Annotated in this window: 52 protein-coding genes; 41 read left to right on the forward strand and 11 right to left on the reverse strand. The window is 61.2% G+C overall.

Annotated elements, in window-relative coordinates:
- Positions 1 to 423 precede the first annotated feature (423 nt).
- The 5 genes from phhA to ACK4OE_RS05625 form a co-directional block, all read right to left on the reverse strand.
- Complete coding sequence (gene phhA, locus ACK4OE_RS05605) at positions 424 to 1,263, reverse strand: phenylalanine 4-monooxygenase (RefSeq protein WP_409883633.1); 840 nt, start codon at positions 1,261 to 1,263, stop codon at positions 424 to 426.
- A 65-nt stretch (positions 1,264 to 1,328) separates the two neighbouring features.
- Positions 1,329 to 2,294 (reverse strand): Bug family tripartite tricarboxylate transporter substrate binding protein, encoded by a 966-nt coding sequence (locus ACK4OE_RS05610; RefSeq protein WP_409883634.1) that lies wholly within the window; start codon positions 2,292 to 2,294, stop codon positions 1,329 to 1,331.
- 82 nt (positions 2,295 to 2,376) lie between these two features.
- Positions 2,377 to 3,489 (reverse strand): 4-hydroxyphenylpyruvate dioxygenase, encoded by a 1,113-nt coding sequence (hppD, locus tag ACK4OE_RS05615; RefSeq protein WP_409883635.1) that lies wholly within the window; start codon positions 3,487 to 3,489, stop codon positions 2,377 to 2,379.
- A 198-nt stretch (positions 3,490 to 3,687) separates the two neighbouring features.
- Positions 3,688 to 4,698, reverse strand: coding sequence for a lipase secretion chaperone (locus ACK4OE_RS05620; protein WP_409883637.1), 1,011 nt, complete (start codon positions 4,696 to 4,698; stop codon positions 3,688 to 3,690).
- Positions 4,699 to 4,701: 3 nt separating this feature from the next.
- Positions 4,702 to 5,643: an esterase/lipase family protein gene (locus ACK4OE_RS05625; RefSeq protein ID WP_409883639.1), complete on the reverse strand. Its 942-nt coding sequence runs from the start codon at positions 5,641 to 5,643 to the stop codon at positions 4,702 to 4,704.
- Between the two features lie 165 nt (positions 5,644 to 5,808).
- Here ACK4OE_RS05625 and ACK4OE_RS05630 point away from each other — a divergent pair, with 165 nt between their 5' ends.
- The 9 genes from ACK4OE_RS05630 to fabB all read left to right on the forward strand — a co-directional run bounded on the left by ACK4OE_RS05630 (position 5,809) and on the right by fabB (position 14,447).
- Entirely contained in the window at positions 5,809 to 6,291 is a 483-nt protein-coding gene (locus tag ACK4OE_RS05630; protein ID WP_409883640.1) for an Lrp/AsnC family transcriptional regulator, read from the forward strand.
- Positions 6,292 to 6,333: 42 nt separating this feature from the next.
- Positions 6,334 to 7,203 carry an ATP-binding cassette domain-containing protein gene (locus tag ACK4OE_RS05635; protein ID WP_409883641.1) on the forward strand — a complete coding sequence of 290 codons (870 nt, stop codon included), beginning with the start codon at positions 6,334 to 6,336 and terminating at the stop codon, positions 7,201 to 7,203.
- Positions 7,200 to 8,039 (forward strand): hypothetical protein, encoded by an 840-nt coding sequence (locus ACK4OE_RS05640; RefSeq protein ID WP_409883642.1) that lies wholly within the window; start codon positions 7,200 to 7,202, stop codon positions 8,037 to 8,039. The genes ACK4OE_RS05635 and ACK4OE_RS05640 overlap by 4 nt, the downstream gene beginning before the upstream one ends.
- Complete coding sequence (locus tag ACK4OE_RS05645; RefSeq protein ID WP_409883643.1) at positions 8,039 to 8,926, forward strand: hypothetical protein; 888 nt, start codon at positions 8,039 to 8,041, stop codon at positions 8,924 to 8,926. The genes ACK4OE_RS05640 and ACK4OE_RS05645 overlap by 1 nt, the downstream gene beginning before the upstream one ends.
- 265 nt (positions 8,927 to 9,191) lie before the next feature.
- The gene (locus tag ACK4OE_RS05650; RefSeq protein ID WP_409883645.1) at positions 9,192 to 9,926 is read left to right on the forward strand and encodes an N-acetyltransferase family protein; all 735 of its coding nucleotides are present in this window, start codon (positions 9,192 to 9,194) and stop codon (positions 9,924 to 9,926) included.
- A gap of 109 nt (positions 9,927 to 10,035) precedes the next feature.
- Positions 10,036 to 10,920, forward strand: coding sequence for an HlyC/CorC family transporter (locus tag ACK4OE_RS05655; RefSeq protein WP_409883646.1), 885 nt, complete (start codon positions 10,036 to 10,038; stop codon positions 10,918 to 10,920).
- Complete coding sequence (lnt, locus tag ACK4OE_RS05660; protein ID WP_409883647.1) at positions 10,920 to 12,533, forward strand: apolipoprotein N-acyltransferase; 1,614 nt, start codon at positions 10,920 to 10,922, stop codon at positions 12,531 to 12,533. Before ACK4OE_RS05655 ends, lnt begins: the two co-directional genes overlap by 1 nt.
- A gap of 160 nt (positions 12,534 to 12,693) precedes the next feature.
- Positions 12,694 to 13,236, forward strand: coding sequence for a 3-hydroxyacyl-[acyl-carrier-protein] dehydratase FabA (gene fabA, locus ACK4OE_RS05665; protein WP_409883648.1), 543 nt, complete (start codon positions 12,694 to 12,696; stop codon positions 13,234 to 13,236).
- A complete protein-coding gene (gene fabB, locus ACK4OE_RS05670) occupies positions 13,233 to 14,447 on the forward strand; it encodes a beta-ketoacyl-ACP synthase I (RefSeq protein ID WP_409883649.1) in 1,215 nt (404 codons plus the stop codon). The genes fabA and fabB overlap by 4 nt, the downstream gene beginning before the upstream one ends.
- Positions 14,448 to 14,536: 89 nt before the next feature.
- Here the strand turns inward: fabB and ACK4OE_RS05675 are convergent, their stop codons facing one another.
- On the reverse strand, positions 14,537 to 15,457 hold the full coding sequence (locus ACK4OE_RS05675) for a LysR family transcriptional regulator (RefSeq protein WP_409883650.1): 921 nt from the start codon (positions 15,455 to 15,457) through the stop codon (positions 14,537 to 14,539).
- 185 nt (positions 15,458 to 15,642) lie between these two features.
- Here ACK4OE_RS05675 and ACK4OE_RS05680 point away from each other — a divergent pair, with 185 nt between their 5' ends.
- The 7 genes from ACK4OE_RS05680 (at position 15,643) to ACK4OE_RS05710 (ending at position 23,134) form a co-directional block, all read left to right on the forward strand.
- Positions 15,643 to 16,713 (forward strand): type II asparaginase, encoded by a 1,071-nt coding sequence (locus ACK4OE_RS05680; protein WP_409883651.1) that lies wholly within the window; start codon positions 15,643 to 15,645, stop codon positions 16,711 to 16,713.
- A gap of 389 nt (positions 16,714 to 17,102) precedes the next feature.
- Entirely contained in the window at positions 17,103 to 18,008 is a 906-nt protein-coding gene (gene glyQ / locus ACK4OE_RS05685) for a glycine--tRNA ligase subunit alpha (RefSeq protein ID WP_409883652.1), read from the forward strand.
- 22 nt (positions 18,009 to 18,030) lie between these two features.
- Positions 18,031 to 20,172 carry a glycine--tRNA ligase subunit beta gene (gene glyS, locus ACK4OE_RS05690; RefSeq protein WP_409883653.1) on the forward strand — a complete coding sequence of 714 codons (2,142 nt, stop codon included), beginning with the start codon at positions 18,031 to 18,033 and terminating at the stop codon, positions 20,170 to 20,172.
- A gap of 52 nt (positions 20,173 to 20,224) precedes the next feature.
- Positions 20,225 to 20,839: a D-glycero-beta-D-manno-heptose 1,7-bisphosphate 7-phosphatase gene (gene gmhB / locus ACK4OE_RS05695; RefSeq protein ID WP_409883654.1), complete on the forward strand. Its 615-nt coding sequence runs from the start codon at positions 20,225 to 20,227 to the stop codon at positions 20,837 to 20,839.
- An 89-nt stretch (positions 20,840 to 20,928) separates the two neighbouring features.
- Positions 20,929 to 21,714: a lysophospholipid acyltransferase family protein gene (locus ACK4OE_RS05700; protein ID WP_409883655.1), complete on the forward strand. Its 786-nt coding sequence runs from the start codon at positions 20,929 to 20,931 to the stop codon at positions 21,712 to 21,714.
- Positions 21,715 to 21,723: 9 nt separating this feature from the next.
- Positions 21,724 to 22,704: a M48 family metallopeptidase gene (locus ACK4OE_RS05705; RefSeq protein WP_409883656.1), complete on the forward strand. Its 981-nt coding sequence runs from the start codon at positions 21,724 to 21,726 to the stop codon at positions 22,702 to 22,704.
- Between the two features lie 13 nt (positions 22,705 to 22,717).
- Positions 22,718 to 23,134, forward strand: coding sequence for a rhodanese-like domain-containing protein (locus ACK4OE_RS05710; RefSeq protein WP_409883658.1), 417 nt, complete (start codon positions 22,718 to 22,720; stop codon positions 23,132 to 23,134).
- 208 nt (positions 23,135 to 23,342) lie between these two features.
- Here the strand turns inward: ACK4OE_RS05710 and lysM are convergent, their stop codons facing one another.
- A complete protein-coding gene (lysM, locus tag ACK4OE_RS05715) occupies positions 23,343 to 23,828 on the reverse strand; it encodes a peptidoglycan-binding protein LysM (RefSeq protein ID WP_409883659.1) in 486 nt (161 codons plus the stop codon).
- 179 nt (positions 23,829 to 24,007) lie between these two features.
- Between lysM and ACK4OE_RS05720 the strand changes: the two genes are divergently transcribed.
- Positions 24,008 to 24,796, forward strand: coding sequence for a type III pantothenate kinase (locus tag ACK4OE_RS05720; protein ID WP_409883660.1), 789 nt, complete (start codon positions 24,008 to 24,010; stop codon positions 24,794 to 24,796).
- Positions 24,797 to 24,842: 46 nt separating this feature from the next.
- On the opposite strand, the gene ACK4OE_RS05725 is transcribed toward ACK4OE_RS05720, so the two are convergent.
- From ACK4OE_RS05725 to ACK4OE_RS05735, 3 genes are all read right to left on the reverse strand, one after another.
- Entirely contained in the window at positions 24,843 to 25,619 is a 777-nt protein-coding gene (locus tag ACK4OE_RS05725) for a tetratricopeptide repeat protein (protein ID WP_409883661.1), read from the reverse strand.
- A 67-nt stretch (positions 25,620 to 25,686) separates the two neighbouring features.
- The gene (locus ACK4OE_RS05730; RefSeq protein WP_409883662.1) at positions 25,687 to 26,352 is read right to left on the reverse strand and encodes a TetR/AcrR family transcriptional regulator; all 666 of its coding nucleotides are present in this window, start codon (positions 26,350 to 26,352) and stop codon (positions 25,687 to 25,689) included.
- Between the two features lie 286 nt (positions 26,353 to 26,638).
- Positions 26,639 to 27,241: a phasin family protein gene (locus ACK4OE_RS05735; RefSeq protein ID WP_409883663.1), complete on the reverse strand. Its 603-nt coding sequence runs from the start codon at positions 27,239 to 27,241 to the stop codon at positions 26,639 to 26,641.
- A 237-nt stretch (positions 27,242 to 27,478) separates the two neighbouring features.
- On the opposite strand from ACK4OE_RS05735, the gene ACK4OE_RS05740 reads away from it, so the two are divergent.
- From ACK4OE_RS05740 to rfbC, 6 genes are all read left to right on the forward strand, one after another.
- Positions 27,479 to 29,464: an SDR family oxidoreductase gene (locus ACK4OE_RS05740; RefSeq protein WP_409883664.1), complete on the forward strand. Its 1,986-nt coding sequence runs from the start codon at positions 27,479 to 27,481 to the stop codon at positions 29,462 to 29,464.
- A gap of 106 nt (positions 29,465 to 29,570) precedes the next feature.
- Positions 29,571 to 30,659 (forward strand): dTDP-glucose 4,6-dehydratase, encoded by a 1,089-nt coding sequence (gene rfbB / locus ACK4OE_RS05745; protein ID WP_409883665.1) that lies wholly within the window; start codon positions 29,571 to 29,573, stop codon positions 30,657 to 30,659.
- Entirely contained in the window at positions 30,656 to 31,546 is an 891-nt protein-coding gene (gene rfbD, locus ACK4OE_RS05750) for a dTDP-4-dehydrorhamnose reductase (protein ID WP_409883666.1), read from the forward strand. Before rfbB ends, rfbD begins: the two co-directional genes overlap by 4 nt.
- Before the next feature lie 13 nt (positions 31,547 to 31,559).
- Positions 31,560 to 32,444 carry a glucose-1-phosphate thymidylyltransferase RfbA gene (rfbA, locus tag ACK4OE_RS05755; protein WP_409883667.1) on the forward strand — a complete coding sequence of 295 codons (885 nt, stop codon included), beginning with the start codon at positions 31,560 to 31,562 and terminating at the stop codon, positions 32,442 to 32,444.
- A gap of 14 nt (positions 32,445 to 32,458) precedes the next feature.
- Positions 32,459 to 34,267, forward strand: coding sequence for a tetratricopeptide repeat protein (locus ACK4OE_RS05760; RefSeq protein ID WP_409883669.1), 1,809 nt, complete (start codon positions 32,459 to 32,461; stop codon positions 34,265 to 34,267).
- Positions 34,268 to 34,315: 48 nt separating this feature from the next.
- Entirely contained in the window at positions 34,316 to 34,861 is a 546-nt protein-coding gene (gene rfbC / locus ACK4OE_RS05765; RefSeq protein ID WP_409883670.1) for a dTDP-4-dehydrorhamnose 3,5-epimerase, read from the forward strand.
- A 159-nt stretch (positions 34,862 to 35,020) separates the two neighbouring features.
- Here the strand turns inward: rfbC and ACK4OE_RS05770 are convergent, their stop codons facing one another.
- On the reverse strand, positions 35,021 to 36,946 hold the full coding sequence (locus ACK4OE_RS05770) for a hypothetical protein (protein ID WP_409883672.1): 1,926 nt from the start codon (positions 36,944 to 36,946) through the stop codon (positions 35,021 to 35,023).
- A 318-nt stretch (positions 36,947 to 37,264) separates the two neighbouring features.
- Here ACK4OE_RS05770 and gspE point away from each other — a divergent pair, with 318 nt between their 5' ends.
- The 18 genes from gspE to ACK4OE_RS05860 all read left to right on the forward strand — a co-directional run bounded on the left by gspE (position 37,265) and on the right by ACK4OE_RS05860 (position 55,932).
- Positions 37,265 to 38,941, forward strand: a complete 1,677-nt coding sequence (gene gspE, locus ACK4OE_RS05775; RefSeq protein ID WP_409883703.1) for a type II secretion system ATPase GspE — start codon at positions 37,265 to 37,267, stop codon at positions 38,939 to 38,941.
- Positions 38,934 to 40,181: a type II secretion system F family protein gene (locus tag ACK4OE_RS05780; RefSeq protein ID WP_409883673.1), complete on the forward strand. Its 1,248-nt coding sequence runs from the start codon at positions 38,934 to 38,936 to the stop codon at positions 40,179 to 40,181. Before gspE ends, ACK4OE_RS05780 begins: the two co-directional genes overlap by 8 nt.
- A 28-nt stretch (positions 40,182 to 40,209) precedes the next feature.
- Positions 40,210 to 40,665: a type II secretion system major pseudopilin GspG gene (gspG, locus tag ACK4OE_RS05785; RefSeq protein WP_409883704.1), complete on the forward strand. Its 456-nt coding sequence runs from the start codon at positions 40,210 to 40,212 to the stop codon at positions 40,663 to 40,665.
- 28 nt (positions 40,666 to 40,693) lie between these two features.
- Positions 40,694 to 41,146, forward strand: a complete 453-nt coding sequence (locus ACK4OE_RS05790; protein ID WP_409883674.1) for a Tfp pilus assembly protein FimT/FimU — start codon at positions 40,694 to 40,696, stop codon at positions 41,144 to 41,146.
- On the forward strand, positions 41,143 to 41,553 hold the full coding sequence (locus tag ACK4OE_RS05795; protein WP_409883676.1) for a type II secretion system protein: 411 nt from the start codon (positions 41,143 to 41,145) through the stop codon (positions 41,551 to 41,553). Before ACK4OE_RS05790 ends, ACK4OE_RS05795 begins: the two co-directional genes overlap by 4 nt.
- Entirely contained in the window at positions 41,550 to 42,221 is a 672-nt protein-coding gene (locus ACK4OE_RS05800; RefSeq protein WP_409883677.1) for a prepilin-type N-terminal cleavage/methylation domain-containing protein, read from the forward strand. The genes ACK4OE_RS05795 and ACK4OE_RS05800 overlap by 4 nt, the downstream gene beginning before the upstream one ends.
- 74 nt (positions 42,222 to 42,295) lie before the next feature.
- Positions 42,296 to 43,117: a type II secretion system protein GspK gene (locus ACK4OE_RS05805; RefSeq protein WP_409883678.1), complete on the forward strand. Its 822-nt coding sequence runs from the start codon at positions 42,296 to 42,298 to the stop codon at positions 43,115 to 43,117.
- Between the two features lie 5 nt (positions 43,118 to 43,122).
- Entirely contained in the window at positions 43,123 to 44,445 is a 1,323-nt protein-coding gene (locus ACK4OE_RS05810; protein ID WP_409883679.1) for a PilN domain-containing protein, read from the forward strand.
- 8 nt (positions 44,446 to 44,453) lie between these two features.
- Positions 44,454 to 45,014: a type II secretion system protein GspM gene (gene gspM, locus ACK4OE_RS05815; protein ID WP_409883680.1), complete on the forward strand. Its 561-nt coding sequence runs from the start codon at positions 44,454 to 44,456 to the stop codon at positions 45,012 to 45,014.
- Positions 45,011 to 45,652 carry a type II secretion system protein N gene (locus ACK4OE_RS05820; protein WP_409883681.1) on the forward strand — a complete coding sequence of 214 codons (642 nt, stop codon included), beginning with the start codon at positions 45,011 to 45,013 and terminating at the stop codon, positions 45,650 to 45,652. The genes gspM and ACK4OE_RS05820 overlap by 4 nt, the downstream gene beginning before the upstream one ends.
- Positions 45,653 to 45,787: 135 nt before the next feature.
- Complete coding sequence (gene gspD, locus ACK4OE_RS05825; RefSeq protein ID WP_409883682.1) at positions 45,788 to 48,142, forward strand: type II secretion system secretin GspD; 2,355 nt, start codon at positions 45,788 to 45,790, stop codon at positions 48,140 to 48,142.
- Between the two features lie 143 nt (positions 48,143 to 48,285).
- Positions 48,286 to 48,705, forward strand: a complete 420-nt coding sequence (locus ACK4OE_RS05830) for a hypothetical protein (protein ID WP_409883683.1) — start codon at positions 48,286 to 48,288, stop codon at positions 48,703 to 48,705.
- A 198-nt stretch (positions 48,706 to 48,903) separates the two neighbouring features.
- Positions 48,904 to 50,697, forward strand: a complete 1,794-nt coding sequence (locus tag ACK4OE_RS05835; RefSeq protein WP_409883705.1) for a cell surface protein — start codon at positions 48,904 to 48,906, stop codon at positions 50,695 to 50,697.
- Positions 50,698 to 50,798: 101 nt separating this feature from the next.
- Entirely contained in the window at positions 50,799 to 51,707 is a 909-nt protein-coding gene (locus ACK4OE_RS05840; protein ID WP_409883684.1) for a peptidylprolyl isomerase, read from the forward strand.
- A 201-nt stretch (positions 51,708 to 51,908) separates the two neighbouring features.
- Entirely contained in the window at positions 51,909 to 52,709 is an 801-nt protein-coding gene (locus tag ACK4OE_RS05845; protein ID WP_409883686.1) for an ABC transporter permease, read from the forward strand.
- The gene (locus ACK4OE_RS05850; protein ID WP_409883687.1) at positions 52,706 to 54,049 is read left to right on the forward strand and encodes an ABC transporter ATP-binding protein; all 1,344 of its coding nucleotides are present in this window, start codon (positions 52,706 to 52,708) and stop codon (positions 54,047 to 54,049) included. The genes ACK4OE_RS05845 and ACK4OE_RS05850 overlap by 4 nt, the downstream gene beginning before the upstream one ends.
- 86 nt (positions 54,050 to 54,135) lie before the next feature.
- A complete protein-coding gene (locus ACK4OE_RS05855; RefSeq protein WP_409883689.1) occupies positions 54,136 to 55,026 on the forward strand; it encodes a class I SAM-dependent methyltransferase in 891 nt (296 codons plus the stop codon).
- Positions 55,027 to 55,065: 39 nt separating this feature from the next.
- The gene (locus ACK4OE_RS05860; protein WP_409883690.1) at positions 55,066 to 55,932 is read left to right on the forward strand and encodes an SAM-dependent methyltransferase; all 867 of its coding nucleotides are present in this window, start codon (positions 55,066 to 55,068) and stop codon (positions 55,930 to 55,932) included.
- Positions 55,933 to 55,976: the final 44 nt, after the last annotated feature.

Here is a 55,976-nt window from a genome sequence, read left to right on the forward strand (position 1 = left end):
GATGTTTCTCCCCAATCCCCTCTGTATGCGCCGAGGAGCGCAGCGGGCGGGGTGGCATGTGTGCCGAAGGACACACATGCTTCGTGGTCTAGCTCGCCGCAGTTGTTTGAGCGGAGCGCGCCAGCGCGCAGCGAGTTCTGCGGCGCACCCCGCCCGCGAGCACCACAGGTTGCCCGCAGCGAAGCGAAGGGACGCAGGCAGTGGGGTCGCCCTTTCTTTGGTGACTTTCTTTCGGCGACGCGAAAGAAAGTTACTCGCATGCCGGGCGACTCCCGGCCTCCGCCCTGAAACCAGGCACGCCGTCAGCTCAGCAAGCGAGCTTCGACTTCGACAGATCAGGGACAAGAAGAAACTGGAAACTACAAAAACAATAGCTACCAGCGCTTGATGGATAAGCGCTAAAGCCAAATTTCATTCAAAAAATCAAGCCACCACCGCATCCCGCTCATCCGCCGCAAACTCCGGCAGCCCCTGTAGCCGCTCATAAATCGGCGCAAAGTCCGCCGCCGTCATCTCAAACAGCTGCTCAAAACTGTCGATCAAAAAATACGTCTGCTGGTACGTATCGATCTTGTACTTCGTGCGCATGGTCCTCTCCAGCGCCAAAGGAATCCGTTGCGGCTCCGCGCTCTGCACTGAATAAGCCAGCTCGCCCGACGAACTCAAAATCCCCGCGCCATAAGCCCGCAACTCCCCCGCCTCGCGGATCAGCCCGAACTCGATCGTGTACCAGTAGAGGCGCGAGAGCATCTCGCAAGACCCGAGCCCCTGCGCCTTCAGCCCGCCCTGGCCATAACGCTGCACATAGTCCGCAAACACGGGGTTGAACAGCAGCGGCACATGCCCGAACAGGTCGTGAAAAATATCGGGCTCGACGATGTACTCGAACTCTTCGGGCTTGCGGATCCAGTCCGTCACCGGGAATTTGCGGTTGGCCAGCAGGGTAAAAAAGGGCACCTCGGGTATCAGCCCGGGCACGCCCACCAGCTCCCAGCCGGTAGCCTTGTAAAGGCGCTCGTTCACTTCTTCAAAACGCGGAATGCGGTCGCTGGCGCCCAGTGACGGCAGGGCGTCGATGAAGGCCTGGCTGGCCAGCCCAGGCAGCAGGGCGCGCTGGCGCTCGTACAGGCGGCGATACGTTTCGTGGTCGGCTGCCGTGTAGGCCGCGTAGTCCTGCGGGCAGGTGTAGTCCGCGTTGGCGCGCGAGTAGTCGCCACGGGGTGGGCGGGTGGATTGGCCATAGACGACGGGGGCTTGTCCCATTTTTTGCTCCTTTGCCGCCATGACCCTGCGCGCCGAGAAAGTGGCGCGCACCTGCCCGACGGCTATTAATCGATCTTGATTTTTGCGGCCCGGATCAGAAACTCGTATTTGCTGTTTTCCGAGCGCACAAACTGCGCAAACCCGTCGAGCGTCAGCTCTTCGGGCGTGATGCCCATCTTCTTGAACTTCTCTTTGCCTGCGGGCGAGTGCATGGCGGCCGAGAACGCGGTGGCATAGCGGCGTGCGTCCGCATCGGGCAGCGAGGCCGGAGCGAACAGCCCAAACCAGGTGGACACGTTAAAACCCTGCACGCTGTCGTTGATGCTGGGCACGTTGGGCAGCGCTTCGTTGCGGCTGAGCGTGGTCACGCCCAACGCCATCAGCTTGCCCGACTGGATCTGCGGCAGCGCCGAAGCCAGGTTGTCGAACACCATCAGCACCTGGCCGGACTCCAGCGCCGCCAGCGCGGGTTTGGAGCCCTGGAACGGCGTGTGGCCCATCTTGGTATTGGTGAGTGACTTGAACATCTCGGCCGAGATGTGGCCGATGCTGCCGTTGCCGCCCGAACCGTACTTGGCTTGGTCCGGGTTCTTTTTGAGGTGCGCCACCAGGTCGGGCGTGGTCTTGATGCCCAGCGTGGCGGCCTGCTGCGCGTTCACTACCAGCACATTGGGCGTGCGCGCCACCAAGGCGATGGGTTTGAAGTCCTTGAGCGGTTCGTACGGGAAGTTCTTGTACAGCCAGGGGTTGACTGCGTGCGTGGCCACGGCGCCCATCAGCACCATGTTGCTGGTCTTTGGGGCCTTGGCCACCAGGTCGGCCCCGGTGCCGCCGCCCGCGCCGGGCTTGTTCTCTACCGTGATGGTGCCCAGCCCGGTGGAGCCTTCGGCGACGATGCGGGCCGAGATGTCCAGCGGACCACCGGCGGGGTAGGGCACCACGATGGTGAGGGGCGCAGCAGGGTTCTGTGCCAGCGCGGCGGTGGCCATGCTGAACAGGGCGGTACTGAGCAAAATGCGATGGAGCGGCATCGTGGGTCCTTTTGAGTTCCAGGGAGCGCGCAGTATAGGCATCCGCTCAGGGTTAACCCTTTAGGTTCCCTGATCCGTCGTCTCAGGCGTTCAGCACGCCACGGCGGATCTGGTCGCGCTCCAGCGACTCGAACAGCGCCTTGAAGTTGCCTTCGCCAAATCCGTCGCGGTAGTCGCCCTTGCGCTGGATGAACTCGAAAAACACCGGGCCGAGCATGGGGGTCGAGAAGATCTGCAGCAGCAGGCGCGGAGTGCCGTCGGCTGTGGTGCCATCGAGCAGAATGCCGCGCGACTGCAGCTCTGCCACCGGCTGGCCGTGGCCCGGCAGGCGGGTGTCCAGCATTTCGTAATAGACGTCGTTGGGCGCCGTGGCCAGTTGCACGCCGGCCATGCCCAGCTTGTCCACCACGTCCTGCAGGTTGTCGCAGATCAGCGCAATGTGCTGAATGCCTTCGCCGTTGAACTGCATCAAGAATTCTTCGATCTGGCCGCCGCCCTGCTTGGACTCTTCGTTCAGCGGGATGCGGATCTTGCCGTCGGGCGCGGTCATGGCCTTGGAGGTCAGGCCTGTGTATTCGCCCTGGATGTCGAAGTAGCGGATCTCGCGGAAATTGAACAGCTTCTCGTAGAAGTTGGCCCAGAAACCCATGCGGCCTCGGTACACGTTGTGCGTCAGGTGGTCGACGAGGTTCAGGCCGTGGCCTGCAGGGCGGCGGTCCACGCCTTCGATAAATTCAAAGTCGATGTCGTAGATGGACTTGCCGTCTTCGAACCGGTCGATCAAATACAGCGGCGCGCCGCCAATGCCCTTGATGGCGGGCAAGCGCAGCTCCATGGGGCCGGTGGGGATCTCGATGGGCTGGGCGCCCAGGTCCAGCGCGCGCTGGTAGGCCTTGTGCGCATCTTTCACGCGGAAGGCCATGCCGCAGGCCGACGGGCCGTGTTCGGCGCCAAAGTACGCGGCCTGGCTGTGGGGTTCGCGGTTCAGGATGAAGTTGATACCGTTCTGGCGGTACAGCACCACATCCTTGGAGCGGTGCTTGGCGACCAGCGTGAAGCCCAGCTTTTCAAACACCGCCTCCAGCACACCAGGAGTGGGCGAGGTGAACTCAATGAACTCGAACCCCATCAGGCCCATGGGGTTGTCCCAGGCGTCCAGCTGGGCGGTGGTTTGTTGGGGCAGGGCGGCGTTCATGGGCGTCTCCGACATTCGTTGATCAATGTCATGCACTGTAGGCGCGCACTGCCTCATGTTTCTGGCGAAATCAAGAGGCTTTGGCCTCTGGTTTGCAGGAATCTTGCGAATGATCAATATTCCGCGCAGCCTGAAGGCTTTGGGCTCGCGCTGAGCGCCTTGCGGGGGGGCGGGGCGCCAAGGAGCCTTCAGTGGTGATCAGCCGCCCGAGCTGGTTTTTTCGGAGCCGGAAGCGGCGGGCTGCAGCTTGCGCAGCACCAGCGCGGCGTCAATGCGCTGCTGTTCTTCATTCGAAAAAAGCTGCTGGCGCAACCGCTGCAGCGCAGCGCCGTCACCCTGCTGCGCCTGGGCTTGGCTGTATTGGTCGAGCCGTTGCTGCCAGTGCTGCTCTTCGCGGTCGAGCTGGGCCATGGCGTGGGCGGCTGGCTCGCCGTACTGCGCGCTGCGCGCGGCGTGGCGCGTGCGCTCGTCGGTGTTCTGTGCGTTGAACGCGGCCGTCTGGGCGGCGGCGTTCATGTGTTCGGTGGTTGCAGCGCGCTCGGCGCGGCGGGCCTCGGGCAGTTCGTTGTCGGCCTGGCGCAAGGCCAGTGCGCGTTGTTCGGCCGTGAGCTGGGTGTTGCGCGCAATCTCCAGGCGGGCCAGGGTGTAGCGGTCCAGGTCGGCCTCGCGGGCGAACAGCGCGTCGTGTTCGGGGCCGTCAAAAAACTGCTGGCGCACCTTGTGGCGGGCCTCCAGCGACTCGCGCAGTGCGTAGGGGTCCGTCAGGTCCTGGGGCGTGCGCAGCTGTCCAAGGGCCACGCGGTAGTCCACATAACGTTCGGCCAGAGCCAATGCCCGCACCACCAGCGCAGGCGGGAAGTGCTGGCCCACCAGCGTTGCCAGCCGCTGCTTGAGGGTGGCGGGGTCTGCAGCGCCGTCGTCTTGCGCTTGCATCAGCAGTGCTTCCAGCGTGTCGCGCAGGCCGTCCACCAGCAGTGGGTCGGCGCTGTGGTCGGATTCGGCTGCGCGGCGGGCCGCAAAAAAGCTGTCTTCCATGGGCCGGGCGGCGGTGCGCAGCGGCGCGCCGCTGTGGTGCGCCGCTGCGGCCCCGGCTGCCAGGCGCTGATCCACCGCACCATGCTGGGTCTGCGGGACCAGCCACCAGACCATGGCGGCCGTGGCGGCGGCCAGTGCCACACAGACACCGGTCAGAGTGCGGGGTCTTGTCATGGCTTACAGGCCCAGCGTCTTCAGGCGGTTGGCGTGCTGGCGGTACAGCGTTACCGGGTCGGTCGAGAACCAGTCGCGCAGGCCCAGCAGCTGGTTGACCTCATCCAGGTGGTTCTGGCGATAGTCGCCCAGGTGTTTGCCCAGGCGCGAGGAGCAGGCCGATACCAGGCCATCATTGGCTTCGCCAAAGGTGAGGCCCAGCACACTGAGCAGCCCGTCGCTGGCGTCCAGCACATTGGTCAGCGGCTGCGTGCCGGTCCACGAGTAATAACGCACGCCATTGACCAGTTCTGCCCCATTGCCGCAGCCCGACGTGGGAACGCCCTGCGGGAAGCGGCTATTGAACTTGGCAGAGCCCGCTGTGGTGAGCGAGTCCAGCGCCGCCGTGGGCATCTGGGGCAGGCCGGTACCGCCCGACGTCAGATTAATCAGGCCCACCAGCGCCTTGGCGGCAGCGTTGGCCACGGTTTCAGACACCGACCCGTTGGGCGCCACGCCCCGCAGGATGTCGGCCACGCGCGAGCCCTTGTTCACCCCGCCAATCGACGTGACCGACGCCACCAGCTGCGGCGCCACGCCTGCCACATAGCGCGTGGTGGGCCCACCGTGCGAATGGCCGACCAGGTTCACCTTGGCGGCACCTGTGATCGCCAGGATGGTCTTGACCTGCGCCAGCAACTGCTCGCCGCGCACCTCGGTGCTGTTGGCGGCTGACACCTGCGCCACATAGACCTTGGCTCCGCCCTGACGCAGGGCATTGGGGATGCCGTAGAAGTAGTCGATGCCCAAGGCCGAATCAAAACCAAAAAGCCCGTGCACCAGCACGATGGGGTAGCGCGTTTGTGTGTAGCCGTTTTGCGCATGGGCGCTGGCCCCCAGCAGCAAAAGCCCTGCAGTGGCTGCCAGCGCAAGTCGCCGCAATAGGCGGCTGAGAAATCCGGTCATGTGTTGTCTCCGTTGATATGGTTTTTTATGTCTCGCAAAAACGAACGACCGTTCTTTTTTGCGAGATCAATTTTTGTATTCCACCCGCAGAGTCACTATCGGGACATACCCGCGCCTGCAGTGTGGGCTGCAACACGGGCCCGCTGTTTCGTAGAATCCTGCGTCATGAGCGGTTTCAACGCACTCGACAAGCTGGACAGGGCCATACTGCGCCGTCTGCAAGACAACGGCCGTGAAACCTATGACGTCATCGGCGAGCAGGTGGGGCTGTCCCCCAGCGCCGTGCTGCGCCGCGTCAAGCGGCTGGAAGACACCGGCGTCATCAACCGCTACGTTGCCCTGGTGCCGCCAGAGGCTGTGGGCCTGGGGCTGACCGCCTACCTGAACGTTCGGCTCGAAAAACACACCGAAAGCCACAAACGCAACCCCATGGACCTGTTTCGCGCCAGCGTGCAAACCTGGCCCGAAGTGGTGGAATGCGCGGCCCTGACGGGCGAGATGGACTATTTGCTGCGCGTGGTGGTGGCCGACATGGCGCACTACAGCCGCTTCATCATGGACACGCTGCTCAAGCACCCCAGCGTGCAGGACTGCAAGACGAGTTTTGTGCTGGACCGGGTGAAGGCGACGACGGCTGTGCCTGTGTAAGAATCCGCGGCCCTCAATGCTGGAGGGTGTTACGGATTGTTCATGATCGCTATCGACAACCTGCAGTTCGGCTATGGCCGTAGCGCGCTATATCAAGGCTTCTCCGCCCATGTTGAGCAACCTGGCATCTATGGCGTTTTTGGCCGCAACGGCAGTGGCAAATCCACGCTGCTCAAGCTGATCTGCGGCCTGTTAGCACCCTGGGGCGGCCAGTTGCGGGTGCTGGGCCAAAACCCCCGCCATCGGTCGCCCAACCTGCTGGAATCCGTCTACATCGTCCCCGAGGAATTTCATCTGCCCAACCTCAAGCCAACACAACTGGCGACGACGCAAGGCCTGTTTTACCCCCGGTTTTCCGTGCAGCGCTTCGGTGATTACTTGGTTGAGTTGGAGGTGCCTGCTGACATGCGTTTCGAAGCTATGAGCCTGGGTCAGAAAAAGAAGGCCGCTATTGCCTTTGCACTGGCCACCAGCACCCCGCTGCTGCTGATGGACGAGCCCACTAACGGGCTCGATATCGTAGGGCGAGGGCAGTTTCGCAAACTGATGCAGCGCCCTGAGCAGGCCGACAGGCTGGTGCTGATCAGCACCCACCAAGCGCACGATCTGGAAAGCATCCTGAGCCACGTCTGGTTCATCGACCAAGGGCGTTTGGCGTTGTCGTCCACGATGAGCGATCTGGCGCAGCGGCTGCACATGGGCGTTGCCCGCAGTGCAGACGAGTTGAGCGCCGTCCCCAGCATCATTTTCCAGGAGTCTGTGGGCGCCCACACGGCGTATGTGGCGGCGCGCGATGCCGACAGCACTGGCTCGGTAGGCACCGTACAACTTGAGCTCCTATACAAAGCCCTCAGCCTGAGCCGCGACACATTGCTGGCAGCGCTCCCTGAAGGTGACAAGGAGTTGGCATGACCGTGTCCACACACATCGACCTGGGAGCGGGCACTTCCAGTTTCTTCTCCGCAGCCCGGTTCCTGCATCTGTCGAAGGCGCAATGGGCCGAGCAGCGCAGGCAGTATCTGGGGCATATGCTGGTCGTGGGAATGCTCGCTGTGGTGGTGCTTTTGTTCATGCTGGTTCTTGCTTCGGGGCGCGAGTTCCCGACCTGGATCCAGCAGGTGCTCTATCTCTGGGGGCTTTTTTTCACCGGGTTCGTTTTCGCCGCTCGCTATTTTGAAGCGATGGCGCGTCGTGAATCGGCGCTCCTGACGCTCATGCGGCCTGCATCGGTATTTGAGAAGTGGCTGCTGTGCGTCCTGGTCGTGGCTGTGCTTTACCCGCTGTGCTACAGCCTGCTCTTTCTGGCGTTCACTTGGCCCGTCCGGCAGATCGTGCTGGCCATTGGCGCGCTGGACTTCCCCTCAAATGGTTTTGATGCAGCGAAGCACGCGCTCTTCGTGCCGATGTGGCCACACAGTCATGATTCTTCGGTGTTTTCAGCGCGTCAGCAGGTGGGTTTTCTGATCGCACTGTGGGCGTTGCAGGCTTTGGCGGTGGCCGGGTCGCTGTACTTCCGGCGTGCGGCGATGCTCAAGACGATGGCACTGGTTTTTGTCCTGTTCTTGATGACCATTTTGGTCAGTGCCACGGCCAGAGCCAGCGGTACTGTGCTTTTAGCATGGTGGTCTTTCAGCAACACGTCCGTGTCCATTGCTGTACACGCCATCAATGCCACGCTGTGGCTGGTCTTGCCCCTGCTGTTGTGGCTGCAGGCCTATCTGCACCTCCGCGACAAGGAGCTGAGCTGATGACCCGCTGGTTACAACACACGGCTTTGCGCCAATCAGGACTCTGGCTTTTCGTCGGGGTTTTGGCGAGCTTCTGGGGGCTGGTAGCGATCAGCGGGTGGGACGGACTGAAAGCCTCTTCGGTTGCCGAGCGTATTCATGTGGTTGGGGCTTCCGACCTTGTTGGGGTGACCCGGTTGCGGGTTGAAGAAGTCGAGCCCTCGGAACACTATGTGCCAGCGACGTCGGTGCGAGTCGGTGTGGGCTCTGACCTGCGCATTTTTCCAAGAGTGGCTGATGAGGACGCAACATTGGGCATCTTGGCACCATCAAGCTGGATTGCCGCGTCGGTGGATGGCGATACGTTGGTGTTGCGAGTTCGTATGTTTTCTTCCGCTAATTCGCATGGCCGTTCCCGCGCCAAGAACTGGATTCAGACTATCGAAGTACCTGTTCACATCGCGCATTTGCAATTGGAGCAAAGCTCTGTCGATGTGCTTGTACCGATGGAAGTGCTGACGGTTGAAGGCGAACAGCTTAGGGTGAGCGGACGTATCAAGGCGCTGGAGGTGCGCTCCTCCGAGTGCCGCCACCTAACGCGTCCGCGTGTCGGACGTCACGAGGACCTGGAAGTTAATGCAAAGCACATGAAGTCCGTTCGCCTGCAGACATACCATGGGCGCGTTGAGATACAGCACTCTGAAGGTCTTGACCGCCTGGAGTTGCAATTGGGCGACGAGGTCGCTCTGTCGCTGGACCGAACGGGTGTGCTGAACCTTCCGCCGGGACGTACCGCCCTGGCCACAGAGGCCCCAGGTTTGCAGCGTTGTGCAAACAACACTGCCACATCCGACGCCCACGCATCCAGAACCCCGACCCGGGCCGTGGCATTGGTTCCGGTTCAGTAGGAGAACCTCCTGCATCTGCGGGTTGCCGCCAGCCCCGCCCCGCAGTACCCTTGACGTGACCCGGCAGCGCGGGTGCTGGCACCGGACTTGAGGATGCTAACGCCTGACGATAAAACAGCGGCTTTGTTGAAAAATATAGCTATAAACCATTGGCGGATAAGAGCTGGAGCCAATTTTCAGCACCAATAGATCAATCTCTCTTATTTTGTTGCACCGCAGCAATTCGGACTGGAAATGATTCGGGAAAACCCTTATATTTGGTTCCATGATCGCAACCAAAGACTGGCTGAAGGCTTCCTGGTACATCAGCAAAGCCATGCTTCGCCCAGCGGCGGGTCGCCCGTTTGTTGAGAGCCGTAACAAAACCCCCACACCCGTGATGGTCCCCATTCGCGCCCTTGGCCCCTCTTACCGTGAACGCATCGCGCAGCACTTGCTGCAGCTGGAGCCTGCGGACCGTTATCTGCGCTTTGGCTATGCGGCCAACGACGAGCAGATTCGCCGCTATGCCGAGCAGCTCGATTTCAACCGCGACGAGATTTTTGGCATCTACAACCGCCGCCTTGAACTCATCGCGATGGCCCATCTGGCGTTCTCTGAGCACCCTGAGCACAAACACTGCGCCGAGTTTGGCGTGTCCGTACTCAAGCAGGCCCGTGGCCGTGGATTTGGCGCACGGTTGTTCGAGCGGGCCGTGATGCACGCCCGCAATGAAGGCGTGAACATGGTGTTTATCCATGCGCTGTCAGAGAACACCGCCATGCTCAAGATCGCGCGCAACGCCGGTGCCACCGTGCGTCGCGATGGTTCGGAGTCCGAGGCGTACCTGCAGATTCCGCCCGCCAGCCTGGACACCCGCATGGCCGAGATCGTGGAGCAGCAGTTCGCCGAGGTGGACTACCAGATCAAAAAGCAGGCCAAGCAGTTCTGGGACTTTCTGGCCAACGTGCAGGAAGTGCGCAGTGGTGTTCAGCACGCACGCCACCAGTCTGCCGAATAAGCCTGCGGGCGCTGCAGAGCGCGAGCCGCGCAGCGCAAGTGGCCTGTCGTCACGACAATCCGCTATCCTAGGGGCCTGATTCACTACCGCACGTCCTGCACGCCAGACAGTGTCTGACCCGCACCCCGCGCACCCCGGGCGTCTGCCCGAAAGGGAAGACAAGCGCACCTTCCTGCAGAAAGTGGCCGAGTTCATCAACCCGGGGCCCGATTCCACGGAAGAACTCATCAACGCCTTGGCCGAAGCCGAAGACAACCAAGTCATCGGCGCTGAGTCGCGTGTGATGCTGGAGCGCGTGATTCGCATGGCCGACATGACGGCCAGCGATGTGATGGTGGCTGCGCCCCGCATGGACCTCGTCAACATCGAGGCACCGTACGAAGAGCTGCTGCACGTGGTGATCAACACCGCGCATTCGCGGTTTCCGGTGTACCAGGGCGAGCGCGAGAACATCATCGGCATCCTCATGGCGAAGGACCTGCTCAAGCTGCAGCGCGCGCCAGAGCTCAACATCCGCGCCTTGCTGCGGCCGGCGGTGTTTGTGCCCGAGAGCAAGGGCTTGAACGACCTGCTGCGCGAGTTTCGAGGCAACCGCAACCACCTGGCCATCGTGATCGACGAGTTTGGCCGCGTGGCCGGGCTCATCACCATCGAGGACGTGCTGGAACAGATCGTGGGCGAGATCGAAGACGAGTTCGACATCCCCGAAGACGAAGGCGACATTTTCGGCCTGGCCGACCGCACCTACCGTGTGAGCGGCGACACGCCCATCGAGCGCGTGTCCGAGGCATTTGATACCTCCGTGGTCGGCAGTGACGTCGATGAGCATTTCGACACCATTGGCGGCCTGATTGCCCACGAAATGGGCCATGTGCCCAAGCGCGGCGAACACATCCAGCTGGGGGGGCTGCACTTTGTGGTGCTGCACACCAAGGGCGGCGCTGTGCGCTGGTTCAAGGTGTCGCGGGTCGAAGACACCAGCGCAAGCACTTGATGGCGCAGTTCGATTCCCCGGCAGGGCAGCGGCTTGCCCTGCAGGCTCCTTTGGCCGTGGCCGCCGGCCTGGCGCAGGCCGCGTCGCTGGCATGGCCCTGGAGCGGCGAGGCATTGTGGTGGCTGCAACTGGTGTCGATGGCAGTGCTGGCCTGGCTGGTGCGGCCCCATGCCCACCAGGCCGTAGGGTGGCGGCGCGGCGCGCTCATGGGCGGACTGTTTGCCACGGCCTGGCTGGCGGGCACCTTCTGGTGGCTGTTCATTTCCCTGCACACCTATGGCGGCCTGGCAGCCCCGCTGGCAGTGGCGGCGGTGTTGGGGCTAGCCGCCTTTCTGGGCAGTTACTACGCTGCTGTTTTGGGGCTTTTTTGCCATCTAGCGCCCGCCAGTAAAGCGCTGACTGCTCTACTTTTCGGAGCGCTGTGGCTGTTGGCCGAGCTGGCGCGTGGCACCTTGTGGACGGGCTTCCCGTGGGGAGCGGGCGGCTATGCGCATGTGGATGGGCCACTGGTGGCGTTGGCGCGCTACGGGGGCGTTTACGGCATCGGGGCCGTGGCTGCGGTGCTAGCAATGTATGGGGTGCAGTTGCGTGGCGCGGATCTTGGTCGCTGGCGCACCTGGGTATTGGCACTGGTGGTGGTCACCGCTGGGTTGAGTCCGCAGCTACTTTGCGCATGCAGTTCAACTGTCCTTAGCAGGGTGCCCCCGATGACCCTGGAGCTGCTGCAGGGCAACATCCCGCAAGACGAGAAATTTCAGCAGGGCAGTGGGGTGCCGGTTGCACTGCAGTGGTACGCGCAGGCCCTGCGGGACGCCAAGGCGGACCTGGTCGTCGCGCCCGAGACGGCGATCCCGCTGCTGCCGCAGCAGCTCATGCCGGGCTATCTGGAGGGGCTTCAGAGCCGTTACGCCCAGGGCAGCCAGGCGGCCTTGCTAGGGATTCCGATGGGCGACGAGGCGCTGGGCTATTCCAACTCGGTGCTGGCCTTGTCCCCAGCCAACAGCGGTGAGCCCTATCGGTACGACAAACACCATCTGGTGCCCTTTGGCGAGTTCATCCCGCCGTTCTTCAAGTGGTTCACCGCCATGATGGACATCCCGCTGGGCGACTTCAACCGGGGCGCCGTCGGGCAGGCCTCGTTTGCCTGGGCGGGGCAGCGCATTGCGCCCAATATCTGCTACGAAGATCTTTTTGGCGAAGAACTGGGCGCACGGTTTGCCGACCCGGCCCAGGCGCCCACCGTGTTTGTCAACTTCAGCAACATTGGCTGGTTTGGCAACACCATCGCGATTGACCAGCATCTGCACATCAGCCGCATGCGCGCGCTGGAGTTCGAGCGGCCGATGGTGCGCGCCACGAACACCGGCGCCACGGCCATCATTGACCACCGCGGTGTGGTCACCCACCAGCTAGAGCGCCATACCCGTGGCGTGCTCAAGGGCGAGGTGCACGGCCGGGGGCTGGATGCGCAAAACGGCTGGGCGATCACCCCGTATGCGTGGTGGGTGTCCCGCTGGGGTCTCTGGCCGCTGTGGTCGCTGGCAGGATTGACGCTGTTGGTGGCGCTGTGGGTGAAGGTAAACCAGAGGGGCGGCACGGGGCGCTACCCTTGACCCAGGTCACGCGATCTCAGGGGCTGAGCGGATGGCTTGAGCGCACATTGTTTAGAGTTGACTCCCTATGCCTTGATAATGGAGCCCCGCAACCGGGGCTTGGGTTGCGTACAACGATGATTTGAAGCGGGCCACCCGCTGTTCTGGAGCACGACTGAAAATGGCAGATTCCTTTTCCTACGAACAACTGATTGCCTCGGGCGAAGGCCGGCTGTTCGGCGCCGACAGCGGACGCTTGCCGCTGCCGCCCATGCTGATGTTCGACCGCATCACGCACATCGACAGCGATGGTGGCGCGCACGGGCTGGGAAAGATCCGCGCCGAATTGGACGTGCGTCCCGATCTCTGGTTTTTTGACTGCCACTTTCAGGGCGACCCGGTCATGCCAGGCTGCCTGGGGCTCGATGCCATGTGGCAGCTCATCGGTTTTTACCTGACCTGGCTGCGCCTGCCGGGCAAGGGCCGTGCCTTGGGCGCGGGCGAGGTCAAGTTCACAGGCGAAGTGGGCCCCAACGTCAAGCTGGTGACGTACGAGATCGACATCAAGCGCGTGATCAAGCGCAAGCTGGTCATGGCCATTGGCGATGCGCGTCTGCTGGCCGATGGCCAGGAGATCTATGTGGCCAATGACCTGCGCGTCGGCTTGTTCAAGCGCGAAGAGGTCGCCGCACCTGCCGGAGCCGAACAAGGAGCAGCAGCATGAAACGCGTGGTGATCACCGGCACGGGCATTGTTTCGTGCATTGGCAACGACATGGCCACCGTGTCGCAATCTCTGCGAGAAAGCCGCTCCGGCATCCGCGCCATGCCGCAGTTCACCGAACTGGGCATGCGCAGCCAGGTGGCCGGCGTGCCGCAGATCAACCTCGAAGAGCTGATCGACCGCAAGCAACTGCGATTCATGGGCGATGCCGCGGCGTATGCGCACATTGCGCTGGCCAACGCGATTGCCGAAGCGGGACTCACCCCGGATCAGGTGTCGCACCCGCGCACCGGGCTCATCATGGGCTCGGGCGGCGGCTCGCCCGCCAACCAGATCGAAGCCGCCGACATCCTGCGCAGCAAGGGAATTCGCCGCGTGGGGCCGTACCAGGTCACGCGCTGCATGAGCTCTACCGTGTCCGCCTGCCTGTCCACCAACTACGGCATCAAGGGCATCAACTATTCCATCACCTCGGCCTGCAGCACGTCGGCGCATTGCATTGGCGCGGCCGCCCAGCAAATCGCCTGGGGCATGCAGGACGTGATGTTTGCCGGTGGCGGTGAAGAAGTCACCTGGGGCATGGGCCTGTTGTTTGACGCCATGGGCGCCATGTCCAGCGCATACAACGCCACGCCCGAAAAGGCCTCGCGTGCCTACGATGCGAACCGCGATGGCTTCGTGCTGTCGGGTGGCGGCGGCGCCGTGGTGCTCGAAAGCCTGGAGCACGCCCAAGCGCGCGGTGCCACCATCCTGGGCGAAGTCATTGGCTTTGGTGCCACATCCGATGGTGCTGACATGGTGGCTCCGTCAGGTGATGGCGCCATCGCCTGCATGCGCCAGGCCATCTCGACGGTGAGCGAGCCCATCGATTACATCAACACCCACGGCACCTCCACGCCGGTGGGTGACGTGCCCGAGCTGCGCGCCATCCGTGAAGTGTTTGGTGATGCGATTCCGCGCTTCTCGTCCACCAAGTCGCTCACCGGCCACTCGCTTGGAGCTACCGGTGTGCAAGAGGCGATCTACTGCCTGTTGATGCTGCGTCAGGGTTTCATTGCCGGCTCAGCCAACATCGAGACGCTGGAGCCCGCTGCCGAGGGCATGCCCCTGGTGCGGGAAACGGTGGATGCGCCCATTCGCACGGCGCTGTCCAACAGCTTTGGTTTTGGCGGCACCAACGCCAGCCTGGTGCTGCGCCGCTGGGATAACTGATCCCGCATTGACGCCTTGTGCGGCCCGCTGCCCCTTGGGTGGCGGGCCTTTTCTTTTGGCGCTGTGGGTGCTGTGGGCGGTCTGGGCGCTCAACGCAACGATTGCCCGCCAGCGCGGGGCGACAGCGCCTCATGCAGCAGCCCCGGCAGCATCGCCAGCATGCGCGTGGCTTGCAAGCCTGGAGGTGACGACCGCGCGTGGTAGCTGTACAGCGAAATGGGCGGCAGCTCATGCAGCTCCAGCGTGACCATGGTCGCCGAGTCCAGGTGCGTGGCAGTCAAAAAATCCACCACCGTCCAGCCCATGCCCAGCCGCACCAGCTCCAGCGCCAGTTGGGACGTCTGCACCTGCATGCCGGGCACTGCGGGTGTGCCCAGGCGCTGCGCGATGTCATCAATGGACTGCCGCATGGGGTCGTCCCCCACCAGCCGGATCACCGGCGCCTGCGCCAGCCGCGCGCTGCGCGATGTAGCGCGCGGCTGGCGCATCCACACCGACTGCGCCACCGCCAGGTACAGGCGCCCGCTCACCAGCAGGTCGCTGCGGATTTGCGGGTGCGGGTGTTTGTAAAACCCCAGGCAAAAATCCACACTGCGCGTGAGCAGCGCCTGTGTCATCTGGTCCTGGTGGATGGTGCGCACCTCTATGCCCACCTGGGGGTAGCGCAGCGCATGTTGTTGCAGCAGGTGCGGCAAAAACTCGTGGCTCACCGCCGGAATAGCGGCCAGGCGCACATCGCCCGTGTCTGCCGTGGCCAGGTTGCGGGCGGTGCGGCGCAACGCATCCAGCTGGCGGTGGATGCCGGTGGACTCTGCCGCCAGCACCTGCGCCTCCGGCGTGGGGGTCAGCCCTGCCGGGGTGCGCATGAACAGGCGGTAGCCCAATTGCAGCTCGGTGTGTGCAATGGCCTTGCTCACTGCCGACGGGGTGATGCACAGCAGGCGCCCCGCTGCGCTCATGTTGCCGGTCTGGAGCACCGCCTGGAAGACTTCCAGCTGTCGCAGATTCATCGCCTGTTCCTTGAAGACACGCTGTGAGTGAAATTCACAGAGACCAGCTGATTATTCCGCATGGGTGTGTGTTGATCTCTCATAGGATGCCGCACCGCCGACAACATGGCGGGCGCAGGGCAGTCAAAAACAATGCGGCCGTCCGCCCCTGCGAAATTCAGAACACCGTTCAGGAGACCTCCTTCATGCGAATTTCACAACCCGCTCACCGCTGGCTCGCCGGCCTGCTGCTGTCCGCCGCTTCGGCCGTCGCCATGGCCCAGGCCGCCAAGCCCCATGTGGTGGTGCTGGCCACCGGAGGCACCATTGCCGGGGCCGGTGCATCAGCAGCCAACAGCGCAACCTATGCAGCCGCCAAGGTGCCGGTCGACAAGCTGCTGGCAGGTCTGCCAGAGTTGGCCGACGTGGCTAAGGTGTCGGGCGAACAGGTGTTCCAGATCGCGTCGGAGAGCTTCACAAACGACCACCTGTTCAAGCTGGGCCAGCGCGTCTCGGCTCTGGCAAAGCAGGCCGATGTGGACGGCATCGTCATCACCCATGGCACCGACACGCTGGAAGAAACCGCGTACTTCCTGAACTTGGTCGTGCGCACGAACAAGCCCATCGTCGTGGTCGGCTCCATGCGCCCTGGCACGGCCCTGTCGGCCGACGGTGCACTGAACCTGTACGACGCCGTGAGCGTGGCGGCCAGCAAGGACGCCGCGGGCAAGGGCGTGCTGGTCACGATGAATGACGAGATCCAGAGCGGCCGCGACGTGCACAAGCACATCAACATCAAAACCGAGGCCTTCAAGAGCCAATGGGGCCCGCTGGGTATGGTGGTGGAAGGCAAGAACTACTGGTTCCGCGCCCCGGTCAAGCGCCACACCCTGCAGTCAGAGTTCAACATCGACGATATCCAGTCCCTGCCTGCGGTGGACATCGTCTACGGCTACAGCAACATGAACACCACGGGCATCGAAGCCTACGGCAAGGCTGGCGTGAAGGCGCTGATCCACGCCGGCACGGGCAACGGCTCGGTGGCGGCACAGGCGGTGGATTCGCTCAAGGCACTGCGTGCTGCGGGCGTGCAGATCGTTCGCTCTGCCCGCGTGCCGGATGGTTTTGTGCTGCGCAATGCCGAGCAGCCTGACGACAAGTACGACTGGGTGGTGGCCCACGACCTGCGCCCCCAAAAGGCCCGCATCCTGGCCATGGTGGCCGTCACCAAGACCAATGACAGCAAAGAGTTGCAACGCATTTTTTGGGAATACTGACCCAAGGGTTGACACCAAATTTTGACGCTATGCAGGCGTTGAGGGCCACACCTGTGTGGCCACTGGTACGCACCGGCTTATAGCCCGCGTGGCTGGTTGGGAAGGCTGGGGCTCCAAAAGGGCTCCGGCCTTTTTTCATTGCCGGGCCGCCCCAAGATGAAAAGCACCCCCCTGGGGAGCGTGGGGGCCATTTTTCATTGGCTTGGGGCCTGATGCGCCGTTTCCAGCGCGGCTCCACCGCAGCGCCGTAAAATGACCGGTTGCGCGCGCGATGCCCGCCCTGGTTGCCTTTGTGGGCTGCAGGCGCCGGGCTTGGCACGCACACCGCCTTTTTTCTTTCCCCCTTACTTGCCCAGCCCTGGCTTGCCAGTGCCTCAGCCACAGACGCCATGTTGACATTCCAGCAAATCATTTTGAAGCTGCAGTCCTACTGGGACGCGCAGGGTTGCGCCCTTTTGCAACCCTATGACATGGAAGTGGGCGCAGGCACCTCGCACACCGCCACCTTCCTGCGCGCCATCGGCCCCGAGCCCTGGAAGGCCGCCTACGTGCAGCCCAGCCGCCGCCCCAAGGACGGCCGCTACGGCGAGAACCCCAACCGCCTGCAGCACTACTACCAGTACCAGGTGGTCCTGAAGCCCGCTCCTGCCAACATCCTGGAGCTGTACCTGGGCAGCCTCGAAGCGCTGGGCTTCGATCTGAAAAAGAACGACATCCGCTTCGTGGAAGACGACTGGGAAAACCCCACGCTCGGCGCCTGGGGCCTGGGCTGGGAGGTGTGGCTCAACGGCATGGAAGTCACGCAGTTCACTTACTTCCAGCAAGTGGGCGGCATCGACTGCAAGCCCGCCACGGGCGAGATCACCTACGGCCTGGAGCGCCTGGCCATGTACCTGCAGGGCGTGGACAACGTCTACAACCTGAAGTGGACCGACACCCTGAGCTACGGCGATGTGTACAAACAAAACGAGGTGGAGCAGTCCACCTACAACTTCGAGCACAGCGACGCGGACTTTCTGTTCACCGCCTTCAATGCGCACGAAAAGCAGGCGAAATACCTGATGGAGCAGCAGCTGGCCTTACCCGCGTACGAGCAGGTGCTCAAAGGCGCGCACAGCTTCAACCTGCTGGATGCCCGTGGCGCCATCAGCGTGACCGAGCGCGCCGCCTACATCGGCCGCATCCGCAACCTGGCCCGCGCCGTGGCACAAAGCTACTACGAGAGCCGCGAGCGTCTGGGCTTCCCCATGGCGCCGCGCGAGTGGGTGGAACAGATGGCCAAGAAGGCCGCTTGAGCGGACGAAAGAGAACAAGAACATGATGACCCAAAATCTTCTCGTTGAACTGTTTGTCGAAGAGCTGCCGCCCAAGGCGCTGCAGAAGCTGGGCGATGCCTTTGCCAGCGTGCTGGCCGACCAGCTCAAGGCCCTGGGCCTGGCGTCCGCAGCGTCCGTGGTTACCCCTTTCGCTTCACCCCGCCGCCTGGCCGCGCATGTGACGGCTGTCGCAGAAAAAGCGGCCGACAAGGCCGTGCAGCAAAAGCTCATGCCGGTGACGGTGGGTCTCGACGCCAGCGGCAACGCATCGCCCGCGCTGCTGAAAAAGCTGCAGGCGCTGGGCGCTGACGTGTCCGACCCGGCAGCCGCCGTGGCGGCGCTCAAGCGCGCGCAGGACGGCAAGGCCGAGGCCCTGTTCTACGACAGCGTGGTGCCCGGTGCCACGCTGCAGGAAGGCCTGCAAAAGGCCTTGCTCGAAGCTCTGGCCAAGTTGCCCATCCCCAAGGTGATGAGCTACCAGCTGGAGACCGATTGCGAACTGCCCGGCTGGACCAGCGTGAACTTCGTGCGCCCCGCACACGGCCTGGTTGCGCTGCATGGCAGCACCGTGGTGCCCGTGAAGGCGTTGGGCCTGACCGCTGGCAACAGCACCACCGGCCACCGTTTTGAAGCCGCCGTGTCGCCTGTGGTGCTGGCCGACGCCGACAGCTACGCCGCCACCCTGAAGAAGGACGGCGCCGTGATCGCCAGCTTTGCCGAGCGCAAGGCCGAGATCGCCCGCCAGCTGGCCGCTGCTGCCGCAAAGGTGGGCAATGGCGCCCGCCCCATCGAAGACGAAGCGCTGCTCGACGAAGTGACCGCGCTGGTCGAGCGGCCCAACGTGGTCACCTGCTCGTTCGAGACCGAGTTTCTCGATGTGCCGCAGGAATGCCTCATCCTCACGATGAAGGCCAATCAGAAGTATTTCCCGCTGCTGGACGCCGCAGGCAAGCTCACCAACAAGTTCCTGGTGGTCAGCAACATCAGCCCCGAAGACACCAGCTTTGTGACCGGCGGCAACGAGCGCGTGGTGCGCCCACGCCTGGCCGATGCCAAGTTCTTCTTTGACCAAGACCGCAAGAAAACCCTGGCCTCGCGCGCCGAAGGCCTGGGCAAGGTGGTCTATCACAACAAGCTGGGCACGCAGGGTGAACGTGTGGAGCGCGTTACGTCAATAGCCAAAGCCATCGCAACGCAACTGGGCGATGCGGCTTTGGTCGCTGATGCCGACAAAGCCGCGCAACTGGCCAAAACCGACCTCGTGACCGACATGGTGGGCGAGTTCCCCGAGCTGCAGGGCATCATGGGTGGCTACTACGCGCTCAACGACGGCCTCGGCGAGACCGTTGCGCACGCCATTGAAGACCACTACAAGCCGCGTTTTGCGGGCGACTCTTTGCCGCGCAACACGGCAGGCGTGGTGGTGGCGCTGGCGGACAAGCTGGAAACGCTGGTCGGCATGTTCGGCATCGGCAACCTGCCCACAGGCGACCGCGACCCGTTTGCGCTGCGCCGCCATGCGCTGGGCGTGATCCGCATGCTGGTTGAAAAAGACCTGGCCCTGGACCTGAGTGCCTTGCTGGCCGGTGCCGTCCCTGCATTCGGCGACAAAATCACCGATGCTTCTGCTGCGTTGGCTGACTTCATCTACGACCGCCTCGCCGGCAGCCTGCGCGAGCAGGGCTACAGCGCCCAGGAAGTCGATGCTGTTTTGGCCCTGCGCCCACAACGCCTGGCGCTGGTCGAAAAGCAGTTGGCCGCAGTGCGCGCCTTCGCCGCCTTGCCCGAAAGCCCAGCCCTTGCCGCTGCCAACAAGCGCGTCGGCAACATCCTCAAGAAGGCCGAGGTCGAGGGCGCCGTGGACGCCCACGTGAACCCCGACCTGCTGCAGGAAAAAGCCGAGCAAGACCTGTACGCCGCGCTGCAACGCTTTGTGCCCGAGGCCAATGCCCAGTTCGACGCGGGCGATTACACCGCGTCACTGCAGACCTTGGCCGTGCTGCGCGCGCCGGTGGACGCCTTCTTTGACGACGTGATGGTCAACGCCGAGCAGTTGGATGTGCGGATGAATCGCCTGGGCTTGCTCAAGATGCTGCACAACGCCATGAACCGCGTGGCCGACCTGTCTCGCCTGGCGGTTTGACCGGTTTGCACAAGCTGATAGGCTGGCGCTTCTCACAAGGCACACCCACCCTATGAAACTCGTCATCCTCGGCCGCGACGGCACCCTCAATCTGGTAGCGGACGACTACATCACCTCGGCAGATGAGTGGAGCGCCATGCCTGGCGCGCTCGAAGCCGTGGCGCGGCTCAACCACGCGGGCTGGCATGTGGTGGTGGCCACCAACCAGCCGGGGCTGGGGCGGGGTTTGTTTGATGTGATGGCGCTCAACGCCATTCATACCAAGATGCACCGCCAGGTGGCAGCCGTGGGCGGGCGCATTGATGCGGTGTTTTATTGCCCCCATGCAGCCGACGAAGACTGCACCTGCCGCAAGCCTTTGCCTGGTTTGCTGGAGCAGATTTGTGATCGCTACGGGGTGGAGCGCCATGATGTGCAGGTGGTGGGCAGTAGCTCGGCACACTTGCAGGCGGGGGCCGCAATAGGTGCACGTCTGCATCTTGTGTGCACGGGGCAGTCGGCCCATGTGTTGCCGGGGGGCGCGCTGCCTGCCGGGTTGCCGCCAGGCACCCAGGTGCATGCCAGTCTGGGTGATTTTGTGGACCAGTTGCTGCCCGTGGTGCTGGCATCGGCCATTCCTGTGCCCGTGCATGCCTCGGTGCCGGTGCCTGGGGCTGTCATCGTCTGATGTTTCGAATCGCTCGTTTCGTATTGCTATTTAATTGATAGCTGTCAGCGCTTTATGGATAAGCGCTAGCGGCCAAAAACACTATAAAAATGGCTTTCATCCGCTCTGTCATTCACTTTCTCTGGATGGGCATTACCGTGGTGCCCTACACGCTGGCCATCATGCTGGGCTCGCTGTTCGGTATGCGCGGCCGTCCTCTGTACCGCATAGCGCGGGCGTGGCTGTCGCTTTGCATCAGCAGTGCGCGGGTGCTTCTGGGCGTGCGTGCGAACGTGATGGGCATGGAGAACCTGCCGCAGGGCGAGAACGCGGGGGCGGTGTTGCTGGTCAAGCACCAGTCCACGTACGAGACGTTTTTGATGCCCGCGATCATGCCGCACCCCCTGGCTTACGTGTTCAAGAAGGAGCTGCTGCACGTGCCGTTTTTTGGCTGGTCCATCGGGCGGCTGGACATGATCCACATCGACCGCGACCAGCGCACGCAGGCTTTCCACAAAGTGGTGCAGCAGGGCAAAGAACTGCTGGCCAAGGGCGTCTGGATCATCATGTTCCCCGAAGGCACGCGCATCGAGCGGGGGCAAAAGGGCACCTACAAGACTGGCGGCACGCGTCTGGCCATCGACACCGGAGCGCCCGTGGTGCCGATTGCCGTCACATCTGCCAAAGTCTGGCCGCGCAAGGCGTTCATCAAGCGCCCGGGCGTGGTGGATGTGTCCATCGGCAAACCCATTTCCAGCGTGGGCCGCAAGCCCGATGAGCTGATGCGCGAGGTGGAAGCCTGGATCGAGGCTGAGATGCGCCGCCTGGACCCGGATGCCTACCCCGCCGTGGTCATCCCGCCCGCCAGAAACACCGAAGCGCCCCACGGAAAGTAGCCCATCGTGATGCAGCGGCTTGTGCAGTTGGCGCTGGACCTTTTTGACCCGCCCCCCTCACCGGCTGCGGCTCCGGCACCGGCTGCAGCGCCGGGGGGTAGTGTTGCAGATTTCAAGCCAAAAGTGCCTCTAGCGCTTGATGGTCAAGCGCTGGTAGCTCCTAAAACAGTAGTGAATCGACCCGCGGCACCTGCTGTGCCTTTGCCATCGCTGCTGTCCCCCGCCGAGTTCCGCCACCCACAAGCCAGCCGCGAAGTGCTGCTGGGCGATGCCGTGGTGGCCTACGCGCTGCAGCGCGCACGGCGCCGCACCATCGGGTTCACTGTCGGGGCCGATGGTCTCGCGGTGCGTGCGCCCAGCTGGGTCACGCTGGGTGCGGTCGATGCCGCGCTGCGCGAGAAGTCCGACTGGATTCTGCGCAAGCTGTCAGAAGCGCGCGACCGCCAGCAGCGCATGGAAGGTGGCCGCATCGTCTGGACCAATGGGGCTGTTCTCCCGTACCTGGGAGAACCGCTGACGGTCGTGCTGGACCCCAGCCACGGCTTTGCGGGCAAGGGCGGGGCGCTGGTCGCAGCGGTGGAGCAGGGCAGTGGCGCTGCGCGCAGCTTGCACATTGGCCTGCCCCACAGCGCCAACCCCGCCCAGATACGCGACGCCGTGCAGGCCTGGCTCATGCGCGACGCGCGCCGCCACTTCACCACGCGGCTGGACCACTTCGCCCCGCTGCTGGGCGTGCGCTGGGCCAGCCTGCGCCTGTCCAGCGCCAACACCCGCTGGGGCAGCGCCAAGGCCGATGGCTCGATCCGCCTGAACTGGCGCCTGCTGCACTACCGCCCAGCCATCATCGACTACGTGGTGGCCCACGAACTGGCCCACCTGCGCGTGATGGACCACAGCCCGCGTTTCTGGGACACCGTGGCCACCGTGGTGCCCGACTACGCCCAGCTGCGCAGCCGCCTGCGTGATGAACCGGCCCCTTTGTGGGATTGAAAGGACCCTGACGATGACCGAACCAACGATGACCCCCGCCGAAGGCTATGCAGGAGACGTCACGCCCCAGCAGGCCTGGCAATGGGTGCAGGCAGGCCAGGCTGTGCTGGTGGACGTGCGCAGCGACGCTGAACGCGAGTGGGTGGGCCATGTGCCGGGTGCTGTGCCTGTGGCCTGGAAGCAGTGGCCGGGCATGGCCATGAACGCGGAGTTTGATGCGCAGATGCGTGCGGCTGTGCCGGACGGCGCGCGGGCTGTGCTGCTGTGCCGCAGTGGCGTGCGCTCCATTGCCGCCGCCCGCCGCGCCACCGAACTGGGCATCACCGCGTACAACATCCTCGAAGGTTTTGAAGGCGACGCCGATGCGGCGGGCCAGCGCGGCAAGAAGGGCGGCTGGCGCTTTCACGGCCTGCCGTGGAAGCAGGGTTGATGCTCCCAAAAAAATAGCTGCTAGCGCTTTATGGACAAGCGCTAGCAGCCGATTTGTTCAAAATTTTGCTTCTCCGCGCGGTCTCCGCGTGCAGCTCGTCGCGGCCTTAGCGCCCCCACGGCCCAAGCCAGTGCACCCGTGGAACCGGCTCTGCCGGGCAACCGGGTGCGTCCCCCTTGGGGGAGGGCGCCGCAGGCGACTCAGGGGGTTACTTAGCCGGCGGAATGCGCAGCTTCTGGCCAGGGTAGATCTTGTCGGGATGGCTCAGCATGGGTTTGTTGGCCTCGAAGATCACGGGGTACTTGTTGGCGTCGCCATAGAACTTCTTGGCAATCGCGCTGAGCGTGTCGCCGCGCACCACGTCGTGGTACTGGGCTTCGGGCTCGGGGTTGGTCACATCCATCTGGTTGTCGACGCTGGTGACGCTGGCCACGTTGCCGCAGCACAGGGTGATTTTTTCTTTGGCGGCCTGTGTGGGGGCTGTGCCCTTTACGGTGACCTTGCCTTCGGGGCCTTCAAAGGCGACCTGTAAGTTGCTGGCGCCCAGGTTCTGTGCCGTGATGTAGGTCTCGATGGCTTTGGCTGCCTTGGCATTGAGTTCGTCTTGCGTAGGGGCTGCGGCTGTTGCTGCCTGTGCCTCTTTGCCGCCGAACAGCTTCTCGCCGGCTTCCTTGATAAAACTGAAAAGACCCATGTCATACCTCCTGATGTTGCAGAAACAAGGAAGGCCACTGTAGCGGCAAAGCCTGTCGACGACGTGTCGGACAGGCGCGCGAAACGATTTTTCACAATGTTGGGGGGTGTGCCTGCTGTGAGGCATGGCATGTCGCCGCCCATTCAGTCCCTCGAACAAAACTCGGGATAATCCGCCGCATGACTTTCTTGGCCATCGACGTCGGTAACACCCGTCTCAAATGGGCGTTGTACGACGCTCCCCGCCCCGGGGCTGCGCTCATTGCGCATGGCGCCGAGTTTCTCGACCACATTGACCGGCTGGCCGAAGGCAGTTGGGCGTCGCTGCCCCACCCGGAGCGCATGTTGGGCTGCGTGGTGGCGGGCGATGCCGTCAAGCGCCGCGTGCAAGAGCAAATGGAACTCTGGGATGTCACCCCCTCGTGGGTGGTGTCGTCGGCGCAGGAGGCGGGGCTGACCAACGGCTACGACCACCCCTCGCGCCTGGGCTCGGACCGCTGGGTCGCCATGATCGGCGCGCGCCACCATGTGCTGACCCAAGGCGCCGCACGGCCACTGGTGGTGGTGATGGTGGGCACGGCGGTCACCGTGGAGTGCATTGACGCCGACGGCCGTTTCATGGGCGGCCTCATCCTGCCGGGCCACGGCATCATGCTGCGCGCCCTCGAATCCGGCACTGCGGGCCTGCACGTGCCCACGGGCGAAGTGCGCATGTTCCCCACCAACACCAGCGACGCGCTGACCAGCGGCGGCACTTACGCCATTGCGGGCGCGGTGGAGCGCATGGTGCAGCACGTCATCCAGCACTGCGGCGAAGAGCCCGCGTGCCTGATGACTGGCGGCGCGGGCTGGAAGATGGCGCCCAGCATGACGCGCCCGTTTGAGCTGGTGGACAACCTGATTTTTGACGGGCTGCTGGAGATCGCATCGCGGCGCTTTGCTGATGCGCCAGCCGTTTCGCTCACCTAAAAAACAGGGCGCAGCCCAAGCCCTGCGGCGGTAGCCCAAGGGCGTGTTATTCCTCTTCGAGTTCGGCACGCGCCATTTCTACGTCGAGCCGTTCCATGGCGTCGGCGGGTTCGCTGGCAGCGGCTTTTTCATAGAGCACGGTGGCCTCTTGCATCTTCTTGTCGCCTTCCAGCATGACGAGGGCATTGGCGTATTCGATCATGCCTATGGCTGAGCCGGGGTTGAGCTTCAGCGCTTCCTGAAACAGCTTCAAGCCGGTGTCCTTTTTGGCGCCGTATGTCATGCCGCCAATGAGTGATCCCACCTTGTCGATCACTTCGGCATGGAACGCACCCAGCGCGATGCGCGCGTCGGCGTGTTTGGGTGACAGCGCAATGGCTTTCTCCAGCGATTCCTTCACCTTGCCGCCCAGGCCTTGCGCCAGGGCCTTGGCCACGCTGATGCCTTGGCTGTAGCGTCCCAGCGCATAGGCATGCCAGTACCAGGCGTTGGCGTTGTCGGGCTCGCTGGCGGCCTGGGCTTCGGCGCGTTCTGCGACCTGCGTGAAGAGGTCCAGCCGGGTTTTCTCTTTCTGCTCCAGGTAGTTGGCATAGATCGATGTGGCCTTGTTTGCCACCGTGATGCCCGCACCGCCCGCAGCCAGACCTGCAGCGGCAGCATTCTCGAAGTCACCGTTGTGGAACAACGCCCAGGCCTGCAGCACCGCAGCGTCCTTGGGGCACGGCTCGGCATCGCCACTGTGCAACCGCGCCCATTGCTTCTTGACGCTTGTGGCATCGAACGCGTAGTCGCCCGCGTGGGGGAAGGGGGTCCATTTGGCCATGGTGCTTGTCTCCTGAAGTTCTTGTTGGGTTATGTGTTGCCGTAGCGTGCGTGGGTGTTGCAGCTTGTCAGCCAGGGGGTGTAGCGGTATAGGCCCCTACCAGCTCTAGCAGATGTGCGCGCTGCCCGCTTTCAAGGTACGGCATGAGCAGGTTGAGCACATGGTGCGCACCGCGCAGCAGCGCGGCTTGGGCGCTTTCGGGCTCCAGTGCACGGCGCGGGTCGCGCACGTACTCAAAGCTGAGCCAGTAGGTCAGCACCACCACCATGCTGGTCGCAGTGGCCTCCAGCTCGCGGGAGTCGATGTGCAGTGCGTCGGCGCGGCCCATGCCGTCGAGCATGGTGCGCACGGCGCGTGTCTTGTTCTTCAAAATGGCCTGGAAGTGGGTCTCCAGGCGGCGGTTCTTGGACAGCAGGTCGTTGAGATCGCGGTACAGAAAACGGTATTGCCAGATCAGTTCGAACAGCGTGTGCATGAAGAACCACGCATCCTCCACATTGCGCACGCCATCGGCAGCGGCCAGAAGCTCGGTGAGTGAGGTTTCGTACCGATCAAACAGCGCGTTGATCAGCTCGTCCTTGGCGGGGTAGTGGTAGTAGAGGTTGCCGGGGCTGATGCGCAGCTCGGCCGATATCAGGGTGGTGGAGACGTTGGGTTCACCGAACCGGTTGAACAGGTCCAGCGTCACTTCCAAGATGCGTTCTGCGGTGCGGCGTGGCGCTTTCTTCACCATGTGTGCGGGCCCCTTCGCGTCGTTGTGTGTCGTTGTTTCGATGTCTCTGGTGGCTACTCTAACGCACGCAGAATTGCTGCACTGCGACATGAGGCGCATGGTGGGTGGCGTTGAAATGCCTCCGCATGGCTGCTTGTAGCGCAGTTGCTCGGGTTCACCAAAACAAAAACGGCCGACACGCTGTGTGCGTGTCGGCCGTTGCATTCACTGTGCATCCGGTGTGCCGTCGGATTCAGACGGCTGCCGGTGCGTGGTCAGTGGATCGTCCTTTGAACGATGCCGTGAATCATCCGTTGGACTCTGGGGTGCTGGCGCCCGAGGCTGCTGTGCGGGTTGCCGGCTTCTTGGCGGCTGCCTTCTTAGCGGGCGCGGCCTTGGCGGCAGGCTTGGCCGCAGCCTTGCGGGGAGCGGCTTTCTTGGCCGGCGCCTTTTTTGCTGGGGCTTTGGTGGCAGGCTTCGTAGAAGCTGCAGCCTTGGCCGGGGCGGCCTTGGCGCCCTTGGCGAGGGCGTCGACGCGGGCGCTCAGGGCTTCCAGGTCACGGGCAGAAGGAACGCCCAGCTTGGCCAGGGCCTTGGCCACGCGGTCTTCAAAGATGTTCTCCAGCTTGTCCCACTGGCCCTGGGCCTTGGTGCCAATGTCGCTGGCCATGGTCGTCACGCGGCTGGTGGCTTCGGTGATTTTTTCTTCGGCCACAGACTGGGTCTTGCGCTGAATGGTCAGGCCTTCCTTGACCAGGGCTTCAAACACCTTGCCGCCTTCTTCCTGTGCCTTGGAGAAAGCGCCCAGGCCGGCCAGCCAGATCTGCTGTGCGGAGTCCTTGACGGTGCTGGACAGTTGGGCGTTGCTCTTCTTTTTGTCGGCGCTGAGTTTCTGCAGTTTCTTGACCATGGGGCCTCCGTTGTGCGGTTGGTTGGGTTTGTCAGAGCCGGTTGCCGCTGACGCATGGGCGCACTTTACGCCGCAGCGCCGTGCAGGTGTAGGCACGCGCTCCTAAAAACCGTAGAGCATTGCACCTAGCGGGAGATCGTGCTGTGGCATTGGCCAGCGCAGAGGCTGCACGGGTTTGTGCTGAATCGGGGCGCGCAAGCCCTGCGCAAGAATGAAGAGATTTCAGAGGAGCTATCCATGCAGTATTTCGTGACGGGGGCAACGGGGTTCATTGGCAAGCGGCTGGTCAAGAAGCTGCTGGAGCGCAAAGGGGCGGTGGTGCATTTCCTGATCCGCAAGGAGAGTGCGGACAAGGTGCCCGACCTGCGCAGCTACTGGGGCGTGTCGGCCGCACGCGCAGTGCCGGTGTTTGGCGACCTCACGGCCAAGAAGCTCGGAGTCGCCTCGGAGGACGTGAGAAAGCTCAAGGGGCAGATCGACCATTTTTTTCACCTTGCTGCGGTGTACGACCTGGGGGCCGACGAAGAAACCCAGGTGGCTGTGAACATTGAAGGCACCCGCAATACGGTCGACCTTGCCAAGGCCATCGATGCCGGGCACGTCCACCATGTCTCCTCCATCGCTGCAGCGGGCCTGTACGAGGGCGTGTTCCGCGAGGACATGTTCGAGGAGGCCGAGGGCCTGGACCACCCGTACTTTCAGACCAAACACGAGAGCGAAAAAATCGTGCGCCAGGACTGCAAGGTGCCGTGGACGGTGTACCGCCCCGCCATGGTGGTGGGCGACAGCACCACCGGCGAGATGGACAAGATCGACGGCCCCTACTACTTCTTCAAGCTGATCCAGCGCCTGCGCCAGTTACTGCCGCCCTGGATGCCCACCGTCGGCCTGGAAGGCGGGCGCGTGAACATCGTGCCGGTGGACTTCGTGGTGAACGCGCTCAACGTCATAAGCCACCAGCAGTCTATTGCCAAGAAATGCTTTCACCTGGTGGACCCGGTCGGCTACCGCGTGGGCGACGTGCTCGACATCTTCAGCCGCGCTGCGCACGCCCCGCGCATGAACCTGTTCATCAACGCCGCACTGCTGGGCTTCATCCCCAAGGGCATCAAGAAAAGTCTGATGGCGATGGCGCCCGTGCGCCGTGTGCGCAACGCTGTGATGAAGGACCTGGGCCTGCCCGAGGACATGCTCACATTCGTGAACTACCCCACACGCTTTGACTGCCGGGAGACCCTGGCAGCGCTCAAGGGCTCGGGCGTGACTTGCCCCAACCTCAAGGACTATGCCTGGCGCCTGTGGGACTACTGGGAGCGCAACCTTGATCCCGAGCTGTTCATTGACCGCAGCTTGAAGGGCACTGTGGCCGGCAAGGTGGTGCTGGTCACCGGCGGTTCGTCGGGCATTGGCTTGGCGGCGGCGCACAAGTTTGCCGAGGCGGGGGCCACCACGGTGATTTGCGGGCGCGACCAGGACAAACTGGACGAAGCCTGCGCCGAAGCCAAGGCCAAGGGTTATGAGTTCATCGCCTATTCGGCCGACATCGCAGACATGGCCGACTGCGACCGCTTCGTGCAGCTGCTCATCGACAACCATGGCGGGGTGGACTTTCTCATCAACAACGCGGGCCGCTCCATCCGCCGCGCCATCGAGTCGAGCTACGACCGTTTTCACGACTACGAGCGCACCATGCAGCTGAACTACTTTGGCTGCCTGCGCGTCACCATGGGTTTCTTGCCCGGCATGGTGGCCAAGCGCAAGGGCCATGTGGTCAACATCAGCTCCATCGGCGTGCTGACCAATGCGCCGCGCTTTTCGGCCTACGTGGCCAGCAAGGCGGCACTGGATGCGTGGACGCGCTGCGCATCGAGCGAGTTTGCCGACCAGGGCATCACCTTCACCACCATCAACATGCCGCTGGTGCGCACCCCCATGATCGCGCCGACCAAGATCTACAACAACGTGCCGACGCTGAGCCCCGAGGAGGCCGCCGACATGATCGCGCAGGCCTGCATCTTCAAGCCGGTGCGCATAGCCACGCGCCTGGGCATCACCGGCCAACTGCTGCATGCGCTGGTGCCGCGCGTGGCGCAGATCACCATGAACACCAGCTTTCGCATGTTCCCGGATTCCACCGCTGCCAAGGGCAGCAAGGACGCCAAGCCGCAGCTGTCGGCCGAGGCGGTGGCGCTGCAGCAGATGATGCGCGGCATCCACTTCTGACGCGAGGTGAGCCCGCCCGGCTGTTGAATTCTGTTACGGCACCGCCAGCGGGCCGGGTGGGATAATCGCAGGCTTTGCCGCAAGGCATTTCAAAACGGTCCACCCTATGATTCTGGTTACCGGCGGCGCAGGTTTCATTGGCGCCAACTTTGTCCTTGACTGGCTTGCTGCCTCCAGCGAGCCCTTGGTCAACCTCGACAAGCTCACGTACGCAGGCAATGTGCACAACCTGGACAGCATCCAGGGTGATGCGCGCCACGTCTTTGTGCAGGGCGATATCGGCGACACCGCCCTGCTGACCCGCCTGCTGGCCGAGCACAAGCCCCGCGCGGTCGTCAATTTTGCAGCCGAGTCGCATGTAGACCGCTCCATCCACGGGCCGGAAGACTTCATCCAGACGAATATCGTCGGCTCGTTCCGCTTGTTGGAAGCCGTGCGCGCCTACTGGAGTGCCCTGCCGCAGGATGAGCGCGAGGCCTTTCGCTTCCTGCACGTGTCCACCGACGAGGTCTACGGATCGCTGGCACCCACCGACCCGGCCTTCGTCGAGACCCGTGGCTTCGAGCCCAACAGCCCCTACAGCGCCAGCAAGGCCGCCAGCGACCACCTGGTGCGTGCCTGGCACCATACCTACGGCCTGCCGGTGCTCACCACCAACTGCAGCAACAACTACGGTCCGTATCACTTCCCCGAGAAGCTGATCCCCCTGATGATCGTGAACGCGCTCGCGGGCAAGAACCTGCCGGTGTATGGCGATGGCATGCAGGTGCGCGACTGGCTGTACGTGAAGGACCATTGCAGCGCCATCCGCCGCGTGCTGGAAGCCGGCACTGCTGGAGAGACCTACAACGTGGGCGGCTGGAACGAGAAGCCCAACATCGAGATCGTGAACATGGTCTGCAGCCTGCTCGACGAGCTGCGCCCCCGCAGCGACGGTAAGAGCTACAGCACCCAGATCACCTACGTGAAGGACCGCCCAGGCCACGACCGCCGCTACGCGATCGACGCGCGCAAGATCGAGCGGGATCTGGGCTGGAAGCCTGCGGAAACCTTCGACACCGGCATTCGCAAGACAGTGCAGTGGTACCTGGACAACGCCGACTGGGTGGCCAGCGTGCAGACTGGCTCCTACCGCGACTGGGTGCAGACCCAGTACGCGCAAGAGTCTTTGACCGTTGCGGACGCCCGCACATGAACATCCTGCTATTCGGCAAAAACGGCCAGGTCGGTTGGGAGCTGCAGCGCAGTCTGTCGGTGCTGGGTACTGTTACAGCGCTCGACTTCGACAGCACCGAACACTGCGGAGACTTTGCCAACCCGGCTGGCGTCGCCGACACGGTGCGCGCCCTGCGCCCTGATGTCATCGTCAACGCTGCAGCCCACACGGCGGTAGACAAGGCCGAGAGCGAACCCGAGTTCGCCCGCACCCTCAATGCCACGACCCCCGGCGCCATCGCGCAAGAGGCCGCCAAGCTGGGAGCATGGCTGGTGCACTACAGCACCGACTACGTGTTTGACGGTAGCGGGTCCCGCCCCTGGGTGGAAACCGATGCCCCGGCACCGCTGAGCGTCTACGGTCGCACCAAGCTCGAAGGCGAGCAACTCATCCAGCAATCAAACGCCCGGCATCTCATCTTGCGCACCAGCTGGGTGTATGCCGCACGCGGCGGCAACTTCGCCAAGACCATGCTGCGCCTGGCCCAGGAGCGCGAGCGCCTGACGGTGATCGACGACCAGTGGGGTGCCCCCACCGGCGCCGACCTGCTGGCCGATGTAACGGCCCACGCCTTGCGCCACCTGCAGCAGCACCCCCAGGATGCGGGTCTGTACCACTGCGTGGCCGCCGGTGAAACCAACTGGCATTTATATGCAAAAGAGGTTCTAGCGCTTGCTGCACAAGCGCAGCCAGCTATCAAATTTAAAGCAACCGAGGTGGCTCCGGTGCCCACGACAGCGTTTCCTACGCCCGCCGCGCGCCCGCACAATTCGCGCCTGGACACCACCCGGCTGCAGAACACCTTCCGGCTGCGTCTTCCGCACTGGCAGGCGGGCGTAGCGCGCATGCTTGCTGAAATCCTTTGAATGGCATCCTGACATGACCCAACGCAAAGGCATCATCCTCGCCGGTGGCTCCGGCACCCGACTGCATCCGGCAACGCTGGCCATCAGCAAGCAACTGCTGCCGGTGTACGACAAGCCGATGATCTATTACCCGCTCAGCACGCTGATGCTGGCGGGCATCCGCGAGATCCTCGTCATCAGCACCCCGCAGGACACACCGCGTTTCGAGCAACTGCTGGGCGACGGCAGCCAGTGGGGCATCCGCCTTGAATACGCCGTACAGCCCAGCCCCGATGGCCTCGCGCAGGCGTTCCTCATTGGAGAACGGTTCCTTGGCGATTCGCCCAGTGCGTTGGTGCTGGGCGACAACATTTTCTACGGCCACGACTTCCATGAACTGCTGGGCAGTGCCATGGCCCGCACCGAGGGCGCCAGTGTATTTGCCTACCATGTGCAAGACCCCGAACGCTACGGCGTGGCGGAGTTTGATGCGAATGGAAAGGTGCTGTCGCTGGAGGAAAAGCCGCTGACCCCCAAATCCAGCTACGCAGTGACGGGGCTGTACTTTTACGACAACCAGGTGGTGGAACTGGCCCGAGGGCTCAAACCTTCAGCGCGGGGCGAGTATGAGATCACCGACCTCAATCGCCTGTACCTGGAAAAAGAGCGGCTCAACGTGGAGATCATGGGGCGTGGCTACGCGTGGTTGGATACCGGCACCCACGAGAGCTTGCTGGAGGCAGGGCAGTTCATTGCCACGCTGGAGCACCGCCAGGGGTTGAAGATTGCGTGCCCAGAAGAGATCGCCTGGCGGTACCAGTGGATTGACAGCGCGCAACTGGAGCGTTTGGCGTTGCCACTGACCAAGAGCGGGTATGGGCAGTATTTGAATCGACTGCTTCGTGACACCATTTACTAAATGACGTTTTCGGCATGCACACAGCAGGGGTAGATCCGTTTTTCGAACAGCTGAAGCACGGCTTGGCGCTTCAGAAGACCAATCAGCGCATCCAGGCCCAGGTTGTTTACCGAGCCATCCTTGCACAGAGTCCCACGCACGCCATGGCCTTGCACTTGGCTGGGACTGTGGCCGGTCAATTGGGACATCCCCAAGAAGCGGTTGAGCTGATCCGCAAAAGCCTTTCCGTGAATCCAGCGGATCCGATGGCATGGAACAACCTTGCCAATGCCCTTCAAGACCTGGAAGCCACCGAGGCCGCTCTTGCCGCGGCTGGAGAGGCGCTTGCCATAGCGCCGGACTACTCCTCCGCTTGGCAGACTCGTGCCACGGCACTGCTTGCTTTGTCCCGACAAGTTGAAGCCATCGAGGCATTCGAGAAAGTTTTGCAACTGACACCCCATCACCCTGGTGCTTTGATGGGCCTGTGGCGCGCCAGCATGGAGTGTTGCAAGTGGACGGGGCTTGATCTGGTCCGTAGGCAAGTCGAATCACACTTGCTTGCTGCGGAGACTCATGCTCTGCTACCTTTCGAGTCGCTATCGTTCACCGAAGACCCCGCCATACATTTCCGTGCTGCCAAAGTCTTTGGTGATGCCATCATTCATCGAGAGTCTTTTGTGCCGATGCAGCACGTGCCCCGGACTTCGAAGCGCGCTCGAATCAAGGTGGCGTACCTCTCCTCGGATTTTCATGAGCACGCGACTGCGCACCTTACAGCCGAATTGTTTGAGCGGCATGATCGGTCTCGTTTCGAGATCGTCGCACTTTCCTTTGGGCCTGATGATGGCTCTCCCATGAGGAAAAGGCTACAGCAGGCCTTTGACCAGTTTATTGATGTCCGTGATGCGGCCAGCGACTCCGTTGCGGCACAAATTGCATTGATGGAGGTTGATATTTTGGTCGACCTCAAGGGATACACACGAGGTGCCCGGACATCCGTACTACTGCGTAAACCCGCTCCCATAGTGGTGAACTACTTGGGCTACCCTGGAACAATGGCGCAGTCTGCCTACGACTATGTCATAGGAGACCCCATGGTTACCCCCTTCGCCCATTCGCCGTACTACACAGAGAAAATTGTGCAGATGCCGCACAGTTACCAAGTGAATGACAGCAGCCGAGTGATCTGTGAGCGTGTGCCAGATCGACTGGCAGAGGGGTTGCCCACCGAAGGATTTGTTTTCGCAGCGTTCAACAACTGCTACAAAATTACCCCTGAATTTTTTGACGCGTGGATGCGCTTATTGCAGCGCGTGCCGGACAGCGTTCTTTGGCTGATTTGTGAGCAGGTAGCTACGCGTGAGAACTTACGGCGTGCTGCGATGGAGCGAGGGGTAGAGCCAGAGCGCTTGGTCTTTGCTCGCCGTCTGCCGTTGGCGCAGCATCTGGCCCGTCACACACATGCAGGAGTTCTGCTCGACACATTACCGTACAACGCCCACACGACTGCAAGCGATGCACTATGGGCGGGGGTGCCCGTAGTTACTTACAAAGGGCAAACCTTCGCGGGCCGTGTGGCAGCAAGTCTTTTGACTGCGACGGGCATGCCGGAACTCATTGCTCACTCGCTTCAAGAGTATGAGGATTTGGCTTACCGGCTGGCGTCCGACCCTCAACTGCTCCATGAATTCAAGAGTCGCATTGCCGAGAATCGCGCGCAGTTGCCGTTGTTCGACTCCGCCCGGTTTGCTTCTGATCTGGAGCGAGCGTACGTATACATGCACGAGCGTTGGGTGCAAGGTCTGGCGCCTCAGGCGTTCGCTATAGACGACTTGAACTAGGTCTTCTGCGAACGGTGCTGGTTTGATTTTTTCGTTGAGGTTTCTTGTATGCAAGCAGTTCGCACCGCCATCCCCGATGTTGTTCTTTTTCAGCCCCGCGTGTTCGGTGACTCCAGAGGCTTCTTCTTTGAGAGTTTCAACCAGCGCGCCTTCGACGAAGCCACGGGAACTCACCACCAGTTTGTACAGGACAACCACAGCCGTAGCGCCAAGGGGGTTCTGAGAGGCCTGCACTATCAGATCCAGCAACCCCAAGGCAAGCTGGTGCGCGTGGTGCGTGGGGCCGTGTTGGATGTTGCAGTGGATTTGCGAAGAAGCTCGCCGACTTTTGGTCGGTGGGTAGCTGAAGAACTTAGTGAGGCCAATCAAAATCAACTGTGGGTGCCACCTGGCTTTGGGCACGGTTTTGTGGTGTTGAGTGACGTCGCCGAGTTTTTGTACAAAACAACGGATTACTACGCTCCCACGCATGAGCGATGTATTGCCTGGAATGATTCGACGCTCGCCATCGACTGGAAGCTCGATCAACCGCCGGTTCTTTCGCCGAAGGACGCAAAGGGCCTCTTGTTTTCCGAAGCCGAACTGTTTGCCTAGGAGGCTGTCGGACTTAGAAATCGTCGGCTACAAATTGACCCCGTGGTCCATTTTTCACCGTTTTTTGCCCCATAGCTCGGCTATGGGGCTGAAAATCCGGCAAAAACTTGCCTCGCTGCGGCCAATTTTCGCTTTCGACGCCCTAAGTCCGACAGTCTCCTAACGTTTTCTCTGTTCGTCGGGCTGTTTGCCAGACTGTTTCAAGTGCTCCTGCATCGATTTGTAGAGTGTGTCTGAGCCAAACTGGTGATTACCTGGATCGAACGAAAATAGGTTGTGACCCCGCAGCACGATTTCGCCTCGCCAATATGGCTCAACAAAAAACGACAAAAAATCTGCGCCGCGGCTTGCATGGACAGCCAGCGTGCGCCCCAGCTCATCCGCTGTCATCTCCTTGAGGGGGTGAAACTCGGTGACTCCGTAGCTGCGGTGGCCTGTTGCTGCATACCACTGGTTGAAAGAGTCACCATATGATGCCTCACCGTATAAGCTGACCCCGAGTTTGAGACTTTCGGTGTGCCGAGCCTTCAGAGACGGCGCAATGGCAAACTTGTTCTCATCCCAGCTAGGGTTGGTAAACGGAATGATCTGGTGTGTGTAACGTGGGGTCAAGGCTAGGCAAGACTGACTCACCACCTTGTCAAAGAAGCGCAAGTAGTCAACGATCTGCTGACCTCTGAAGTCGTGCCACAGCGGTACCAAAGGGTTGTAGTAGTAAGACGCTTGGCTTTTGGGTTGATCGATATGCGCTTGCACTGACTCGTCAAGTGGCGAGTGTTCCGGTAGAGATTTCTGCGGCTGCAACATGGGTGTCGTCTGGCGCTTGTCCATGACCGCTATTTCCCTGGTGCCTAGCGCAGACAACTTGCCGGGTGAAGATTCCAGAAAGACATCAATGCGATGCATGCCTGGCTGCAGGCGCCGAAAATCAATGTCTATTCGCCAGCCAGTGTTGGCATTGCCAAATGCTGGTTTGGCGAGCAGCACGTCTTGTCTACCTTTGTCGACGGGTGTTTTTCTAATGAGCTCTCCGTTCAGGTAGATCTGGACCCATGCGGGTGCTTTACCACTGGACTGCTCGGTGAAAGCCCAGCCCGACACGGGCAAGGTCCCGTGTGCAAATGAATCGATGTGTTCGGTGTAGCGCTGTAGGGGCTCTGACCGGATATCACGGGATGGAGGCTGAATTTCTTCAAAGGACTTGTAGTCGGCACCCAATACCCGGTTTAACTGATCCAAACGGTGAAACTCGTTTTTCAGATAGTTTTGAAAACCTCCTATGGAGGCCGGGCTGTAGTCTGTAACCCGGTAAGGCGCATCAAATCCCATGCCTGCTTCAAAATCAGGAAACAGGTGGTGAAGCTCACCCAAAAGGGTAACGCCTCTGATTTTTGCAATGTCTTGCGTAGGAAGCTTGCATATCTCTTTGAGAAGCGCTTGGGTTGCCTGCGTGCGCCGAGCTGTTAGCTCCGTGGTGGTGCTGGCAAAGGTCCAGTTGTTGATTGCCGAGTCGTAGTAACGGCCTTGTGCCATCGACCCGTCGCGCGTCTGAGCCAAGTTGCTGGGGTCTTGCGCAAGTTCTTTTTCCAGCGGTGCGTCAGTTGCAAAGTGGGTGGAAAATAGGTAAAGGATGACCGGGTGGCTGGTATCCCGTATGGTTCGTACGATTCTCTGAATCCGCTCTGCGTCAATGGCCCAATCACCATTGACCTCTTGGCGGAACAGTTGCAGCAGCGGTGCAGGTAAGGTGTAGCCCACAGGAGCGGATGAGTGCCGCTCAGTGCTTGGGTGAAGAGCCGTCAAAGTTGAACTCACCAACTGGGCCGCGGATCCGTTGGGGCCCGTGCACGATTGATTCAACGAATCGTTTCGATCGTTCCCTGTCTGAGCGGGCCGCTCAGGGAGCAGGAGGCAAGTGTCCACAACGCCGACCATGGGCGCCACCAGGAAGGGGGCTACTTTGGATTTGTGGGGTAGCGCGGTATCAGAGAGCGCCGCAAGGCCTGCCCAGCCTGCCAGCAGCACAACCGATGCTGCGGCTACGAACACAGCGGTCGGCATTCTGCCCGGGGTCGGTGTTGTCATGTGTTGATATCAGTACAGGAGATTCAGCCGGTTTGTGACTGTAGAGCAAAGCGGCGGAGCGGAAATCGAATGTGAATACAGGTGAATTGGCAACAAGGGAGTCTTCCCAATTCGACCTTGCCCATTGGAGCTCTCGTAACAAAGCGCCGTACGTTGGCCAGAATACTGGTAGCTGTGCTACCGCTACACTCTCGCCCATTCTGTTGAGCCGAACAGGCTCTGGGGGCGGTACGTTTTGTCCTCCACATCGCAATACATGCATTCATGACCATACCAACACTTTCGACCGTCGCAGAGGCTTCGGGCGTCGACATCGTCATGCGCCCTCGCATTGGTGATCTGCTCGTGCAAGCGGGCAAGCTGAGCGCTCGTGACTTGGATCGCGCCGTGTCTGCTCAGCAGGAAATGGGGGGGATGCTGGGGCGAGTACTTGTACGCTTGGGGCTCGTTTCAGAAGCCGATGTCTCCGGCGCGCTATCCGTCCAGCTCGGTATTCCGCAGGTCTCTGCCGATGGCTTTCCCGATCTCATGCCCGATATCGAGGGACTTTTTCCAGACTTTCTGCAGGCGAACGCGGTTTATCCTTTGCGCGTCGAGAATGGCCTGCTGCACGTGGCCATGGCTGTGCCTCAGGATACCTTTGTCGTCAAGGCGTTGCATTTGGCCACGGGGTACCGCATTCAACCGCATCTGGCGCTGGAGTCAGATATTGAAAAGGCCCTTGCGGAGCCTGTCGAAGAAGAGTCCGACCTTGAAGATGACGGGTTTGGGGATGGATCCGACAGCGGGGATTTTGTCGAGCACCTCAAGGATCTGGCGAGCGAGGCTCCTGTCATCCGGCTCGTCAACTCCATCATTGGGCGTGTGATTGATCTGAGAGCGTCAGATATTCACCTGGAGCCGTTCGATGATGGCCTGCATGTGCGCTACCGCGTAGATGGAGTCATACATCCGGGAGAACTGGTTCCGCCTAGGCTGAGTGCGGCGGTTAATTCCCGCGTCAAGTTGTTGGCACACCTTGATATTGCAGAGCGGCGTTTGCCTCAGGATGGTCGAATCAAGACCCGCGTGAAGGGGCGCGAACTGGACTTGCGCGTTTCTACCGTGCCAACCGTTCACGGCGAAAGCGTGGTCATGCGGGTGCTCGATCGCGCCAGCGTACGGCTAGAACTCGAAAAAATGGGTTTCGAGAAAGACACACTGGCTCGTTTCAATACATTGCTGGCCAAGCCGCACGGAATTCTCCTCGTGACAGGGCCCACCGGTTCAGGAAAAACCACCACGCTGTATGCAGCGCTTGCAAAGATTGATGCGACCGAGCAGAAAATCATTACGGTGGAGGATCCGGTGGAGTACCAGCTCGACGGCATCAATCAAATCCAGGTTCATTCTCAGATCAACCTGACGTTTGCCAACGCCCTTCGGTCCATTCTCCGCCAGGATCCCGACATCATCATGATTGGCGAAATGCGTGATGGCGAAACCGCGCAGATCGCAGTGCAGTCTGCGTTGACAGGGCACTTGGTGTTGTCCACTTTGCATACCAACACGGCTGCGGGCGCCGTGATTCGTATGCAGGACATGGGTGTCGAGCGATACCTCATTACCTCAGCGGTCAACGGCGTTCTTGCGCAGCGACTGGTACGCACGCTGTGTGACCAGTGCAAAGAGCCCTACATCCCTGACGACGCGATTCTCCAGCGCAGCGGGCTGGCACGTTTCAGCGCGCCCGGGCAGGTTGTGTATCGCGCGGTGGGTTGCTCGCATTGCCGGCAGTCAGGATATCGAGGCCGCACAGGCATTCACGAACTTCTGATGCTGGATGAGCCCATGCGCCGCGCCATCATCGAAGGCCGCGACGCCAGCGCGTTGAACGCTATCGCTGCGAAGGCCGGCATGCTGAGTCTCTACGAGGATGGCTTGCGCAAAGTAGCCGCGGGAGTAACGACGCTGGACGAGCTGGCACGTGTTACCCAGGACCAGTCCGATGCCTGAGTTCGCATGGCGCGCAGCGTCGTCTTCTGGGCAGGTCCAGGAGGGGCACCTCACCGCAGCCGGGCCTGCGGCCGTGATGAAGCAACTTCGGGAAAGAGGCCTTACTCCCCTGAACGTGGATGAAGTGGCAGAAGGGGAGGGGGCGGCAGTTGTGCAGGGGCAGTCTCCGGTTTCGATGCAGCGCAAGGGGCGCGTGGACAAAGGTCCCGTCAGCTCCGCAGACGTCCTCGCATTGACATCGGAACTGGCCATCATGTTGCGCGCCGGGCTCGCGCTGGACAACGCCCTGCGTGTTTTGATTGATATGAGCCACAAGCCGAGCGTCGCGGCCTTGGTCAAGGCAACGCTGGAGGCGGTCAAGGGCGGTACGCCGTTGAGCAGAGCGCTCAGCCAGCGGCGAGACCTTTTCGGAGATTTCTATATCAACATGGTGCGCTCTGGGGAGGCCAGCGGGCAGATGTCTGCAGTGCTCGACCGCTTGGTGGAGCACATGGAGCGCCAACGTTCGCTGCGTGAAAGCGTAATCTCTGCAACCATTTACCCCGCAATTTTGCTGGGGGTCGCGGTGCTGTCGCTGATTGCCATGCTGGGGTTCGTGGTTCCTCAGTTTGAGAAGCTGTTTACGGACATGGGCGATGCACTTCCATTACCCACTCGGCTCGTTATGTCGATGGGCCAAGCCTTTACAAGCTATGGGTTGGTGCTGGGCGTTGTCGCGCTGGTTGTTGGCAGCCTCATGCTTCGCTGGTTCAAGTCACCCTCTGGTCGTGCCTGGTGGCAGGCGCGGCTACTGCGTTTGCCGCTGATGGGGCCGCTCGCTTTGAAATATCAGCTTACGTTGTTCTCCCGCTCCCTTGGTACGTTGCTGGGCAATGGGGTTCCAATGCTGACAGCGCTGCACATAGCGACCGAGACAGTGGGAAACACAGTTTTGCAGCAGGCGCTTGCCAAGGTCGCGCCCATCGTCAAGGAGGGGGGCAAGGTCGTTCATGCTGTGGCGGCAACAGGAATTTTTGAGCCTCTTGCCATCAATCTGATTCGTGTGGGCGAGGAGACCGGACGAATCGGACCCATGATGCTGGAGTTGGCAAACATATTGAACCGAGAGGTGGAAACCGGCATCAAACGACTGCTGACACTCGTCGAGCCAGCGCTCATCCTGGTGCTTGGGGTATTGATCGCCGCCATCATCGTCTCCATCTTGCTGGGCATACTGTCCATTAATGACCTCGCCGTATAATTTTTGTTTGACCAAGGAACCGCTTCACATGGTGAGTACAGATTCACGCCACGCTCGTATTTCTCTCGTGCGTACACGACCAGCGCGTGGCTTCACGCTGATTGAACTGCTGGTTGTCTTGGCAATTCTGACGCTGCTGGCAGGCTTGGTGGGCCCTCGGGTGTTGAATCAGCTTGGGGGCGCAAAGTCCAAGACCACCGCAGTACAAATCGCGGATCTTGATAAGTCCCTGGAGCTCTTCAAGCTCGACGTTGGGCGATATCCATCGTCAGAGGAAGGCCTGGAGGCCCTGGTAAAGCGTCCAGGAAATGTGAATGGCTGGACGGGCCCCTACCTCAAGGGCGGGGTCCCCACTGACCCTTGGGGGCGCGCGTATCGGTACGCGAATCCGGGGTCGAACGGCGGGATTGAAATACTGTCTCTGGGGGCTGATGGAGCGCCCGGTGGTGACGGCGAAAACGCCGATATCCGAAACACGCCCTGATTTTTTAACGCAATCGGGCTATTGAATCATGCGGCGTGATGGCGGCTTCACGCTCGTTGAATTGCTGGTGGTGTTCGCCATCATGGCGCTTTTGATAGGCATCACGCCAATTGCCTATCAGAAGATGAGGGACACCGCGCAGTACCGCGACGTTGTTCGCACCATGGTGTCAGAGCTTCGGGCTGCCAGGCAGCAGGCAGCATCAACCCATGCTGAAACACGATTTAGCGTCAACTTGCAGCAGCGCAGTTACGGTCTCCAAGGCCGCTCCGAACACCCACTTCCCGAATCATTGACGGTGCGCGCCACCGTAGCAGGCACCGAGTTGTCTGCCGAAGGGGTTGCGGCGATCCGTTTTCTTGCAGACGGCGGCGCTACGGGCGGGAGCATCGACCTTGTACGCTCTGGTGGCAGCGGCGGTGTGCGCTTGCAAGTGGACTGGTTGTCCGGCCGAGTTTCCCAGGAAGCGCTTCTCCCATGACTCGAATGCAGAGTTCACGGCAGGGTGGCTTCTCGTTGTTAGAGCTACTCATCGCTTTTGTCATCATGGCGCTTGCGTTGGGCATGCTCTATCGCGCCACCGGGTCTAGTGCGCGGGCGGTGGGTATTGCAGAACGTCATCAAAAAGCATCCTTGTTGGCCGACTCCATTCTGTCCATGCGTGACTCGGTGGGGCCAGAGGGTTGGCGGGAGTCCGGAGAATCCGAAGGATTTTCCTGGCAGGTTGCCAGTGCGCCCTACCCAATTGCTACCGATGGGCCGAATGTGCCCAAGCTGCATGAAATTGCTCTCGCGGTCCGTTGGAATGACGGGGCAATTGCGAGGAGCCTCGAACTGCATACGTTAATGCCCGAACGCACGCCAGTGCCCACGGAGGGCGCGCGGTGAAGGCCCAGCTCAACTCTCACCGGGGTTTCACGCTGATTGAAATCTTGGTGGTCATGTCGCTCCTGTCGTTGATTGCACTGGGCATGGGGTCGGCTTTGCGCACCACGGCACAAACCGGTGAAAGAGTCGACAGCAGGCTTCTGGAGGCAGACGAACTTCGGGTCACGACTGCATTTTTGCGCGCGGTTCTTGGGCGTATGCACGTTCAGCGGCTACACGCACCTACCGCAGTAGGGCAGCAGCCTTATTTTTTTGAGGGCACTCCGACCAGCGTGACCTGGATCGGGATCATGCCCGCCCGACACGGGGTCGGTGGCCGCAGCTTCTTTCGCCTGTTTGTCGGGCAGGCGGAGGGGCGCAATGGGCTTCTTATCCAGTTTCTACCTTGGGACAGTGCAATAGTGCAACCTGATTGGTCACAAGCCCAGTCACGCATCTTGTTGGACGAAGTGTCTGAACTTCGCTTGCGGTACGCGAACACGACGACGAATGAACCGCGTTGGACCGATGGCTGGGCATCAAACGATTCCCTCCCCGACCGAGTCCTGATCTCATTACGCACCGCTTCAGGTGGCTGGCCTGATCTGGTGATCCCAATGAGGGCTACGCCTGCCGGTTTGTCGGGCGTGGCGTCTGGAGAGGCCGTCTTCGGCGGAGGCTCCAGGTAGCAGCCATGAGAAATACAAGTACCCAGGATCGGCGGCCCATGCCGCCCATGCTGCCCATGCAGCCCCTACATGGCATGGCGTTGATTGCCGTGCTGTGGGTGGTGGCTGCACTGGCTATTCTTGTTACAGGGTTTAGCCGTTTGGCGCGGGATGAAGTGAGTCTTGTTTCTTCACTGCGCCAAGGTGTCATCGCTCAGGCAGCAGGAGATGCCGCGATTGCTTTGGCACTACAGGAGCTTGCGTCCCGGCCCAACCCCATCTCCAGAACCATCCATGCAGACGTTCCCTATCGCGGCGTGCTGATGGCGGTGACAGTCATGCCTCTCAATGGCTTCATCGACATCAACAGCGCAGCTGTGCCACTGCTCGCGCGTCTCTATGAAGTTGCCGGTGGCCTTTCTGCAGATGCGTCCCAGGCCCTCGCCCAGTCCACTGTGGAGCTTCGCAGCAAGTTGGGTCCTAGCAATCAGGCAGACCGTTTTGAGGCACTCGAAGACCTGCTTCGCGTGCCAGGGGTGGATTACGACCTCTATGCTAGACTTTCGCCGCTGTTGACCGTCTACGTCAGGGCTGGTGGGCGTGTGAACCCTATGGCGGCGCCGCTGGGGGTGCTGACCGTTCTCACCAATGGCGACGCTGCGCAAGCCAGCCGCATTTTGCAGGCTCGAGAGAGCGGTGCCGAAGGCATTGACACCACTTCGTTAGACCCTTCTTACACAGCCGTGTCCTCTGTTCGCAGATACCGAGTTGAGGCCATGGTGCCCTTGGCTGACGGCGTTCAGATGCGCGTCGCCCGGGTTGTTGATCTGGGTCGCAGCTCCCGTGACGGACTTCCGTGGCGCACACTCTATACAGAACGCAGTTTTGAACCCCTGTCACGCGCAGTGACCAAGTAAGCAATATGCCGACCATTTCATCTGATGCCCGTTTTCTGGGCGTTGATCTTCATGCGGTCTGGCGCGACACACGCAAGGCTCTGCAAGGGGTGTACCAGTCGCCCTTGTTGTCATGGCTGACCCCCGCAGTGCCGGTGCGTCTATTGCAGGAGAATGGCGCGGAGTCGCTGTGGCTTGACGGTGTTCAGGTTTCTGGGTCAGCAGTCAAGCCGGGTAGCGTCCGATGTGTCGCGCTGGAATTGCCTGAGGCCCTCGTATTGAGACGTGCACTTGTTTTGCCGTCCATGGCAGCGCAGGACATTGCCAGTGCCGTTGCACTGGAAGCGCAGAGCGTCAGCCCCTTCGGCGCAGGCAACGTTATCTGGGGCTATTCGGTCAAGCCGACTGCAGGTGGGGCTCTCGCCCTGGAGGTGGCGCTGGCTTCAAAAAAGCAGGCAAAACAATATATCGACACGCAGTCCGCGCGGCTCGGTAAAGCAGGTGATCCTGAAATTTGGGCCCGCAGCGCAAATACGGGCGCCCCTATCGTTTTTATCGGGTTTGGTGAGGCGCAGCGCAGCAAGCAGGCCGCCCGGTGGCGCCACTTGGGATACGGGCTTTTGCTGACGATTGCTTTATTGTGTTTGGCCATTGCCATCACACCGACCGCCCAGCTCCGTTTGCGCGCTATCGAGGCCGTTCGCGCCTACGAGAGCATTACTGCACGCGCCGCGCCTGCCGTGCGAGAAAGGGAAGAGCTTCTCCAGTCGGCCGAAAAACTCTCGGCGTTGGCAGAGGTCCTCGGCGGAAGAATCGAACCCCTTACCCTGATGAACCGGCTCACACAGGTATTGCCTGATGACACTGCATTGCAAACAGTGAGACTGCAAGCAGGCAAAGTCACAATTTTGGGTCTTACCGGCAATGCTTCAGCACTGATGCAATTGCTTAGCGAGCAGCCAGGCTTGCGTGATGTGCGCGCCCCTTCTGCGGCAACGCGGATGCCCGGCGCTCCCAAAGAGTCTTTTGTTATTGAATTTGTGTTGGACCCTCAGCAGTTCGGCGTTCAGAGCGCCGCTGTGCAGTCGACAGCGCCAGCTCCCCCTTCCCCTGTCGCTAGTGCGCTCCCCGCTGTGGGGGCTGCCAACACGGATGGCAGCTTGGGTGCTGGTGCTTCCGCCGCTGCGTCCGCGCCAGCAAAGGCGCCTGTCGCTCCGCCATCGCCAGGGGCTGCCACGTTTGGAGGCGGCGCCACATTTGGAGGCGTGGCTACACGCCCTGCGGCGCCTAAAAGTCCTGCTCCAGCAACTGCTGGTGCGGCATCCGCTGCGGCGCCCGCCAAACCGTAAAGCTCCCGATGAAAAGCTATAAATCCAAAGAGATCATGGCCTTGGCCGGGCTCGCGGTCGTGTTGACGCTCCCGCTATTGGCCGGTGGTTTCTATGTGCTGCAAAAACATCAATGGGCTGAGGCTCGACTGGCAGAGCTGGAGCCACGCTATGCCCGCCTTGTGGGGCTGGACGAGCAACGCGCCGAAATCACGTCCGCCTTGGCTGCGGCTAAAGACGCGCAAGTGCGGTATGTCTATCCGGCGGCCCAAGATGCTGCCGTAGCCGGGAATGCTGCCCAACAGCGCGTGCGCGAGATATTGAGCACCTCCGGTCTGCAAATCAGCAGTAGCCAGGTGCTGCCGCCCAAGGCCGTCAAAGGCTACGAGCGCATTCCAATTACTGTTCGCGCGGAAGGCGAGTGGTTGGCAGTGCAAAGTGCGCTGGCCGTTTTTTCTACCCAGTTACCTGTCATCGTGGTGGACGAATTTGAAGTACAGGTGCTGGGTGGTCTGGGTAACACCCCCCCTAAATTTCAGCCAAAGCTGTCAGTGAACTTTGTGTTCAGTGTTTTGCGGGAGCGCACATGAAGCGCCCTGGCATTGCAATACTCATTTCCATCAACCTTGTGTTGGCGGCGCTTCTGGCGTGGCTTTGGGTTACTCCCCAAGGTGCGATCAAAAACTCGTCGTGGACACCGCCTGCTGCGCAGAAGACCGACTACGCGCAGATGATTCCGCCCTTGCCGGGTAACGCGCAGGTAGACACCAGCAAATTTGTTGCGATGCTGGATCGCCCGCTTTTCATGTTGACGCGCAGGCCGCCGCCACCACCGCCCCCGCCTGAAGCACCTGCGCCTGTGGATACATTGACCACAGCCCGCATATCGGGCGTTTTCAGCAGCAGTGCCGGGGGCGGTGTCATCATCAACCTCGCCGGCAAAGACCGCAGGGTTCGATTGAATGAGTCTATAGAGGGCGGCTGGACGCTGCAGTCTATCTCCGGCAGCACAGTGACATTTGCAGGGGCTGGACAAAGCCGCTCGCTGACCTTGCCAAGAGCCGCCTTGACCAGCTACTCCGGTTTGCCGGTTGCCTCCCCTCCCGCCGCACAAGCTCAGCCAGCGCCTGCTGCCGACGCGGCTGCGGGGGCAGCAGGCGCGCAAGGGGGCGCTCCTGCCCGAAATGCGCCCGACCCCCGGCGAGCAACCTTTGGTGGGAGCCGCTAAGTGTTAGCCGTATCACACCATGCTATGGAACATACAGTCGCTCCACCGGTCATCGCTTTTTAAGAACGCCCCCTCGAATCCATCGACGGCCATTCTCCCTACACCAGACACCCAAGAGTTTTACTCTTCGCAGAAATGACACCTTATCAATATGCATTCACCGTGGTGGCGCTGGCCGCCTGTCAAGTGGCGGCGGCCCAGGCTCCTGTCGGCCCGGCTTTTGGCGGGCAGGCCGCAGCACCCGCGCTGGCTCCAGCAGAGGCAGCATCTGTGCCTGATGCAGCAGTGAACCAGCCCCGCATCATCCGCGGCGATGACAAAGTCACCGGGCCCGCCAAACCCGTGCCGGGCCTTGACGGGCCGGCCGTCTCTCTGAACTTTGAAGAGGCACCGGTAGCCCAGGTGGTCAGAACCGTGCTCGGCGACATTCTCAAAGTGGACTACGTGCTGCACCCCCCCTTGGCGGGCACAGTGACCTTGGCAACGCGTAACCCCGTTACGCCTGACCAAGCGGCATTTTTGCTGGAAAGCGCATTACAGGCCAACGGCCTGGGCTTGGTGCGCGATGCGCGTGGCACCTATCACGTAGGGCGGGTCGAGGTGCTTAAAACCATTGGCGGCACGGTTCGGCAAGCATCAGGCAGCGCCCCATTGCCGCCCGGCCAGGGCGTGGTGATTGTGCCCCTGCAGTACATCGGCGCAGCAGAAATGGCCACTATCTTGCGCCCCATGATGCCCGCCGAGTCCCTGGTTCGCGTGGATAACCTGCGCAATCTGCTGGTGCTGGCTGGCACGCGCACTCAGGCCGAGGGCTGGCTGGACATGGTCAGCACGTTTGACGTCAGCCTGCTCAAGGGCATGTCAGTCGGCGTGTTCCCGCTCAAATATGCGTCTATCAAAGAGGTGGAAGCTGCCCTTGCGCTGGTCAGCGGCGGAGGTGCCGCTGCCGCACCTACGCAGACCCCTCAGCCTACTGGCCGGGGCGCTGTGTCCGCCAGTACGCAACCCTCTGGCGGCTCTAGCGCGGCCGCCATGCTGGGCGAGGGTAATCCGCTGTTCGGGGCTCTGCGCATCATGCCCATCGAGCGGCTCAACAGCATCTTGGTGGTAACCCCCCGTGCCGCGTATCTGGAAGAAGCCCGCCGCTGGATCGAACGGCTGGACCAGCCCAGCGACAACGGGGCTGAGGCCCAGCTCCATATATATAAGGTGCAAAACGGCAATGCTCGCCATTTGGCATCAGTACTCAGTGGCATTTTTGGCGGGCAAAGTCAGGGCGGTGGAACCACAAGCACTGGTATTGCCCCTGGCTTATCAACTGCTATGGGCAATACGTTTGGACAGAATTCGGTTTCCAACGCCTTTGGCAACAGTGGCAGCTTGAGCGGCGGCGGTGGCAACCAGTTGGGCACTTCCCGCGCCGGTAGCTTTCAGGGTGGCGGTACCACAAGTGCCCTGGGGCGCAACAACCAGGCCAACACAACCCAAGGCGGCCAGCAAGGAGTGGTTGCTGCCAGTATCGGCAATATCCGCGTTATGGCAGACGAGCTGAACAACTCCATACTGGTGTGGGGCACGCGGTCTGAGTATTCCAAGATTGAATCCACCCTCAGGCGCCTGGACTTGCCCCCCACCCAGGTCCTGATCGAGGCCACCATTGTGGAAGTCACGCTGGGCGATGACTTGGAGTACGGTCTGCAGTGGGCCTTCAACGACAGCCGCAACAACTCTAACTATCGCGGAAACGGCCAGCTCACTGGCAATGAAACCGGTGTCATCAGCGGGCTGGCCCAGGGGTTTTCCTATACGTTGAGCCGTTCGCTCAACGACGTCCGTGCGACATTGACGGCGCTGGCTACAAAGTCGCTCGTCAAGGTCATATCAAGCCCATCCCTGATGGTATTAGACAACCACACAGCCACTATCACCGTTGGCAATCAGCAGCCTATTCGCACCAGCACCACTACCCCCATCACGGACACCACCACAGGGGTGACTACCAGCACCATTCAGTACAAAGACACTGGCGTGGGCCTTACCGTCACGCCGTCCGTCAACTCTGGCAATCTGGTCACCATGCAAATAGACCAAACGGTCACCGACGTAGGCGCAGTTATTACGGAGGCCAATGGTCAGCGCGCTTTCCTACAACGGCAGATCAGCAGCAAAGTGGCAGTGCGTTCTGGCGAGGCGATTGTGTTGGGTGGTCTGATTAAAGACAACTCCAGCACGGGCAAGTCTGGCGTCCCCCTTCTGCAAGACATTCCGCTGTTTGGCAAGCTGTTTGGCTCCAATTCCGTCAACATGGGCCGCACCGAGCTGATGGTCGTCATCACCCCACGCGTTGTGCGCACCGACATAGATATCCGCGAGGTGAGTGAAGACCTGCGCGACCGGCTCAAAGGCCTGCAAGGCATTGAGAACCTGGGCATCGGAACCAAACCTCCCGTGCTTGACTCCGTACCCCAGCGCGGTGCCCCGTCGAACTGACCTTGGTAGGCGTAGCTGGAAAAGTCCCGCTGCAGGCATAAACAAAAACCGGGGTTTGGGCTGAACGCAGCTACCGCTGGCGAGCGCGTAGCTTTGGATTCGTAATAACAACGCACTGTTTTCATAAGGACTGAATGATCACCATGGCTACAAACATCATCTCGCGCCGCCTGGGCGCTGGCGCTCTTGCGTTGTCTGTACTGGTACTGGCTGGTTGCGCCACCATGTCACCATCAACCCCCGAGGCTGCGGTAGAGCAGCGCGCCACCGCCTACTGGAAGGCGCGTCAGGCAGGGCAGATCGACAAGGTGTATGCGCTGGTGCCACCCTCATACCGCAAGGTGCGCACGCTGGATCAGTTCAAGATGCAGTTCGGCACGGCGGCTGCGGTGCAAGGCGTAGAGGTGACAAAAGTCACATGCGAGCCAGAAAAGTGTGTGGCGCGCATCAAACTCAGTGTAACGCCCGCCTTGGCTGGGCTGAAGATGGGTAATATAGACACGTATCTCGACGAGACCTGGCTGCTCGAGGACGGCCAGTGGTGGCACCATCAAGACCTGTAAGGGTTTTGACGGGCGGTGCGCCATTCGCCCCTGCGGGAGGGAGCTGCGCCACAGATAAAACAGTGTTGCATTTCTTCAACAAACAGGTTTTTTGCGGTGCCAGCGTTATAGAACGTCTCGAAACGCTGTGCTACCATCCCTTAGCGTAATCAATCGTGGTAGTTGCGCTTACCAACTTTTTTAACTGGAGTTCTTGATATGAAGAAAAATGTTCTGGCCCTGAGCATTGCTGCCATGATTGGTGGCCTTGGCTTTGCCGGCATCGCTTCCGCAGATGTGGTGCGTGGTACGGGTGTTGGCCCTTCCGGCACCGACGCAGGTACCATCAATGCCAATGGCGTGTGGGTTCCTGATGCTACTACCGCTGGTACAGCATGGCTGCAAACCGCTACCAACGCTCGCGATCTGCGTGTGACGGAAGGCGGCACGGGCCACTCGCTGGTGGTGCCTTACTTCAATGCGCAAAACGGCAACATGACCGTTCTGCACGTTGTCAACACCGACACGGTGCACGGCAAGCTGGCCAAGGTGCGTTTCCGCTCCGCCGCCAACTCTGACGATATTCTTGACTTCCAAGTGTTCATGTCGCCCGGCGACGTATGGACTGCGGCTGTAACTGCTGGCGCTGACGGCGTTGCTCAACTGACCACTGCTGACGGCACCTGCACGCTGCCTGCTCTGGCAAAGGGTGTTGCGCAGTCGTTCGTTACCGACCGTCTGAGCACCATGGCTGGTGACATCCCTGCGCAAACGCGTGAAGGCTACGTTGAAATTTTCAACATGGCTGACATCGACGGCACGCTGATGTACGGCACCAACCGCAACGCTAACAGCACGCTGTACACAGCTATCAAGCACGTTGGTGGCGTCGCTCCTTGCACGGCTGCAACGCTGAACGCAACCCTGGCAAACGTGACCACCCAAGCTACCGCTCGCGGTCTGGGTCTGGACACACCTACCACGGGTCTGATGGGTGACTGGTACATCATCAACGTGGCTCAATCGACCACGTTCGCTGGTGCTGCCACCGCTCTGACGGCTGTGACGACTGTTGGCGGCACTACCGCTGGTCGCGGCAACTTTGTGCACTTCCCACAAAACGCCACTGCAGCTCCTACGCCTGAAAGCTTCTCGTCGGACCCCCTGTTCCGCGTGAGCTTCACACGTGACAACGCCAACGCTGCAGTGTCTACTGCTGCTATCCGCGCTGCCAACTACGACCTGCCAGACCTGTCTACGCCTTACACCTTGAATGCTGGTGGTACTGCTGTTGTTGATACCCGCGTTCAGGCTTACAACCTGACGCGTGCTCTGTCCGTGAACTCCATCACGAACCAGTATGCCAACGACGCTTCCATCTCGGCCAAGACTGACTGGGTGTTCTCGATGCCTACCCGTCGTTACAGCGTTGCTGCTAACTACGCTGCTACGTCGACCACGGCTAACAACTACCGTCTGTACACAGTGCTGGACAACGGTAGCGCCACTGGTACGGCTGCCGCGAACTACGCTGCTTGGTTCGCTCCAGAAAACACCGCCCTGCAAGGTGGTCTGATCTGCGTGAATTCCACTGGCCAAGCGTTCTATGATCGTGAAGAGCAGTCGCGCACATCCGGTGCTGTGTTCTCGCCAGGTTCCGTGTCGCAAACTCGCTTCTGCGGCGAAACCAGCGTTCTGAGCTTCTCTGACACTGGTAACTCCGTGCTGGCTGCCTCCGTGGCACGTCAAAACGTGGCTGCTGGCGCTGCTTCCGGTCCGTTCACCAACGGCTGGAGCGTGATCAGCACTGGCAACGCGTTCACTACAGCCCTTGGCCCAACGTACGCAGTACCTGGTTCCACGACTGTTACGACCGCCAATGCAACGACTTACAACTCGCAAGCTGGCCTGCCAATCCTGGGTTCTTCGTTCATCAAGCTGACGAACCCACAAGCCGCAGCTGGCACCGTTGGCACCTACGGTATCACTTGGCCACACCGCTTCACGAAGTAATTCGTGGGCACTTAATCGCAGCAATGCGATCTAAAAAGGCGGGGGGGTTCCCCCGCCTTTTTTTTTAACTGCTTGAAACTGGTTGATTGACCAAACACACCATGAACCACCGTTCTTCTGTACAAGCCCGAGTTGCGGCCGCATGTGCTGCGTTGATGATGATGGGCGCCACTACTGCCGCCCAGGCTGCCGACCCCGCTGCCGTTCTCATCCAAGGCAACTCTGTCGCCATTACCGTGCAGGACATGCAGGCCGACTCTTTGCGCATGCCGCTGGAGATGCGTAGTGTGGTGCTGCAAAAGCCCGAAACCGTGCTGCAGGTAGCGTCTAACCTCTATGCGCGCCGGGTATTTGCTGAGCAGGCCGCTACTGAGGGCCTGGACAAAGACCCGCAGGTGGCCGCCGCTCTGAAGGTTGCGCGCGACAAGGTGTTGTCCGACGCCATGCTGGAGCACATGGACAAAAAAGCCGTGCCGTCCGACGCGGCCGTGGAGGCTCTGGCTCGCAACAACTACCGCGCCAAGCCAGATCGCTTCAAGGCGGATGAAGAGGTGAAGATTCGCCACATTCTGCTGACCGAGAAAACACCAGAGTCCAAGGCCAAGGCCGAGCAGATGTTGGATGAGCTAAAAAAAGGTGCAGACTTTGCCGCAATGGCCAAAGAGCGCTCAGCCGACCCCGGCAGTGCTGCAAAGGGCGGTGACCTTGGCTACTTTGCCCGTGGGCGTTTGCTGCCAGAGTTTGAAACCGCAGCGTTTGCCATGCAGAAGCCGGGTGAGCTGAGCAGTGTGGTGGAAACAAAATTTGGATACCACATTCTGCAATTGGATGAACGCCGCCCCCAACGCATTCGTGCGTTCGAAGAAGTGCGTGAAGAGTTGATGAAGGAAATGCGTACCACTGCCGCCCAAGACGCGCGAGCCACTGAGGCGCAGAAGATTCAACAAGGCGCAAAAATCAATCAAGAAGCCATAGAGGCTTTTGCAGCCACTTACAAAACTGCAAAGTGATGCCGTACTGACGCAGTACTGATGCTGGCGCACCATGGGCAGACCTGTGGTTAGCCCGCTGCGCAGAAGGGGCGGGCATCTGCTTGCGCGCCCCTTGTGTACGTCTGCTGAGTATTGAGCATCTCCGCCCGCCCATTCCGGGCGGGTTTTCGTTTAGGTGATCTGAGTTGTGATGTTGATAGCGAATTTGCCCTTGGCGCCATGCTGATCTTGTTCAATGAAATCCAGGCGCTGTGGCGCGCCCGGGCGCTGGTATGGGTGCTCACCCGCCGCGAACTGGCAGCCCGTCACACCGGCACCGCCGCGGGGGTGCTGTGGCCCTATTTGCAACCCCTGCTGACAGTGGCGGCCTACTACCTGGTATTTGACGTAGTGTTCTCCATGCGACTGGGGGAGGGCGCCCCGCCGCATGCGGTGGGCACTTTTCTCATTGTGGGCGCCTTGCCGTGGATGGCCTTTTGCGACGCAGTGGCTCGCGGCATGAACAGCCTTATCGAAGCCGGTGGGCTTTTGCATAAAAATCCGCTGCCGCCCGTGCTTTTTACTGCGCGAGCAGTGCTGGCCAGTGGGCTCATCTATGGGCCGCTGTTGGTGGTGGTGGCGCTGGTGTATGCACCTTTGCATCACTTCAATGGCGCCCTGCTGGGCTTTGTGGTCCTGCTGGGCTTGCAGTTGGTGTTGTGTCTGCTGCTGGGCTATTTACTGGCAATACTTGCCGCTGCGCTGCGCGACACAGTGCAGCTTGTCAACTTCTTCCTCTCGGTGGGCATTTACCTGTCGCCCATTTTGTTTCCGCTGACCCTGTTTCCGGAGAACTGGCGTTGGGTGCTGTGGTTTAACCCCATGACAGCGTTGGTAGTGGGTTACCAACAAATACTGCTGCAGGGCGCCTGGCCACCCGTCAGTGTGTGGTGGGTGACCTTGGTCTGGCTGGCGGTGACCGCATTGCTTTTGAATGTGGTGGTCAAACGCAGCCGTGACCAGTTGGTGGATTGGCTATGACGAAAACGATCAACAGCACGGCAGGCCACAAAGCACCTGCTCTTGCACCTGCACTGGACGGTAGTGCCACCGTGCTTCGCGTGCAGGGTGTGGGCAAAGAATACAAGCTGTACCCCACGCCCCGTGCGCGTCTCAAGGCTTTGATTACCGGCAAGGCCACGCACCGCAGCCACTGGGCGCTGAACAATGTGTCGTTTGAGCTGCAACGCGGCGAGTGCATTGGCGTGATTGGCGACAACGGGGCAGGCAAGAGCACGTTGCTCAAACTGCTGGCGGGCACCTTGCAACCCAGCCACGGCCGCATCGACCGGGTGGGTCGCGTTACCGCCATTCTGGAGCTGGGTGCCGGTTTTCACCCAGACTTCAGTGGGCGCGACAACCTGTATTTTGCGGGCAGCCTGATCGGTATTGCGCACGATGAAATGGCGCGGCTGGAGCCCGAGATCATCGAATTTTGCGAGCTGGGTGAGGCGCTGGACAGGCCGGTAAAAACGTATTCGTCTGGCATGACGGTGCGCCTGGCTTTTGCACTGGTGACGGCCGTGCAGCCCGATGTGCTCATCATCGACGAGGCGCTGGCGGTAGGTGACCAGAACTTTCAGAAAAAATGCGTGGAGCGCATCACGGCGTTTCGCAACAGCGGCTGCACCATTTTGTTTTGCTCACACAGCCCGTACCACATTCGCCATCTGTGCGACCGTGCGCTGTGGCTCAAGGGCGGCAGCGTAGAGCAGTTCGGCAACACCGAGGCCGTGCTGGCCGCCTACGACGTACACACCCGCGAGCGAGAGGCCGCAGCGGATGCTGAGGCAGATGTCAGCCAACCCGGTGAGGCATCAGCAACGTCACCGGCATTGCCCGGCGACTCGGAGCAGGGCGCTGTGAATGGCTCGGGCGCGACACCGCGAACCATGCCTGCGCAAAGTGGTGGCAGTGCCTGCATTCTGGCCGTTGACGTGGCCCACCTGGACGATTCGCAGCCCGGTCAGCCGCCCGTGCTGCAGGGGCAAGACTTGGTGGTGACCATTCGCGCACGCGGGCGGGGCGATGAGCGGCCCCACATCGGCTTCATGATCGAGCAGTCCAAAGGGGTCGGCATCACATCGCTGGCCACGCATGAGGACGGTGCGGCACCGGTTTTGCAGGCCGATGGCACCTGGCAATCCGTGCTGACCTTTCCGGACCTGCCGCTGCACAGCGGCGACTACGTGATCAGCGCTTTCTTGTTCGACGAGACGGGTCTGGCGGTGTACGACGAATGGTTTCAGTTCTTGCACTTCCGCTTTATCTTTCCCAAGCCCTTGCCAGGGCTTGTGCGGCTGCCGCACCACTGGGCATGACCAGACAGCGGCTCCAAAGCGCACAGCCCCGCTCGCGACGTGGATCCGATAATCGAACATTTTTGATGGTTTTTGGTTGAGAACATATGACAACTACACCTTCCGCGTTGAGTGCGGGGCAGCGCCTGCTGCAAGAAGGGCAAGATTTACTGGCGCAAGGTGACCGAGTGGGTGCAGCCCAGGTGCTGGTGCGTGCCCGCGATGAGCGTGACGTGGTGCTGGCCGCCCATGCGCTGATCGAAAAGCATGATCTGGTGGGGTCGTTCAACAATGTGATGGGGCTGGACTGCACCATCTCTGAGCATGACGATATTTTTGGTTTCTTTCGGGGCCACCATTCCAGTCGAAACCCCCTGCGGGACTACCTGGCCGATGGCTGGCGCACCCTGTCTGAACTGATGCTATTGCTGGAGGCGGTAGACCAGCCCCTGTTAAAGATGCCGCGCGTGCTGGAATTTGCCAGTGGCCATGGGCGGTTTACGCGGCATCTGGTCAAGGCCCTTGGGCCTGAGCGGGTTGTGGTGTCTGATGTGGTGCCCAGTGCGGTGGAGTTCTCGCGCACCACTTTTGGCGTCAACGGGTTCCTGTCAGCCAGCGTGCCAGAGGACGTGCAATGGCCGGGCAGCTATGACCTGGTGTTTGTGTTGTCACTATTTAGCCACTTGCCAAGGGCCACCTGGTCGCGATGGCTTGCGGTGCTGTATGAGGCGGTGGCGCCCGGTGGCTTGCTGGTGGTCAGCACCCACGGCATCAAGGCTGCCAATTTTGACCATGTGACGCTGGACGAAGAGGGTTACTTTTTTGCAGCATCCAGCGAATCCACCGCGATTGATGAGCAAGAGTACGGCACCACCTTTACGTCGGAGGCATTTGTGCTGGCGCGCATTGCCGAAACCCTGGGAGCCGACAAGCTGGTGCACAAGTCGCCCGTGCATTTCTGGAACCATCAGGACGCCTATGTTTTGCGCAAACCTTAGGCGCATAGTGCGTGAACAGCAACAACTGGTGGAGATGACATGACGGGAAACTGGGTGCTTGCGCTGCAAGAGCGCCTGTGGGGCCTTGCCCCTTGGGATGCAAAAAAAATCAGCGACGAATGGTTTCGCGCGCATTTTGAGTACGCGGCCGATGTGGTGCACCAATGGGTGGGCAGTGTGCTGGATATGCGCACGGCCAGGTTGCTGAACTTTGGCTGTGGCGACGGCATTACCGACCTTTCGCTGGTGCTGCGCTATGGGGCCACGGCCATCCACGGGGTGGACATTCGGCGCGAATACGCCAAGCTCCCACGCATTGCACGTGAGCAGTTGGGCATGCGGCGCATTCCGTCGGCACTGACGTTTGAAACCATCACGCCCGGTGCACCGTTGGCGGGGAGGCGTGAACTGGTAGACGGCATCATGAGCTGGTCTACCTTCGAGCATGTGCAGCGAGACCAGTTGGCGCCGATTTTTGCCGACCTGTATGCTTGCTTGCGCCCAGGGGGCTACTTTTTCATTCAGATCGAGCCGCTGTTTTACTCACCGTTTGGCTCACATTTGCGCCGCTACGACGATGTGCCCTGGCACCATCTGCTGGCCAGCGAAGACGAGTTGTGGAAGGTCATCCAGAACCACGAGGGCCCTATGGATGCCTCGGAGGTGGATTTTGGTTTTGCAGACTTTGGGGTAGAGGGCTACAAGCGTTTTGTGTTCAAGGAGTACCAGGCTTTGAACCGCCTCACTGCCGACGAACTGGTGCAACTGACCGGGCAGGCCGGCTTCGTGGTGGCCCGGCAAGAGCGCCGCCAAGTAGATATGGCGATACCCGATGGGCTCAAGGGCCAGTATCCCGACGAGCTGCTGCTGAACAACGAAATATTCTTACTTTTGCAGAAGCCGTAGCTTGAGCTGCGAAGCACATGGGGTCGATGATGTGCTATGAAATT

The organism is Acidovorax sp. (assembly GCF_046314175.1).
In the GTDB taxonomy this organism is placed as follows: domain Bacteria; phylum Pseudomonadota; class Gammaproteobacteria; order Burkholderiales; family Burkholderiaceae_C; genus Acidovorax.

What these genes read in the sequence shown, in the direction of transcription:
- gspE (WP_409883703.1), top strand. Translation starts at nt 37,265, where the DNA reads ATGCGCCCTCGCATTGGTGATCTGCTCGTGCAAGCGGGCAAGCTGAGC.
- ACK4OE_RS05705 (WP_409883656.1), top strand. Translation starts at nt 21,724, where the DNA reads ATGCAGCGGCTTGTGCAGTTGGCGCTGGACCTTTTTGACCCGCCCCCC.
- ACK4OE_RS05760 (WP_409883669.1), top strand. Translation starts at nt 32,459, where the DNA reads ATGCACACAGCAGGGGTAGATCCGTTTTTCGAACAGCTGAAGCACGGC.
- ACK4OE_RS05725 (WP_409883661.1), bottom strand. Translation starts at nt 25,619, where the DNA reads ATGGCCAAATGGACCCCCTTCCCCCACGCGGGCGACTACGCGTTCGAT.
- ACK4OE_RS05635 (WP_409883641.1), top strand. Translation starts at nt 6,334, where the DNA reads ATGATCGCTATCGACAACCTGCAGTTCGGCTATGGCCGTAGCGCGCTA.
- ACK4OE_RS05820 (WP_409883681.1), top strand. Translation starts at nt 45,011, where the DNA reads ATGAAGCGCCCTGGCATTGCAATACTCATTTCCATCAACCTTGTGTTG.
- gmhB (WP_409883654.1), top strand. Translation starts at nt 20,225, where the DNA reads ATGAAACTCGTCATCCTCGGCCGCGACGGCACCCTCAATCTGGTAGCG.
- ACK4OE_RS05805 (WP_409883678.1), top strand. Translation starts at nt 42,296, where the DNA reads ATGGCGTTGATTGCCGTGCTGTGGGTGGTGGCTGCACTGGCTATTCTT.
- lysM (WP_409883659.1), bottom strand. Translation starts at nt 23,828, where the DNA reads ATGGGTCTTTTCAGTTTTATCAAGGAAGCCGGCGAGAAGCTGTTCGGC.
- ACK4OE_RS05795 (WP_409883676.1), top strand. Translation starts at nt 41,143, where the DNA reads ATGACTCGAATGCAGAGTTCACGGCAGGGTGGCTTCTCGTTGTTAGAG.
- ACK4OE_RS05680 (WP_409883651.1), top strand. Translation starts at nt 15,643, where the DNA reads ATGCGAATTTCACAACCCGCTCACCGCTGGCTCGCCGGCCTGCTGCTG.
- ACK4OE_RS05720 (WP_409883660.1), top strand. Translation starts at nt 24,008, where the DNA reads ATGACTTTCTTGGCCATCGACGTCGGTAACACCCGTCTCAAATGGGCG.
- ACK4OE_RS05610 (WP_409883634.1), bottom strand. Translation starts at nt 2,294, where the DNA reads ATGCCGCTCCATCGCATTTTGCTCAGTACCGCCCTGTTCAGCATGGCC.
- ACK4OE_RS05675 (WP_409883650.1), bottom strand. Translation starts at nt 15,457, where the DNA reads ATGAATCTGCGACAGCTGGAAGTCTTCCAGGCGGTGCTCCAGACCGGC.
- gspD (WP_409883682.1), top strand. Translation starts at nt 45,788, where the DNA reads ATGACACCTTATCAATATGCATTCACCGTGGTGGCGCTGGCCGCCTGT.
- ACK4OE_RS05840 (WP_409883684.1), top strand. Translation starts at nt 50,799, where the DNA reads ATGAACCACCGTTCTTCTGTACAAGCCCGAGTTGCGGCCGCATGTGCT.
- ACK4OE_RS05770 (WP_409883672.1), bottom strand. Translation starts at nt 36,946, where the DNA reads ATGACAACACCGACCCCGGGCAGAATGCCGACCGCTGTGTTCGTAGCC.
- rfbC (WP_409883670.1), top strand. Translation starts at nt 34,316, where the DNA reads ATGCAAGCAGTTCGCACCGCCATCCCCGATGTTGTTCTTTTTCAGCCC.
- ACK4OE_RS05710 (WP_409883658.1), top strand. Translation starts at nt 22,718, where the DNA reads ATGACCGAACCAACGATGACCCCCGCCGAAGGCTATGCAGGAGACGTC.
- ACK4OE_RS05790 (WP_409883674.1), top strand. Translation starts at nt 40,694, where the DNA reads ATGCGGCGTGATGGCGGCTTCACGCTCGTTGAATTGCTGGTGGTGTTC.
- ACK4OE_RS05620 (WP_409883637.1), bottom strand. Translation starts at nt 4,698, where the DNA reads ATGACAAGACCCCGCACTCTGACCGGTGTCTGTGTGGCACTGGCCGCC.
- ACK4OE_RS05740 (WP_409883664.1), top strand. Translation starts at nt 27,479, where the DNA reads ATGCAGTATTTCGTGACGGGGGCAACGGGGTTCATTGGCAAGCGGCTG.
- ACK4OE_RS05640 (WP_409883642.1), top strand. Translation starts at nt 7,200, where the DNA reads ATGACCGTGTCCACACACATCGACCTGGGAGCGGGCACTTCCAGTTTC.
- gspM (WP_409883680.1), top strand. Translation starts at nt 44,454, where the DNA reads ATGAAAAGCTATAAATCCAAAGAGATCATGGCCTTGGCCGGGCTCGCG.
- hppD (WP_409883635.1), bottom strand. Translation starts at nt 3,489, where the DNA reads ATGAACGCCGCCCTGCCCCAACAAACCACCGCCCAGCTGGACGCCTGG.
- ACK4OE_RS05630 (WP_409883640.1), top strand. Translation starts at nt 5,809, where the DNA reads ATGAGCGGTTTCAACGCACTCGACAAGCTGGACAGGGCCATACTGCGC.
- ACK4OE_RS05810 (WP_409883679.1), top strand. Translation starts at nt 43,123, where the DNA reads ATGCCGACCATTTCATCTGATGCCCGTTTTCTGGGCGTTGATCTTCAT.
- gspG (WP_409883704.1), top strand. Translation starts at nt 40,210, where the DNA reads ATGGTGAGTACAGATTCACGCCACGCTCGTATTTCTCTCGTGCGTACA.
- ACK4OE_RS05730 (WP_409883662.1), bottom strand. Translation starts at nt 26,352, where the DNA reads ATGGTGAAGAAAGCGCCACGCCGCACCGCAGAACGCATCTTGGAAGTG.
- ACK4OE_RS05845 (WP_409883686.1), top strand. Translation starts at nt 51,909, where the DNA reads ATGCTGATCTTGTTCAATGAAATCCAGGCGCTGTGGCGCGCCCGGGCG.
- ACK4OE_RS05860 (WP_409883690.1), top strand. Translation starts at nt 55,066, where the DNA reads ATGACGGGAAACTGGGTGCTTGCGCTGCAAGAGCGCCTGTGGGGCCTT.
- glyQ (WP_409883652.1), top strand. Translation starts at nt 17,103, where the DNA reads ATGTTGACATTCCAGCAAATCATTTTGAAGCTGCAGTCCTACTGGGAC.
- rfbD (WP_409883666.1), top strand. Translation starts at nt 30,656, where the DNA reads ATGAACATCCTGCTATTCGGCAAAAACGGCCAGGTCGGTTGGGAGCTG.
- rfbA (WP_409883667.1), top strand. Translation starts at nt 31,560, where the DNA reads ATGACCCAACGCAAAGGCATCATCCTCGCCGGTGGCTCCGGCACCCGA.
- ACK4OE_RS05625 (WP_409883639.1), bottom strand. Translation starts at nt 5,643, where the DNA reads ATGACCGGATTTCTCAGCCGCCTATTGCGGCGACTTGCGCTGGCAGCC.
- fabA (WP_409883648.1), top strand. Translation starts at nt 12,694, where the DNA reads ATGGCAGATTCCTTTTCCTACGAACAACTGATTGCCTCGGGCGAAGGC.
- glyS (WP_409883653.1), top strand. Translation starts at nt 18,031, where the DNA reads ATGATGACCCAAAATCTTCTCGTTGAACTGTTTGTCGAAGAGCTGCCG.
- ACK4OE_RS05700 (WP_409883655.1), top strand. Translation starts at nt 20,929, where the DNA reads ATGGCTTTCATCCGCTCTGTCATTCACTTTCTCTGGATGGGCATTACC.
- ACK4OE_RS05835 (WP_409883705.1), top strand. Translation starts at nt 48,904, where the DNA reads ATGAAGAAAAATGTTCTGGCCCTGAGCATTGCTGCCATGATTGGTGGC.
- ACK4OE_RS05645 (WP_409883643.1), top strand. Translation starts at nt 8,039, where the DNA reads ATGACCCGCTGGTTACAACACACGGCTTTGCGCCAATCAGGACTCTGG.
- ACK4OE_RS05780 (WP_409883673.1), top strand. Translation starts at nt 38,934, where the DNA reads ATGCCTGAGTTCGCATGGCGCGCAGCGTCGTCTTCTGGGCAGGTCCAG.
- lnt (WP_409883647.1), top strand. Translation starts at nt 10,920, where the DNA reads ATGGCGCAGTTCGATTCCCCGGCAGGGCAGCGGCTTGCCCTGCAGGCT.
- ACK4OE_RS05830 (WP_409883683.1), top strand. Translation starts at nt 48,286, where the DNA reads ATGGCTACAAACATCATCTCGCGCCGCCTGGGCGCTGGCGCTCTTGCG.
- fabB (WP_409883649.1), top strand. Translation starts at nt 13,233, where the DNA reads ATGAAACGCGTGGTGATCACCGGCACGGGCATTGTTTCGTGCATTGGC.
- ACK4OE_RS05855 (WP_409883689.1), top strand. Translation starts at nt 54,136, where the DNA reads ATGACAACTACACCTTCCGCGTTGAGTGCGGGGCAGCGCCTGCTGCAA.
- ACK4OE_RS05735 (WP_409883663.1), bottom strand. Translation starts at nt 27,241, where the DNA reads ATGGTCAAGAAACTGCAGAAACTCAGCGCCGACAAAAAGAAGAGCAAC.
- ACK4OE_RS05850 (WP_409883687.1), top strand. Translation starts at nt 52,706, where the DNA reads ATGACGAAAACGATCAACAGCACGGCAGGCCACAAAGCACCTGCTCTT.
- ACK4OE_RS05650 (WP_409883645.1), top strand. Translation starts at nt 9,192, where the DNA reads ATGATCGCAACCAAAGACTGGCTGAAGGCTTCCTGGTACATCAGCAAA.
- phhA (WP_409883633.1), bottom strand. Translation starts at nt 1,263, where the DNA reads ATGGGACAAGCCCCCGTCGTCTATGGCCAATCCACCCGCCCACCCCGT.
- rfbB (WP_409883665.1), top strand. Translation starts at nt 29,571, where the DNA reads ATGATTCTGGTTACCGGCGGCGCAGGTTTCATTGGCGCCAACTTTGTC.